Source organism: Rhizobium altiplani, from assembly GCF_001542405.1.
Taxonomy (GTDB): Bacteria; Pseudomonadota; Alphaproteobacteria; order Rhizobiales; family Rhizobiaceae; genus Rhizobium; species Rhizobium altiplani.
Map to the genome: position 1 here is coordinate 110,757 of NZ_LNCD01000051.1, position 46,976 is coordinate 157,732.

Genomic DNA, 46,976 nt, shown 5'->3' on the forward strand with positions numbered 1-46,976 from the left:
ACCGCGTCGACTTCGGTCGCGGAATTCTACACAATCCAAAGGCCATGCCCGTTGCACGTGGCGGGCATGGCCTTTATAGCGGGTAGGAAAAATCCTATCCGGAGAATGTCATGTCCGTCGACTTTGCCACCGTTAAGCGCGTAGCGCGCCTTGCCCGTATTGCCGTTTCGGAGGAAGAGGCAAACCGCATGGTTGGCGAGTTGAATGGTATCCTCGGTTTTGTCGAGCAGCTCTCCGAAGTCGATGTCGAAGGCGTCGAGGCAATGACATCGGTCACGCCAATGAAGATGAAGAAGCGCACGGACGAAGTTACCGAAGGCAACAAGGCCGCCGACATCGTCTCGAATGCGCCCGTTACCGATCAGAATTTCTTCCTGGTACCCAAGGTCGTCGAATAAGGCTTTTCGCCGCTTTCCGAACCCGTTGCCATTCCAGATTTGAAGCGAACTACCATGAGCGAACTTACCAGCCTGACCATTGCCGAAGCCCGCACGAAGCTGCGCGCCAAGGAGATCAAAGCGACCGAACTGACCGAGGCCTACATCTCGGCGATCGAGGCCGCCAACGACAAGCTCAACGCCTACGTCAAGGTTACGCCGGAGAAGGCGCTGCAGATGGCCGAAGCCTCCGATGGGCGGCTTGCCAGCGGCAAGGGCGGTGCGCTTGAAGGCATCCCGCTCGGTATCAAGGACCTGTTCGCCACCGAAGGTATTCATACGCAGGCCTGCAGCCATATCCTCGACGGTTTCAAGCCGCATTACGAGTCGACCGTCACCCAGAACCTGTGGGACGACGGTGCCGTGATGCTCGGCAAACTGAACATGGACGAGTTCGCGATGGGCTCCTCCAACGAGACCTCCTACTACGGCGCAGTGATCAACCCCTGGCGTTCGGCCGGCTCCAACCAGCAGCTGGTGCCCGGCGGATCCTCCGGCGGCTCGGCAGCAGCCGTTGCAGCTCACCTCTGCGCCGGCGCCACGGCAACCGATACCGGCGGGTCGATCCGCCAGCCCGCAGCCTTCACCGGCACGGTCGGCATCAAGCCGACCTACGGCCGCTGCTCGCGCTGGGGCACGGTGGCCTTCGCGTCGTCGCTCGATCAGGCTGGCCCGATCGCGCGCGATGTGCGCGATGCCGCAATCCTCCTGAAGTCGATGGCCTCAGTCGATCCCAAGGATACGACCTCCGTCGATCTGCCGGTTCCGGACTATGAGGCAGCCCTCGGCCAGTCGCTGAAGGGCATGAAGATCGGCATTCCGAACGAGTACCGGGTCGATGGCATGCCGGAGGAAATCGAAACGCTCTGGCAGCAGGGAATTGCCTGGCTGAAAGACGCCGGCGCCGAGATCGTCAACATCTCGCTGCCGCACACCAAATATGCCCTGCCGGCCTACTACATCGTCGCCCCGGCCGAAGCCTCGTCGAACCTCGCCCGCTATGACGGCGTCCGCTACGGCCTGCGCGTCGATGGCAAGGACATCGTCGACATGTACGAAAAGACGCGCGCAGCGGGCTTCGGCAAGGAAGTCAAGCGCCGCATCATGATCGGTACCTACGTCCTCTCGGCCGGCTACTATGACGCCTATTACATCAAGGCCCAGAAGGTCCGCACGCTGATCAAGCGCGACTTCGAACTGGCGTTCAACGCCGGCGTCGACGCGATCCTGACGCCCGCAACCCCCTCGTCCGCCTTCGGCGTCGCCGATGAGAATCTCGCCTCCGATCCGGTCAAGATGTACCTGAACGACATCTTCACGGTGACGGTGAACATGGCCGGCCTCCCGGGTATCGCCGTTCCTGCTGGTCTGGACCATGGCGGCCTGCCGCTCGGTCTGCAGCTGATCGGCAAGCCGTTCGATGAAGAAACGCTCTTCAAGACGGCGCATGTGATCGAACAGGCCGCAGGCAAGTTCACGCCCGCCAAGTGGTGGTAACGAGTCGCATCGGTATCAGCCGCCCAAGAGGCGGCCGCTTCGTTGTCGGGTGAGTCCGCTACCTCAGGCGGGGTCGCGGATTTCGCGTTTGTCCATCGCTGGTGACACCCAGGAGGAGGCTCATGTCGGCGTCAGATATCACGCTGATGATCGAAGCATTCGACCGCCTATCGGCGGCAGGTTTCACCGTGGGTCCTGAATGGCAAGCCGTGCATGAAGTCTGCCAGGCGCATGAGGGCGAGGCACCTTTCGACTGGGGGCATGCCATTTGCCACCGCATCGAGGGCGACGACTGGAATGCCGATTATTGGTATCGCCGCGCAGGCAAACGACGCGGAAGCGGTACGGTTGCCGAAGAATGGTCGGTGATGAAGGCGGCGCTTTCCAAACACCTTTGAAGGAAGCCGCGCGCCATGCGACGCGCGGCTTGGACAGCTATCTGTTGTCCTGTTCTGCTCTTACGAGAACCAGTCCTCGTTCGGTGATCCGGTAAGGCTTGCCGCCCGACGATTTGATGGCCCGCTTCTGCTTCAGTTTCCGAAACAGCTCGAGGCCGAAGCCGGGATAGACCCAGCCGTCGCGAGTGAAGCATTTTACGGCCTCGATTTTCCGGTTGTCGTCGCGTTCGATTTCAATGCGGCCACCTTGGGCCAATAGGTGCAGGATGCGCTGCTCCGTGCGTGAAATATCCATGGAATGTTGATCCGGTCTTGCGCCATGAAGGCGCGCAAAAACGATCTGGCGCGCGAAGAGGCGTCAGGGCTTCGCTTTTTTCGGGCCCGTGCGCGCAAGGAAAACCTGCGGGCAGGGCCTCTACCGGGTCTGAGAAGACGAATTCAACATGCGGCCTTGATACTGGCTGGGCGACATCGCGTCAAGATTTACAACCGATAGAGGATCTTTCTGCCGCGCCTCGCGCACGAAACGCAAGGCTTGGAGAACGGGGTGATTCGGTGTTTTACTTTCGTGGAAACGCGGAGATAGTGTTGATCCATATTCGCAATGCCCGCGAAGACGAAGCGGAGCTCTTGAGCGAGATCGGAGTAAGAGCCTGGCAGAAGGCCATGGCGGCCATCGGCGAAGGGGATGCCATGGTCGATGCCGCCCGAAGTGCGTTTTTCAATTTCGTCGCAAGTAGCTGGATCACCGTCACTCTCATCGAATGGAACGGACATCCGGCAGGATGGGCAGCACGCGAGAGCCTCGACGAGAAGATTTCGGATTTCTGGATTGATCCTGCCTTTGTCGGTCATGGTCTCGGAACGGCACTTTTGCAGAATATCGAAGAAGACATCGCCGCGCAGGGCTTCGATACGGCTATGATGCAGACGCACTCAGGGAACTCCGAAGCGATCAGCTTTTTCCAGAAGCATGGATACGCAATTCATTGGCTATCAATTGCCTACAATCCCAAGCTCGATCGTGATGTACCGTCCGTCGGCCTGTCAAAGTCACTGGAATCTGCGGACGATGGCACTTACGGGCTAGTCTAGCAACTGACCTTCCAGCGTGAGGTAGCCGAGAGCGCCCGATAGCAGAAGCGCAGCCACCACATGAAAGACGACGATCGCTCTGAGGTTCGATCGGAAGGGTTCCTTTCGGGTCTTGTGGCGCAGGAGCCGTTGCGCGCAAACAGCGCCGAGGCTGCCGCCGACGAATGCAAGCGTCAGCAGGTCCTCTCGCTGATCCGCGTGCCATGGTGGCGAGAGGCTTGCTTGTCGAGGAAATAGATCGAGAACACGAAGGCATTCAGTGGCAGGAAAAGCGCGATGAACTTGAGGATATCGGTTGCCATCATGCGGGTCACGCTAGCGACATTGAGTTAACACGCCCCAAACCGGTTGGCTCCCCGCCGCGGAATAGCCGAAAGCCTTGCACCGGCAAGCCATTTCCGTTACCTCACCAGTTGAAAAGAACAGCCTGAAAAGAGCATCTCAATGACCATTGTCGACGTTCGCACGCCCGATCCGAAACGCTTCATTCCCGGCGCCACTGGCGATTGGGAAGTCATCATCGGCATGGAAGTCCATGCGCAGGTGCTGTCGAATTCGAAGCTGTTCTCGGGTGCAGCAACGGAATTCGGCAAGCCGCAGAATTCCAACGTGTCGCTCGTCGATGCGGCCATGCCCGGCATGTTGCCCGTTATCAACGAGGAATGTGTCAGGCAGGCCGTCCGGACTGGCCTGGGCCTGAAGGCGCAGATCAACAAGCGCTCGCTGTTTGATCGCAAGAACTACTTTTATCCCGACCTGCCGCAGGGCTATCAGATCTCGCAGTACAAAGATCCGATCGTCGGAGAGGGCAAGATCATCATCTCCCTCGGCCCCGATCGCCAGGGTCAGTTCGAGGATATCGAGATCGGCATCGAGCGTCTGCATCTGGAGCAGGACGCCGGCAAGTCGTTGCACGACCAGCATGCCACCATGTCCTACGTCGACTTGAACCGCTCGGGCGTCGCTCTGATGGAGATCGTCTCCAAGCCGGATATGCGCTCGTCGGATGAAGCCAAGGCTTACATGACGAAGCTGCGCTCGATCGTCCGCTATCTCGGCACCTGCGACGGTAACATGGACGAAGGCTCGATGCGCGCTGACGTCAACGTCTCCGTCCGTCGTCCGGGCGAAGGCTTCGGCACGCGTTGCGAGATCAAGAACGTCAACTCCATCCGCTTCATTGGCCAGGCAATCGAATATGAAGCCCGGCGCCAGATCGGCGTTCTTGAGGACGGGGGGCAGATCGAGCAGGAGACCCGTCTCTTCGACCCGAACAAGGGCGAGACGCGTTCGATGCGTTCCAAGGAAGATGCGCACGACTACCGCTACTTCCCGGATCCGGACCTGCTGCCGCTGGAGTTCGACGATGCCTTCGTCAAGGCGCTCGAAGCCGACCTGCCGGAATTGCCTGATGACAAGAAGGAGCGCTTCGTGCGCGAACTCGGTCTTTCGATCTACGACGCTTCCGTCCTGGTCTCGGAAAAGGCGATCGCCGACTATTTCGAAGCCGTGGCGGAGGGCCGCGACGGCAAGACGGCTGCCAACTGGGTCATCAACGATCTGCTCGGCGCCCTGAACCGCACGGGCAAGAGCATCGAGGAAACATCCGTTTCGCCGGCTCAGCTTGGTGCGATCATTGACCTCATCAAAGCGGAGACTATTTCCGGAAAGATCGCGAAGGACCTGTTCGAAATCGTGCTGAACGAGGGTGGCGATCCGGCCGAGATCGTCGAAACCAGAGGCATGAAGCAGGTGACCGATACCGGCGCGATCGAACGGGCCGTGGACGAGATCATCGCCGCCAACCCCGATCAGGTCGCAAAGGTCCAGGCCAAGCCAACGCTTGCGGGGTGGTTCGTTGGTCAGGTCATGAAGGCCACCGGCGGCAAGGCCAACCCGCAGGCCGTCCAGGCTCTCGTGAAAGCGAAGCTCGGCATCGAGGAGTAAGACCGTGTATTTCGTGCGCACTGCCAGCGAGGGTGATCTCAGCAAGATGCGCACTTTGCTGGATGAGGGTTTTCGCGCGACCTACGCGGGCCTCTACGGCGAAGCAAAGGTGAATGAGATCATTGCTCACCTTTTTTCGCCGGCTGCGCTTCAGGCGCGGCTGGCGAAGAAGAATGCGGAGTTCCTCGTTGCCGACAACGGCAAGGACATCGGCGGCATCGGTTATGCCGCCATGTCCGACGAGATGACAAAAACCGTCATGCTGCACCTGCTCTATGTCCGTCCGCCGCTGCATCGCCAGGGCATCGGTCGGGAGATCTTTGCCGAGTTGGAAACCTGCTTTCCCGATGCCGAAATCATGCGCCTCGAGGTCGAGCCGCGAAACAAGACGGCGATCGCTTTCTACCATGCTCACGGCTTCGAGGATGTCGGCCGCAATGAAAATGACGGGCCGGGCCAATCCGGCATACCGACGCTGATCCTCGAAAAATTTCTCGAACAGCGCTAGGCCGCAATACGATCATGAGCCAAACCACGATTCGCGAGGCACGCAGCTCCGACGTCGCCGCGCTGGTTGCCATCTTTGCCGCTGATGAACTCGGCGGTCACGGCGACACGACCGCGCCCGAGATACTCGGCAAGTATCTTCGGGCTTTCGAGCGGATTGCTTCATCGCCCGACCAAACGCTTTACGTCGCGGAGCGTGACGGGCAGGTCGTAGGCACATTTCAGACCATGGTCGTGACGTCGCTGATCGGTCGTGGCTCCTCGTCGATGATCATTGAGGCGGTGCAGACGCGGGGTGACATGCGTGGCCAGGGCATCGGTGCCCAGATGATTGAGTTTGCCATTGCGGAGGCAAAACGTCGCGGTTTGCGGCTCGTGCAACTGACGTCGAATGCCAGCCGCACGGATGCGCACCGCTTCTACGACCGACTTGGTTTCAAGCAATCGCATCTCGGCTTCAAGATGGCGCTGAAATGAGCCGGTGTGGCACCGGAATCACTGGACAATACGGATCGCTGGCGGCATAAGCGAGGGATCAAATTCTGGTCCCGCTTGCCTTCCGGCTAGCTCAAGGAAAAGACATGAAGAATCTCCTCGTGCAAATCTTCACCTGGTGGAACGGTCAGACGATCGGTACGCGTTTTGCGACCTGGCGTTTTGGCAAGCGCGTCGGTGAAGACGAATTGGGTAACGTTTATTACGAAGGCGGTATGTCATCCTACGGTCTTCCGAAGCGTTGGGTGATCTACAAGGGTTATGCCGAAGCCTCTGCAATTCCGCCGGGCTGGCATGGCTGGATGCATCATCGCACGAATGTCCCGCCGAGCCAGGAAAACTACGTTGCCAAGGAATGGCAGAAGCCGCATCGCGCGAACCCGACCGGCTCGCCGCAGGCTTATCGTCCGCCGGGCTCGCTCGTCGTTCCCGGCGAACGTCCGCGGGTTACCGGCGACTACGACGCCTGGACGCCTGGCAACTGAGCAGCTGGTCGCCGACCCTGCTTTTAGCCACAATTGACTATTACCCGCAGAATGGCCGCAGCGATTGCGGCCTTCGATTTTCAGACGCTGTGGAGACGGGCAGATATGAAGCTTATCACGCGGAACCAGCTCCTGCGTGCCGCCGGGCTTTCCCTGGTGCTTGGCTCGATCCTCCTGCCGCAGGCTGCCTCCGCTGCCCGCATTGAGAACTCGGTTGCCGTTTTCTCCGGCCTCGACAAGATCACCGGCCGTATCACCACCTTCGACGTCTATGTCAACGAGACCGTGCAGTTCGGTGCGCTGCAGGTGACGCCGAAGGCCTGCTATTCGCGCGATCAGGCGGAAGCGCAGAAGATAGATGGTTTTGTGGAAGTCGACGAGATCACGCTCGACCGTAAGATCCGCCGCATCTTCACCGGCTGGATGTTTGCCGACAGCCCCGGTCTCAATGCCGTAGAGCATCCGATCTATGACGTCTGGCTAAAGGACTGCAAGCAGAACTCGGACGTTCCCGCGCCTGACAAGGCAGCCAACTAGTTCCTAGAATTCAAGGTGCGGCGATTCCATTGCCGCCGTGAGGATGTGGGCGTACTCATTCTTCGGAACATCGATCGCCCCGAACGTCTTCAGGTGCTCGGTCGTAAACTGCGTATCGAGCAAGGTGAAACCCTTGGCGCGCAGCCGTTCCACCAGATGAACGAGGCAGATCTTCGAGGCGTCGGTCCGCCGCGAGAACATGCTTTCGCCGAAGAATGCCGAGCCCAGCGACACTCCGTATAATCCGCCGACAAGTTCGTCGCCGTCCCAGGCCTCGACCGAGTGAGCATGGCCGATACGATGCAGTGTCGAATATAGCGTCTTGATGGTCTGATTGATCCAGGTGCTGGGCCTGTCCCCGGTCTCCGCCGCACAGGCCGCAATGACCGCGTCGAAATCGTAATTGAAGCGGATATCGAACGGCTTGCGCCGGATCGTCTTGGCGAGGCTTTTGGAAACGTGGAATTCGTCGAGCGGCAGGACGCCGCGAAGGTCGGGCTCGACCCAGAATATTTCTGGGTCGTCAGCCGATTCGGCCATTGGGAAAAGACCGATAGAGTAGGCGCGCAGGAGGATTTCCGGTGTTATGCCTGGAGACTTCCTGCGCGATCCTGCCATTCTTTGTTACGCCGGTTTCTTGGCCAGATATTTTTCCAGCCAGTGGATATCATAGTCGCCGTTGGCGATATCCTGATTGTCCACCAGATCCTGGAACAACGGAAGCGTCGTCTTGATGCCGTCGACGACGAACTCGTCGAGCGCGCGGCGCAGACGCATCATGCATTCGACGCGCGTACGGCCGAAGACGATGAGCTTGCCGATGAGGCTGTCGTAGTACGGCGGGATCTTGTAGCCCTGGTACGCGCCGCTATCGACGCGAACACCAAGTCCACCCGGTGCGTGGAAGTGCGTGATCGTGCCCGGGGAGGGTACGAAGGTCCGCGCGTCCTCGGCGTTGATCCGGCATTCGATGGCGTGGCCGTTGAAGTTGATCTCTTCCTGCTTGACGGAGAGCCCGCCGCCCGAAGCGACGCGGATCTGCTCGTGAACAAGGTCGATGCCGGTGATGGCTTCGGTGATCGGATGTTCCACCTGCAGACGGGTGTTCATTTCGATGAAATAGAACTCGCCGTTCTCGTACAGGAACTCGATCGTACCGGCACCGCGATACTTCAGCTTCCTCATGGCGTCGGCACAAATCTGGCCGATCTTCATGCGCTGCTCGACGTTCAAAGCCGGGGAATTGGCTTCTTCCCAGACCTTCTGGTGGCGGCGCTGCAGCGAGCAATCACGTTCGCCGAGATGGATCGCATTGCCTTCGCCGTCACCGAACACCTGGATTTCGATGTGGCGCGGCTGGCCGAGGTACTTTTCCATGTAGACCGCATCGTTGCCGAAGGCGGCTGCCGCTTCGGTACGGGCCGTCGACCAGGCTTCGATCAGGTCGGCCTCGGACTTGGCAACCTTCATGCCTCGACCACCGCCGCCGGCGGTTGCCTTGATCAGCACCGGATAGCCGATTTCGGCAGCCGTCCGCACCGCATCTTCTTCGGTCTTTACCTCGCCGTCCGAACCCGGAACGACAGGAATGCCGAGCTCCTGGGCGGTCGTCTTGGCGGTGATCTTGTCACCCATAAGCCGGATGTGTTCCGCCGTCGGGCCGATAAAGGTGATGCCGTGCGCTTCCAGGATTTCCGCAAACTTGGCGTTTTCGGAGAGGAAGCCGTAACCAGGATGCACAGCATCGGCGCCCGTGATCTCGCAGGCGGCCACGATCTGGTGGATGTTCAGATAGCTGTCGCGTGAGGGCGGAGGACCAATGCAGACGCTCTCGTCGGCGAGGCGCACATGCATGGCGTCGGCGTCGGCGGTCGAATGGACCACGACACACGGGATGCCGAGCTCTTTGCAAGCGCGCAGCACGCGAAGCGCGATTTCCCCGCGATTGGCGATGAGGATTTTCGAGACCATGACGCCCGCCTTATTCGATGACGACGAGGGCTTGGCCGTATTCGACGGGGCTTCCGTCCTCGACGAGGATTTCGGTGATCTTGCCGGATTTCGGCGAAGGAATCTGGTTCATGGTCTTCATCGCTTCGATGATGAGCAGCGTCTGGCCTTCCTTCACGGTCGCGCCGAGCTCGATGAAGGCGCGTGCACCGGGAGCCGGAGCCATGTAGGCGGTGCCGACCATCGGAGCGCTGACAGTGTTGGCAGGGTTGCGTGCCGCCGCTGCCGGAGCCGCAGGTGCTGCAGCTGCCGGGGCCGCTACGGCCGGAGCCGCTGCGAACGCGGGCGCAGCCATCGGAGCCTGAATGTACTGGGTGTTGCCGGCGCGCGAAACGCGGATGCGCAGATCGTCCTGCTCGACTTCGATTTCCGTCAGATCCGTGTCGTTGAGGATGTTCGCGAGGTCGCGGATCAGCGCCTGGTCGATACCGTTTTTCTTCTCAGCCATGAGTGTTTGCCCTGTCTTCTTTTTATGCCGTAAGATTCTTCAGCGCCTGGAGCGCCAGAATATAGCTGTAAGGCCCGAAGCCGCAGATGACGCCTTTCACCGCTGGCGCGATCATCGACTTGTGGCGGAATTCTTCCCGCGCGTGAACGTTGGAGATATGGAGCTCTATTACCGGAATGGAAATAGCGCGAATTGCATCGTGGAGCGCGACCGACGTATGCGTGTAGGCGCCCGCATTGATCGCGACACCAACGGCCTTATCGTTCGCTTCATGGAACCAATCAACGAGCGTGCCTTCGTGATTGCTCTGGCGAAAATCAATATCGAAGCCGAGCTCACGCCCGGCCGCCTTGCAGTCCGCCTCGATATCCTGAAGGGTCTTGCCACCATAGATGCCGGGCTCTCTTTTGCCGAGCATGTTCAGGTTGGGGCCGTTCAGGACGAATATCGTTTGCGTCATCGAATGTTCCAATAAGTGCGGGACGGCAACCTATAGACTCCCCACGGGCCTAATGAAAGCCCTTTGGGAAGCGCAGCCCAAATCCCGCCATATTTGTCCACATGGCTGAAACGCTTCGATTTTGGCGATTTGATGAGCGTCGCCTCAGCAACTCGTCTTGCCGCAGGCGCGCATATTCTTCACCTTGGCTTCAAGGTCGTCGAAGCCAACCGCGCCTTGAACGAGCTCGTTGCCGACCACATAAGACGGTGTGCCTGTGATGCCGAGGCTCTGAGCAAGGTCATAGGTTTCCTTGACGGAAGCATCGCTGGAGCTCTTGGCCATCTCATCCCTTATCTGCTTTTCGCTGACGCCAAGGGACTCTGCGACTTCGAGAGCGCTCGCTTCGTCGGCGCGGCCGTCGCGCCCAAGCAATGCGATATGGAACTGGCTATATTTCTGCGGCGCCAGTTTGCGGAATGCGTCGGATACCTTGTGGGCGGCAACCGATTCCGGTCCGAGGATTGGGAATTCCTTGAGCACGAAGCGGACGTTCTTGTCTTTTTCGAGCATCGTCTGCATGTCCGAAAGCGCATGCCTGCAATAGCCGCAATTGTAATCGAAGAATTCGACGATCGTGATGTCGCCCTTCGGGTTGCCGATCGCCAAGTCATACTTCGAATCGAAGATCGTCGACTTGTTGTCAGCAATCACGGCGTTGGCTTTAACGAGGCGCGCCTGCTCCTGCTTCTTCTGCAGCGCATCCTGAACATCGAGCATGATCTCTGGATTTTCAATCAGGTATTGCTTGATGAACTCGCCGAACTCCTTCTTCTGCGCGTCGTCGAGTGCTGCCGCCGGATAGGCAGTTGCCACCGAGGCAGTGAGCGCGAGCGCGGTGAAGATTTTCGGAAGTATGGCCATTATATCCTCGTCATCAGCAGTTTACATGCGTCGGTTCTAGGCGTCGAATAACACTGCCCGGTTAACGGCGGCACGCCGCTGCCGCCAAATTACGGTGCGTCCGGTCGTCTTCAAACAGGAATTTTCGCATCCGCGGTTCAATCGCGGGATTGTGATGACCCGATTATTGCGGCAATTGTCTGGCCGCAAGCAAAGTTAAAGAGAAGCGATCTTGTTTTCCATTTCCCAACGCAGCGAAGTCGAACCCTTTCATGCCATGGATGTTCTGGCGGAGGCGACAAGGCGGCGAGCGAACGGCCATCCGGTCATTTCCATGGCCGTCGGCCAGCCATCCCATCCGGCGCCGCGGGCCGCGCGGGAGGCAGCGCAGGCTGCGCTTGTGGAGGGCAAGATCGGCTACACGGACGCGCTTGGTACGACGAGACTGAAACAAGCGCTGGCCGACCATTATCGCGGCCGTCACGGGCTGGAAATCGATCCTGCACGGATCGCGATAACGACGGGTTCTTCCGCCGGCTTCAATTTGGCGTTTCTCTCGCTGTTCGATGCCGGCGACGCGGTCGCGATTGCCCGGCCGGGCTATCCCGCCTACCGCAACATCCTCGGCGCGTTGGGGTTGAGGGTGATCGAGGTGCCGGTAACGGCCGAAACCCACTTCACGTTGACGCCCGAGAGTCTCGAGGCCGCGCAAACGGCAAACAATGTCAGGCTGAAGGGCGTTCTGCTGGCGAGCCCCGCCAACCCGACAGGTACCGTGACCGGCCGCCAGGGGCTGAAGTCCTTGGCCGACTATTGCGCGGCCAATTCGATCGCGTTCATTTCAGACGAAATCTACCACGGACTGACCTTTGCCGGCGAAGAGACCGGCGCGCTGGAATTGACCGACGAGGCGATCGTCATCAACTCCTTCTCCAAATATTATTGCATGACGGGATGGCGGATCGGCTGGATGGTGTTGCCCGAGCGGCTGGTGCGCCCGATCGAGCGCGTCGCGCAAAGCCTCTACATCTCGCCACCCGAACTCTCGCAGATCGCCGCGACGGCCGCTCTCGGCGCGGCCGCGGAACTCGATGTCTACAAGGCGAGCTACGCGGCCAACCGCGATTTTCTGCTGAAGCGTCTGCCGGAGATCGGCCTGTCCATCGCATCGCCGATGGATGGCGCCTTCTACGCCTATGTCGACGTAACGCGCTTTACCAATGATAGCATGGCTTTCGCGAAGCGGATGTTGGCGGAGATCAACGTCGCCGCAACGCCGGGCCTGGATTTCGACCCGCTGGAAGGTAATCGCTCGATGCGCATGTCCTACGCCGGTTCCGAAGCCGAGATCATCGAAGCAATCGAACGTATCGCAGCGTGGTTGAAATAAGTTTCTTCTAATGGAGAGTCTTCTGGAGACTTGCTAATGCAATTTCTGAGCGGCTTCGCGGCGGGCCGCCCTACTTACTTAGCCGATTTGGCAATTCTCACGGTCGAGCTGCGACACCAGCGCCAGGATCGTTTCTGAAACCGGGGTCGGCGTTGCCGTCAGGCGGCCCAGTGAAACGACCATTCCCACCAGCGGCGTAATCTCGAGCGACTTTCCCGCCAAGAGGTCTTGCAGCATAGAGGTGCGAACGGGCCCGATCTGTCGGGCCTGTTCCAGTCGCTGCTCGACGGACATCCCGACATTCGCGCCGAGCGCCTCTCCGACAGCCTTTACCTCCTTCATGACCTTGCCGATCTGGACGGTGATTGCCGCATCGGCCATCAGGTTGGACATCAAAGATCGCGTCAGCGCACTTATCGGGTTGAAGGAGGCGTTGCCCATCAGCTTGCTCCAGATGTCGTCGCGAATTCGGCGCGAGAGCTTCACGCCGATATCGGCGCGCTGCAGCAGCGCTTCGACGTTGCGCAAATCATAACTGATGTCGCCGGAGGGCTCGCCGAGGATGAAATGCCCTTTGTTGCTGAGCCTGATCTCACCGGGCTTGCTGACTTCAGCGCCCTGATGGGCGACACAGCCGATGACGCGTTCCGGGCCGACAAGTCGCCATAGTTTGCCGCCCTCATCGAGCTCATCGAACTGTAGTTCCGCATGCCCACTGTCCTGATCGCGATGAAAATACCACCACGGAATGCCGTTGAGGATCATCATCACGCGTGTGCCATCTTTCAGCAGAAGGCCGATTCCCTCTGCGGCGGCGCTGAGCTGGTGGCCCTTTAGCCCGGTGATGAGGAGATCCTGCGGCGGCAGTTCCCTCGGATTGTCGGTCGCCGTGAGGTTTATGGTGAGGGGTGCTTCTACGTCCGCCTCCATGAGACGCAACCCATCGCGTCGGATGGCGTCGAGATGAGCGCCGCGGGCAACGACCGAAACTGTCGCCTCTGCGCCGATTGAAGAGGCAAGCTTGGCAGCGATGGCGCCGCCGAGTGCACCGGCGCCGAAGATGCAGATATTTCTGAAAGACATGCGATGTTCTTTCCGCGATTGGTGGTCGCGCTGAACTTAGGTCATCCATTTCTCAAGGCGAGTGATATTTTGAAGCCGCCGAAAGGTTTTAGTGGCCGCTGCCGGGAATAAGTTCGTTCCGGCGAAGCTGGTCGATGGCCGCCACGGCATCTTCGGCAGACCAGCCCGCACGGATCGCCGCGGCGATCATCCGGACTTCGGCCTCCTCTTCGATCTTGAGGAACAGTGGTTCTAAGGCCTCTTGAGCCGTAAGAATATGCTCGTTGGGAGGGGTAACTGAGTGGCGGGTGGCTGGCGTGATCATCTGCACGGTACTCCTCTCTCTGACAGGGGATGATTCAAAATAAAGCGCGAATGCAAAAAAGGTTCCGGATAAAGTTTCAAGGACGCTTCATCTTGTTCTTTCGCCCCGGCTCTGCCTTGTTGCGCCACTACGCTAATGCTCGATTCGGCTCCATAAGAGGTGGAGCCACGACGAAAACGCACGAAGGAGATTGCGATGTCGAACGCCAAGAACGGAATTTCCGAAATGCGCCCCAGAATTACAGTAATTGGTGTCGGCGGCGGCGGCGGCAATGCCATCAACAACATGATAGCGGAAAATCTCGAAGGCGTCGATTTCATTGCGGCCAACACCGATGCACAGGTATTGGCGACCTCCAAGGCACCCCGCCGTATCCAGCTCGGCGCCCATGTGACCGAAGGGTTGGGCGCCGGCTCACTGCCGGAAGTTGGCCGCGCAGCTGCAGAAGAATCGATCGACGAGATCATGGACCATCTGGCCGGTTCCCACATGTGCTTCGTCACCGCAGGCATGGGCGGCGGCACCGGCACAGGTGCTGCACCTGTTATTGCCAAGGCTGCTCGCGACGCTGGCATCCTGACAGTCGGAGTCGTGACGAAGCCGTTCACGTTCGAAGGCAATCGCCGCATGAAGACCGCTGATGCCGGTATCGAGGCGCTTCGCGAGGCGGCCGATACGGTGATCGTCATCCCGAACCAGAACCTTTTCCGCATCGCCGATGCAAAGACCACCTTCGCCGATGCCTTCATGACCGCCGACCGCGTGCTTTATGCCGGTGTTGGCTGCATCACCGACCTGATTGTCAAGGAAGGCCTGATCAATCTCGATTTCGCTGACGTGAAGTCCGTTATGCGCGGCATGGGCCGGGCAATGATGGGCACCGGCGAGGCTTCGGGTGAGGGGCGCGCGATGAAGGCCGCGGAGGCTGCCATTGCCAACCCGCTGCTCGACGATATTTCCATGAAGGGTGCCAGGGGCGTGCTGATCTCGATTTCCGGCGGCTCCGACATGACGCTCTTCGAAGTGGACGAGGCGGCAAGCCGTATCCGCGACGAGGTCCAGGATGAAGCCGATATCGTTGTTGGAGCGATCTTTGATCGCAACCTGGACGGTAAGTTCCGCGTCTCCGTAGTGGCGACGGGCCTCGACGGCGTGGCCGCTGGAACGCAGGCCCGTCCTAGCGTCGCGCTCGGCCAGGACATCCACACGCGTACACTCCAGTAAGTCTCCTATCGCCTGCGCGTCCGATCGGGCGCGCAGGCTTGTCCTGATCCACGCAGTTTTCGGCGTAGTCATTCGCTGGAAATGTCAGGCGGCGGCCCTAAATCCGCTCTCGCCCATTCAGGCGTCCCCGACAGCATCAGGAAAATCATATGTCTCAGGACAAGTCTCCCGTCTGGCTCATCACCGGCTGCTCTACCGGCTTCGGCCGTGAGCTTGCGAAACTCACCATTGCCCGCGGCTGGCCGACGGTCGTGACGGCGCGCGACAAGGCGCGCGTTGCCGATCTGGCAACCGCTCATGAAGCGAACACGCTGGCGCTGGATCTCGATGTGACCGATCCGACTCAGGTCAAAGCGGCAGTCGCGGCCGCCGAGCAGCGTTTCGACCGCATCGACGTGCTGGTCAACAATGCCGGCTATGGCTACCAGTCAACGGTAGAGGAGGCGGAAGAGCAGGAAATCCGCGATCAGTTCGAGGCGAACGTCTTTGGCCTGTTTGCGATAACCCGCGCTGTCCTGCCCGGTATGCGGCGGCGCCGGCATGGCCACATCATCAACATCACCTCGGTTGCCGGCTTTATCGGCTTTCCTGGCTCCGGCTTCTATGCCGCTAGCAAGCACGCGGTGGAGGGTTTTTCCGATGCACTTCACGCCGAGGGCAGGCCGCTCGGCATCAAGGTGACCTGCGTCGCGCCCGGTCCGTTCCGCACCGATTGGGCGGGCCGGTCACTCCGGCAGACGAAGAGCACAATTCCGGACTACGCCGAAACCGCGGCAGCCCGCATGCGGCAAACAGCGGAATACAGCGGCAAGCAAGCCGGCGATCCCGTGCGCGCTGGCGAGGCGATGATCCGGATCACGGAAGTGGAGAACCCACCGCGGCATCTCGTGCTTGGCGAACTTGGCTACAACAACGTCACCAACAAGCTGCGCGAACGGCTGGCGCAGATCGAGGAATGGCGCGAAACGAGCCTGGGAGCCGATTTCCCGAAAGAGTAAGGTCGTCAAGGCGTGCCAGAGCGCTCCGTCGAAGCACCGCGCCCGCGACGGGTGCATGACATTACGCAACTGGTATGGTGGAGGAACATTGAATGGTGAAGATCGCCTATTGTATCGCCGGCGTGCTGATCCTTATCGGGCTGGTCTGGATGGGGCAGGGTAGCGGCTATTTTCCCTACCCGGCGGAAAGCTTCATGATCAACCAGACGTCATGGGTCTATTGGGGCGCGCTGGCTGTCGTCGTCGGACTTGTTGTGATTGTGGTGACGAGGAACGCGCGGCACCGGTCGCACTGAATTCAGCGGCACTGCGAACTGGCCCGGAGTGCAACATACGTCGTCAAGCGCGGCAGCCAACGACTGGGGCACCGAACGGATGGTCATGCAAGCGGCTTGCATGTCGTCACTGACTGGTGATTTCGGGGTGACTACTGCCGCCATAAAACAGTTCGCCGGCGAAAGAAGGCCCTAGCCATGTTTCCGCCGGCGAAGATTGTAACGAGTAAATAGCGGTTTATACGCGGCGCGCGCGAACGTCCGCCATGTCGGGCCGTGTGCCGTCGGGAGCGCGAAGGCCGTAATGCTTGCTTGCGAATACCCATTCCACATTCCCGGGTTCGAACGGGCGGCGCGGGTTTCTCAGTGCCATCCGGCGCTCGGAGAGGCTGCGCGGCAGGGTGTCGATCATATCATTGACGAAGGTTTCAACGCTGTCTTTCCAGCGAGGCGAGATCGAAACATCGACGCCGCCAAAGCGATGAAAGTCGGGATGTTTCCGGGAATAGCATGCGCCGAGCATCCACGCATGCTGCTGCTTCAAAAAGCGTTCTTTGATAGTCATTCCTAGTCTTTTTCCTTGGCGTCATCGACGACATCGGCCTCGGGGCGGTCGCCTCCGTTCGACCGTTCCGTTGTCCAGCTGCCGTCTGCACGCTGATATGTAATGTCCGCATCCTGGCCACCGAGCTTTTGTCGCTCCGCGGCATGTTCAGCCGCTGCCAATGCTTCTTCGTGAGTTGGGAAAGTTTCCGACCAGACATCGTCCAGGCGGTAGGCCCAGGCGCCATCATGTTCGGCGACGTGGTAGGTAATCGACATCGATCGTTCCTTCAAGGACTTTTCGCAGGAATTTGCGTAGAGGCTCCATGCAGATTGAAAGGCCGAAACGCGGCTCGCCATATGCTTGTTCCGTCGCAGTCTGGCCTGTGTGAGGCTGGATTCAAAGCGAATGGCGACCTTGCGCAAGCGCGGAACGCTTCATAGGCTTGGGGCGTTGATGGATTCGTTCAACGCCTCTTCATAGGAAACTCATGCGCGCTCAGTCGAAGCCGTTCGTCGTCGAAGTCAAATCCTCCCGCCGCCCAGAACGTCGCCAGTCAGCGTCGATCTGGGGCAACCTCGATCTCGCAGCCGTTGCCGAGGAGATTGCGGAAGAACTGCCGCAGCCATCTGCCGCGCTCGAGGAAACCGCCGAGGCGCGATAATTCGGCGATCCTAAGCCGGCAGAAATCGGTAGGAGGCATCCTTGCGCTCGGCATATCCGACGGCCGGATAGGTCCAGTGATAGCCGAGCATCTTGAGCTTTTCGCTCGCGGCGCGATCGAGCAGCATCTGGCGGTTTTTCAGCGCGATCTCAGGTTCGGTGTCGAAGCCGAAATGCCAGGCGGGATGCTCGAAGAAAATCACGTCGTTGGTACAGGCGTCGCCTGTGATCAGCAGGCCGCCGTCGCCAGCCAGTTCGATCGAGACATGGCCCGGCGTATGGCCGCGGGTTTCCAAAATCCGCATTCCGGGAATGATCTCCTGATCCGGGCGCAAGAGCGTCAGCCGGTCCTTGACCGCAAACAGGTCACGTTGCGCGCCTCGCGCAAAATCATGAAGCGCCGACGGCATGTGCATCTCAAAGTCCTTGTGGGTCCAGAAGTCCCACTCGGCTTCGCTGACAAAATACTGGGCGTTCGGATAAAGCACCTTTCCATCGGCCGTCGTCGTCGCACCGGAGTGGTCCGGATGGGCATGGGTGAAAACCACCTTGGTGATCGCTTCGGGCGCGATCCCAAGCGATTGCAGGTTTGCGGCCAATTTGCCCGCGCTGGCCTGGAAGCGGTTACCCGAGCCAGTGTCGATAAGGATCAGGTCGTCGCCATTGCGGATCAGCGGGATGTTGGCCTGGACCGGAGCGGCCGCCGAACTTCCGCCCAGCCGAGGCATGATCGCCTTGCGCTCTTCAGGCGTGGCGTCGGGCAACAAGATCTCGACTGGGAGCGTGAGAAAACCGTCGCTGACGACCGTGATGTCGAACGTGCCATGCTTGAAGCGGTGGAAGTCGGCTGCGACGGCGCTACGTGACGCGAGCATCGCTGCTGCCGCGGCCGTCAACTTCAGCAGATCGCGGCGGGACAAGCCGTCCGAAATGGTATCTCGCGTTATCACAAGCGCCTCCCTTGAAGAGAAAATATCCGGCGTGCCGCAGGCGGGGGCGAAGAGGACCCGCCTGCGAGTGTTGTATTGCCTCCGTTCCATCAGAAGGCCGGCGGTCGAGCCAACATCTCAGTCCAGGAAGAATTCCAGCAGATCGGCGTTGATCACATCCGGATGCGTCGTGCACATGCCGTGCGGGAGGCCGGCATAGGTCTTCAGTATGCCGTGCTTCAAGAGCTTGACGGACAGCGGTGCGGAGTCGGCATAGGGAACGATCTGATCGTCGTCGCCGTGCATGACGAGTGTCGGCACCGTGATCTGCTTCAGATCCTCGGTGAAATCAGTTTCGGAGAAGGCCTTGATGCAATCGTAATGCGCCTTTGCACCACCCATCATGCCTTGCCGCCACCAGTTCTCGATAACACCCTGGCTGACCTTGGCACCCGGGCGGTTATAGCCATAGAACGGGCCTGCGGGCACGTCGAGGAAGAACTGCGCGCGGTTGGCGACGAGCGCGGCACGGAAACCATCGAAGACCTCGAGCGGCAGGCCACCGGGGTTCTTGTCCGACTTGACCATGATCGGCGGCACGGCGCCGATCAGCACCGCCTTGGCGACGCGTCCGGGCTTTGCGCGGGCGACGTAGTGGGCAACCTCACCGCCGCCGGTCGAATGGCCGACATGGATTGCATTCTTGAGATCGAGCGCATCTGTGAGGGCCGCGACGTCGGCGGCATAGGTGTCCATCTCATTGCCCTGCCACGTCTGACTGGAACGGCCATGGCCGCGCCGGTCGTGGGCAATCACGCGATAGCCCTTGTCCAGAAAGAACATCATCTGCGCGTCCCAATCGTCAGCGCTGAGCGGCCAGCCGTGATGGAAAACAATAGGCTGGGCGGTGGCTGGACCCCAATCCTTGTAGAAGATTTCGGTTCCGTCCGTGGTCTTGATGAATGGCATGATGAAGTCCTCGTTCTGGATGTGATTGCTTTGGTGGTAAAGGCACGCAAGCATCCTGCCGGTGCCCACATTGTCGGGCGTCGGGCAAAGCCTGACTCGCGTCGCTGCCCCTCTACGTCCTCGTCATGACGCGACGTTAGCGGCGCTGCGAGCCAACGGTAATTTGACCAAAATCAAGAAGAAGGGAAGATGCCATGTTGAAGAATGGCAGTGATGCTTGCGTGTATAACACCCCTGCGGACGGATAGTGCCGGTAACGCGCCCGTATAGAAGCAACATCGGTTTCGAGGGCTGGTCTGGCGTGGAGCCCTCGAATTGGGCCTCAACATTAAGCTGGGCCCTGGTTATGCCGTTGCGCCTGGCGTTGACTTACTGAGGCGTTGGGCAGTTCGAGAGCGGGTGATGCCGAACCTGGGGCAGGCCGCCTGCAGACGCTCAATTCCCTTCGCAGTCGGTGGCCCGAAGACTTCGTCAGGTCCGTCTTCCTTGATAAACTGATCGAAGAGAGCAGGGGTGTCGATCAGGACGTGCCTGCAATGATTGTCGCTCGGGTTCATAAGCTGGTGTGGAATGCCGCGTGGGAAGAAGGCGCTTTCGCCGGCGGTCACTTGCCGAGGTTGCTGTTGATCACAGCAGAAGAGCGGCCAAGGGCCGCTCTTTGACTTTTGTCTTCGCGTCAAGTTCCCGACCTGGGTCGGACAACGTTCCGGCGGGTGAGGGGTGAAAGCTATCATCATCACCAACCGCCGGAATTGCCGGTTATCAGCTGCAGCCGCTCGTCGCGCCGCAGGTGTCGCACTTCTCGCAGGTGCCGTTGCGGACCATCGTGAAGTTCTGGCATTCGGAGCACATGTTGCCCGTGTAGCCCTGCATGATGGAGCGGGCGCGGCGTTCGGCTTCGACCTTCTTGGCCTCCGTCTTGGCCGATGCCGCGTCGGCGGCGGCCTTGTCGGAGAAGAGGGCGGTTGCCTGCTGCTGGGTCTCGGTTGCGATCTCCTCGGCCACTTCCTCGGCGATCTCTTCGGCCAGTTCCTTTGCCCGCTCCTCGTAGTCGCGCTTGAAGGCGACGATTTCAGAGGAGGAGACGGCAAGCGTCGGCTCGATCTTGCGGGCGGCAGCACCCGCAAAGGAGGTCACCGTGGCGCCGGAGGAAGCGCGCGCCGGGGCTGCCGTCGCGGCACCCTTCGGCTCCCCGCCTGCCTGACGCTCGTTGCCCGTTACCAGGGTCGGCTTGTAGCCGCGGGTCCAACCGGTCGAGACGAGGTTCGTCTTGCCTTCCTGGATCCCCTTGCCGAGCGCCGTGTTGGAGAAGTCGGACGTATCGACATGCGCCAGATCGTGGCGGCCGAGGTAGGAGACGGCGAGTTCGCGGAACACGTAGTCGAGGATCGACGTGGCGTTCTTGATCGCGTCGTTGCCGATGACGATGCCGGCCGGTTCGAACTTGGTGAAGGTGAAGGCCTCCACATACTCTTCGAGCGGCACGCCGTATTGCAGGCCGAGCGAGATGGCGATCGCGAAGTTGTTCATCATCGCACGGAAGGCCGCACCTTCCTTGTGCATGTCGATGAAGATCTCGCCGAGACGGCCGTCGCCGAATTCGCCGGTGCGCAGGTACACCTTGTGTCCGCCGACGGCGGCCTTCTGGGTGTAACCCTGGCGGCGGTTCGGGAGCTTCTCCCGCTCGCGGGTGACGCGTTCGACGACACGCTCGATGATCTTCTCGGTGATGGTGACGGCCTGGGCGGCGACCGGCTGCTGCAGCAGATCGTCCAGTGCGTCCTCATCGCTTTCGTCTTCGATCAGCGAGGCGTTCAGCGGCTGCGACAGCTTGGAGCCATCGCGGTAGAGAGCGTTTGCCTTCAGGCCGAGCTTCCAGGAGAGCATGTAGGCGCTCTTGCAATCGTCGACCGTCGCGTCGTTCGGCATGTTGATCGTCTTGGAGATCGCACCCGAGATGAACGGCTGGGCAGCAGCCATCATGCGGATGTGGCTGTCGACCGAGAGGTAACGCTTGCCGATCTTGCCGCAAGGGTTGGCGCAATCGAAGACGGCGAGGTGTTCGTTCTTCAGGAACGGTGCGCCTTCCAGCGTCATCGCGCCGCAGACGTGAACGTTAGCAGCTTCGATGTCCTTCTTGGCAAAGCCGAGGTACTCGAGCAGGTTGAAGCTCATGTCGGCAAGCTGTTCGTCGGAAACCTTCAGCATCGTCTTCATGAAGTCGGCGCCGAGCGTCCACTGGTTGAAGACGAACTTGATGTCGAAGGCCGACTTCAGCGCGGCGTTGACGGCTTCCACCTTATCGTCGGTGAAGCCCTTGGCCTTCAGCGTCGAGGGGTTGATGGCCGGCGCCTGGTTCAGATTGCCGTGGCCGACAGCGTAGGCTTCGATCTCGGCGATCTGGCTCTCGGAGTAGCCGAGCGTGCGCAGGGCTTCCGGAACGGCGCGGTTGATGATCTTGAAGTAGCCGCCGCCGGCGAGCTTCTTGAATTTCACCAGTGCGAAGTCAGGCTCGATACCGGTTGTGTCGCAATCCATGACGAGGCCGATCGTGCCGGTCGGCGCGATGACGGTTGCCTGGGCGTTGCGGTAGCCGTGCTTTTCGCCGAGTTCGAGAGCCTTGTCCCAGGCGCTCTTGGCATGAGCCGCCAGATCCTGGTCGGGGTTCTCGGAGTGGACGAGCGCGACCGGGTTGATCGACAGGCCTTCATAGCCAGACGTCTCGCCGTAAGCGGCGCGGCGATGGTTGCGGATGACGCGCAGCATGTTTTCGCGGTTCGGCGCGAACATCGGGAACGGTCCGAGCTCGGAAGCGATCTCAGCCGAGGTGGCGTAGGAAATGCCGGTCATGATCGCGGTCAGGGAGCCGGCAATGGCACGGGCTTCGTCGCTGTCATAGGGAATGCCGGAAGACATCAGCAGGCCGCCGATGTTGGCGTAGCCGAGGCCGATCGTGCGATATTCGTAAGAGAGCTCGGCAATCCGCTTCGACGGGAACTGCGCCATCATCACCGAGATTTCGAGAACAACGCTCCACAGGCGAACCGCATGCTCGTAGTCTGATATGTTGATGCGCTTGGTGGCGGCATCCTTGAACTGCATGAGGTTCAGCGAGGCAAGGTTGCAGGCCGTGTCATCGAGGAACATGTATTCCGAGCACGGGTTGGATGCGCGGATCGGGCCGGCAGCCGGGCTGGTGTGCCAGTCGTTCATCGTCGTGTTGAAGTGCAGGCCCGGATCGGCCGAGGCCCATGCGGCGTAGGAGATCGATTCCCACAGGTCGCGCGCCTTCAAGGTCTTCATGACCTTGCCGTCCTTGCGGGCCTTCAGTTCCCAGTCGCCGTCGTTTTCAACTGCGTGCAGGAAGTCGTCCTTGATCGAGACGGAGTTGTTGGAGTTCTGGCCGGATACGGTCAGGTAAGCTTCGCTATCCCAGTCCGTGTCGTAGGTCTTGAATTCCATGTCCTTGTAGCCCTGGCGGGCAAACTGGATGACGCGACCGATGTAATTCTCAGGAACCTGGTCCTTCTTGGCAGCGCGGATTTCGCGCTTCAGGGCAGGGTTCTTGTTCGGGTCGAAGCAGTCGCCATTGTCGGCTTCGCAGTTGACGCAAGCCTTCATGATTGCCTTGAGGTGCTTGGCGACAACTTTGGAACCGGTGACGAGAGCAGCAACCTTCTGCTCTTCCTTCACCTTCCAGTTGATATACTCCTCGATATCAGGGTGATCGATGTCGACGACCACCATCTTGGCCGCACGGCGCGTCGTGCCGCCCGACTTGATTGCGCCGGCAGCCCGATCGCCGATCTTCAGGAAGCTCATCAGGCCGGAAGAACGGCCGCCGCCGGACAGCTTTTCGCCCTCGCCACGCAGGTAGGAGAAATTGGAGCCGGTGCCGGAGCCGTACTTGAAGAGGCGGGCTTCGCGGACCCACAGGTCCATGATGCCGCCTTCGTTGACAAGATCGTCTTCAACGGACTGGATGAAGCAGGCGTGCGGCTGCGGATGTTCGTAGGCCGACTTCGACTTCGTCAGCTTGCCGGTAAAGGGGTCGACATAGAAGTGGCCCTGGCCGGGGCCGTCGATGCCATAGGCCCAGTGCATGCCGGTGTTGAACCACTGCGGGGAATTCGGGGCAACACGCTGGGTGGCAAGCATGTAGGCAAGTTCGTCCTTGAAGGCGAGGGCGTCTTCCTCGGACGAGAAGTAGCCGCCCTTCCAGCCCCAGTAGGTCCAGGTGCCGGCAAGACGGTCGAAGACCTGGCGCGCGTCGGTTTCGGAACCGTACTGCTGGTCCTTCGCAACATCCTTCAAGGCAGCGTCATCGGCAACCGAACGCCACAGGAAGGAAGGAACCTCGTTTTCCTCGACCTTCTTCAGCTTGGCGGGAACGCCGGCCTTGCGGAAATACTTCTGCGCCAGGATGTCGGCGGCGACCTGGGAGAACTGCGCCGGAACGTCGATGTTCTCGAGGCGGAATACGATCGACCCGTCTGGGTTCTTGATCTCGCTCGTCGCCTTGCGGAATTCGATGTCCGCGTAAGCGCTTTGTCCTGCCTTCGTGAAACGGCGTTCTATGCGCATTTCTCTAACCTCTAGCTTGCGCGCCCCGTCCCCGTCGACCAAGGCGCAAGTTTCCACCTCCGGCGGCGCCGTGAGGAGCGCAGCCAGTTCTCGTTTCCGTATTTTCACAGGAGTGTCATCCGGAGATGCTTCTCCCGTATCTTGTAGTGATCGTGGCTGCAAACACTAAATATAGTATTAACAGCTTATTATCGCCAGCCCCGGATGTCACTTTTTCGGAAGATAAAAATCGCGCACGAAACCCCTCATGGCGGTCGCCCTTCATGGACGCAACACCCTGATTCTACGCTCGATTTTTGGAGGGAACCGGCCTCGTTAATTCCGGTCCAACTGCCGTCGCAACATCGGAACCTATTAAGTTTGAATCGGGCGATTCCGTCAAGAGGTTGTTTTTAATGAAGCGTTCACCACAACATATTGTGGATCGGGCTGTGGAGAATGGGGAAAAGAAAGTCGTCCAAGAAATTCAATGGGTTGCGAGCTTTCGTCGTCCCGGAGCGTAAAAAATCTAAGAAAAGTTGCGACCGTGTTGATTTGGTTGCAGCTTTTGCCGGCCAAATGCGGCAGCCGATTCGTTGACGCTAAATTCAATCACAATGCGTCGATCGCAATCGTCACTGTTGCGATGCCTATAGGCTGTCCGTTTTCATCCTTGATGACGAAACTTGCCTGCGTTTCTAGCAATTGTGTCTGCTCGTCGCGCTCGGCGCGATCGATGAATATGTCGTCGGACTGTCTTCCGAATGTTTTCAGGAACTTGTCTTCGTCGCCCTGCCAATAGTCGCTGGTTATCGTGCCCTGGCCGACATTTAGTCCGTGGCGATCGGTCACGAAGAATTCAACGATGGCGCCCTGCGAATCATCCTGCTTGGATTTGAGGTATCGCGACACCGGTTTGTTGAGCAGTTGCCTCACCATCTGCCAACCGCCGGCCAGAACTTCGGACCGATAGGTGTTATCCAGCACCTGGATGTCCATGTCGCTGATTTTGCTGAATTTGGTATTCTGAGCTTCGATCGCCTTCCTGACGATCGCGACATTCACCATCGGCTTGACTGTTGTCTCGACATATTTCCGCACGACCGACACATAGGCCGGCTCCGCCGAAGCGGTCAAAGGCGAGAGACAGAGACACAAACCGAAAGCCGCCGCTATCTCGACATAGCCCCAACGCATCATGTTCATTCCAAAGGTCGCGCCCCGCGACTTTACCTCTAATGCAAGTCCGCAACGCGACACCGTTGCCGCGTGGGAATTGCTTTGAAGGATAAGGTCAGCGCGGGCGACGCGATAGCGGAATCCGATGGGTTAGTTAAACAAAGATTTGTACAATCTGAAATTGTCGCCAATCTGTTGGGTTGCGCCGTGGATGGCGCTCAGCCGCGGCCGGCCTTGGAGATCGGTTCCTGATAGGTGAACCCCATGTCCCACGGGAAGTAGATCCAGGTGTCCTGGCTGACTTCCGTAACGAAGGTATCGATCGTCGGCACTCCCTGGGGCTTCGCATAAACGCAGGCGAAGTGTGCTTTGGGAAGGATCGAACGAACTTCGGAGGCGGTCTTGCCCGTATCGGTAAGATCGTCGATGACAAGGACGGATTCGCCTTGGTCAGCGGTCAGCTCTGGCGCAATGCCCTTCAGGAGCATCATTTCGCCCTGGTTCACGTAGTCGTGGTAGGAGGCGACGCAGACAGTTTCGATCAGCCGGATGTTGAGTTCGCGCGAGATGATTGCTGCGGGTACGAGACCGCCGCGCGTGATGCAGACGATCGCCTTGAAATCGCGCTTGAGCCCAGCGAGACGCCAAGCGAGCGCCCGCGCGTCGCGGTGGAACTGGTCCCAGGAAACGGGAAAGGCTTTATCGGGAAGAGACATGGGTTTGCTCCGCGGCATGAATGATGACACGCCGTTTGTCGGCGGCCGGACAAGGCATTCCGCGATCGGCCAAACGCAAATCGCCCAGCCCAGACTGCGCGAGAGGAGGACCGAAGCCGGAGCTCGTCATCGGTCGCCGCAATTAACGGATTCCGTGGGCAAAACGCAAGCCTTTCACGATTCTTATCGCGACAGCAGCGTCAAGGCCGTCATCGACTGCAGCAGCGTTCTCGTGGTGCCGCCGAAGATTAACTGCCAGAGACGCGAATGAGTGTAAGCGCCCATGACGAGCAGGTCGATGCTGCTGTCGGAGAGGCGATTTTCGATGACGGCCGACGCGGACTTATCAACGCTTTGCGCTGTTGCCAAAGTTACCTTGACGCCGTGACGGGAAAGAGCCGCAGCGATGTCGGCGCCTGCGACGGCCGCAGACTGGAGTGCATTGTCGACTGGATCGACGGAGAAAATCTCGACTTCGTCGGCGGCCCTCAGGATGGGCAAGGCATCGAACGCCGCACGCGCGGCCTCCCTTGAGCCGTTCCATGCGACGAGGACACGCTTGATCGGTTTCGGCTGGCGCATCACAAAAGGAATCATCAAAACCGGGCGACCGCTTTCGAAGAGATAGTTGTCGATGTCTACGTGACTGTCGGACGGCTTCACCGGATCGGCCTGCGAGGCGATGAGCAAGTCGGCGCTTCGGGCACTTTCGATCAACGGCGCCGAGCCGTAGCCGGTGGATGAGGCGAAGCTGCGCCATTCATGGGAAATACCTTCAGCCTGCGCCTTCTTGCGGAAGATGCGTTCGATTTCGAGCGTTTGGGCACGCGCCATGTCCTGCAGTGCCTGCACGGCGACCGGGTCGGGTATCTCCATCGGTGCTACGAGCGGCACGACCGCGACGGTCTCTGCATGAAGTCCGATAACGTAGGCATTGGTCTGTGCGGCAATGGCAAACGCAAAATCGGCCACGGCGGTGGCGTTATCGACGGTATCGAGAATGGCAAGTATGGTTTTGTAGGACATCGGCAATTCTCCTTACGCGGATGAAATCGACTAATTTTCAACGAGAATGCGCCGGCGAGGGCGCCGGTTCTTTGATGCATATCAACGGCGAGCCGGGATCTCCTCCATGCTACGCCTCTGCCGAGCGGTTTTCAGCCACCTCCTTTGATTGGCGGATGGACTCGATCATAGCGCGCACATCATCTCCCGCTGCATCGACCGCATCCTGTGAGCGTCCGCGGACGACGATTTCCGTTGAGAACGCCTGGCCAATATAGCGGGGATAGGAGCCGATGCTCGTCTCCGGATGAGCTTTCTGGATGGCAGCAAGCGGTGTGCCGATGTCGCCTTCCCCGTAAGGGCAGGAGATACCGAGCGAGAGCACTCGCGTGCCGGTCCGCAATGTCGGGATGACCGCGTCGACCATGGCCTGGAAGACCTGCGGCACCCCAGCCATGACATGAACGTTGCCGATCACGAACCCGGGTGCGGTCGAGACCGGGTTGGGGATATGGCGCGCCCCTTTGGGCATGCGAGCCATTCTCTTTCGGGCTTCCGTAAACTCAAGCCCGCGGCGCGCGTACATCTCGCCGAGCAGGTTCATTGCATCAGCATCGTATTCGCAAGGCACCCCGAACGCTGCGGATACGGCATCGGCGGTGATGTCGTCATGGGTCGGTCCGATACCTCCCGAGGTGAAGATGTAATCGTATTTTGTGCGCAGCGCGTTGAGTGCCTCGACGATCGCATTCTCCTCGTCGCCGACGATGCGCACTTCCTTGAGGTCGATGCCGGAAAGCGTCAGCATGTCAGCCAGGTGGCCGATATTCTTGTCCTTGGTGCGGCCGGATAACAGTTCGTCGCCAATGGCAAGCATGGCGGCGGTGACAATCGTCTCATTGGTCATTGGAAATTTCCGAGCATTTGCGTTCCCACATAGGTAGTGCCCTTCTCCAGTCTTGCAAACCGTGTCGCTGCCGCCAACTTGCGAAATGGCTGCAAGCAAGTTTTCGTCTATGACCATTGAACAGTGCGTTCTGCCCTACAGGGCTATGTTCGACACACACCGCTGCTACAACTCCGCACGTTCACGAATTCAAACGCAATTGATGGAGTTAGATAAATGGCTAAGGTACTCGTGCTCTACTACTCGGCTTACGGCCACATCGAAACCATGGCATATGCCGTCGCCGAAGGCGCAAAGTCGGCCGGCGCGGACGTCACCGTCAAGCGCGTTCCGGAACTGGTTCCTACCGAGGTTGCCAAGGCGTCGCACTACAAGATGGACCAGTCTGCCCCGATCGCCACGGTCGACGAACTTGCCGATTACGACGCGATCATCGTCGGTGCGGGTACGCGCTTCGGAACCGTTGCTTCGCAGATGCGCAATTTCTGGGATCAGACGGGCGGCCTCTGGTTCACCGGCAAGCTGGTCGGAAAGGTGGGCTCTGTGTTCACGTCCTCGGCCACGCAGCACGGCGGCCAGGAATCCACCATCCTCGGCTTCATCCCCACTTTCCTGCACCAGGGCATGGTCGTTGCCGGTCTTCCCTATGCCTTCCAGGGCCAGATGGGCGTTGATGAAATCAAGGGCGGTTCGCCCTACGGCGCATCCACCATTACTGATGGCGACGGATCCCGCCAGCCTTCCGCGATCGAGCTTGAGGCAGCCAAGTATCAGGGCGCTCACGTCGCCAAGATCGCTGCAAAGCTCGGCTAAATCAGTCCTCACTAGCAGGCGCGGCCATTGGGTCACGCCTGCTTATACCGGGCAACGAACTTGCCAATTCAGTCGTAGAGGTTGTGCAGCTTTGCTGCGAAGAAAAGAAGCGGTATTCCGACGACCGCAATCGCGATCATGTACGCCGTTCCTGCCCTGAACAATTTGAGACGTCGAGCTCTCGTGCCATCCCAATCGTAAACCATTGCCATACTCCCACAAGACTAGCTTACAACTATGCGCAGCCCCAACCGCGGTCCTTCTGGCGCGCGCATACAAGCACATTCGCAAGAGATGATAAAGGCCAATGGACGTTGCTGCCGGAAGTCGGTGCCCTCGGGCATGAAAGTGCGAGCGACGGGATCGAAGCCACGTGCCCTATAGCAAGGGGCAGGCCAGCCGCACTTGAGTGCTTCACGGTGAGGGGCCTCAGTCATCTGTTTTCGCTATGACCTCAAAAAATCTATCTATTTGATGAATGTCAATTTTGTTTCTAGGGTCCTTCCAACATCGGATGGTTCTTTCGAGTGAGGACGCGCGAGTGGTTCGGGCGATGAAAGAGCAACCGGTGCCTATCGGAGGATGATCGGCAAAATCTGGAATAACTGCCGCTGTCGAAGCGTTGCTTCGGCGAACGGGTTTCCATTGCCTGCAGCCTTCATCTGAAGCGACATCGGCATTTTTCAATCCTGTTGGACGATGCCCTACTCGAACTTTGCCGGGTTTCCCGGCCAGGACATTTGGAGTTGACTATGGAAGTCACGATTGTTGGTGGTGGGATCGGGGGGCTGGCGCTTGCTCTGATGCTGCACGAAAAAGGGATCCCATCCCGTGTTTACGAGGCCGCGCCCGAGCTGAAGGCGCTCGGCGTCGGCATCAATCTTCTGCCGCATGCCTCCCGCGAACTGTGCCAGCTCGGCCTCGAGGAAGAGCTTGCGAAGGTCGCCATCACGACCCGCGAGTCCGGTTTCTACAACCGCCACGGCCAGCATATCTTCACCGAGCCGACGGGTCGCCATGCCGGCTACGAATGGCCGCAATTCTCCATCCATCGCGGCGACCTGCACATGGTCCTCGTCGAGGCCTTCAAGCAGCGCATCGGCGCTGACCGCCTGATGACCGGCTGGTCCTGCACCGGCTTCGACCAGGACGACAGCGGCGTGACCCTGCATTTCGTCGATCCGCGCGACGGTTCGGCCCGGCCGTCCGTCAAGGCCGAAATGGTCGTCAGCGCCGAGGGAATCCACTCCAGGATCCGCAAGCAGCTCTATCCGAACGAAGGTCCGCCGCGCTATTCCGGCATCAACATGTGGCGCGGCGTCACGCGCTGGAAGCCGTTCCTGACCGGCGCCAGCATGGTGCGCGTCGGCTGGCTCAACACCGCCAAGGTGCTGATCTACCCGATTCGCGACGATATCGACGCCGAAGGCAATCAGCTCATCAACTGGGTCGTCGACATCGAGACCGACAAGTACAAGTCTCAGCGCGACTGGAACAAGCCGGGTCGCCTCGAAGACTTCTTCGACGTCGTCAAGGACTGGAAATTCGACTGGCTCGATTGCCCGGCGATGTTCAAGGCCGCCGATGCGATCCTCGAATATCCAATGGTCGACCAGGACCCGCTGGACCAGTGGACCTTCGGTCGCCTGACGTTGCTCGGCGATGCCGCCCATCCGATGTATCCGCGCGGCGCGAATGGCTCGGCCCAGGCGATCCTCGATTGCCGCGCGCTGACCGACGCGCTCGTCCGTGAAGGCGATCCGATCAAGGCCATGCATGCCTATGAGGCGATCCGCCGCCCGGCAACCGCCAAGGTCGTGCTGACAAACCGCGCCAATCCGCCGGATGCGATCCTGCGCGAAGTCTTCTTGCGCACCGAGGACAAGCCGTTCGATCATATTGACGACGTCATTAGCCGTGAAGATCTCGAGCAGCTCTCCACAAACTATCAGCGCATTGCCGGTTATCATAAGGATAACCTCGCTGTACCGGCCGGGTCCTGACGGACCCGGAGGAAAGACGTCGGTTGGGAGGCCTTCATGTCATTGCAGGAAAGTACTTACGCCAAGATGGCGCAAAACCATGGACCCCTTGCGAGGATCAACGCGAAATGGCTGGTCATCGCGGCCGTGATCCTCGCCGTCGCGTGGCTCGCCCTCGTGCCGCTCGTCTTTCTGATCTGGCAGAGCTTCATGACCCCGGCGGCAGGCGATGTGCCTGCCGTCTTCACCCTCGATAATTACACAAAGGCCTTCAGCGATAGCCGCATCCTGCCGCTGTTCCGCAATTCGGTGATTTTCGCGACCGGCACGGCCTGTCTGTCGCTGACGATCGGCACGCTCTTCGCGTGGCTGAACGAGCGAACGAACACACCCTTCAAGATGCTCTTCTATGCGGCTTCGATCGTGCCGCTCGTCATCCCGTCGATCCTCTTCACCGTCTCCTGGATCATGATGGCGAGCCCGCAGATCGGCCTCTTCAATCTCATCCTGAAAAATACCTTCGGCATCGCCGGGCCGGTTTTCAACATCTACTCGATGGGCGGGATGATCTGGGTCGAGGGCCTGCATTATTCGCCGGTCGCCTTCCTGCTGATGTCGGCGGCCTTCCGCGCCATGGACCCTTCGCTCGAGGAATCGGCGCTGATGTCCGGTGCTTCGATCTGGCAGATCCTCTTCCGGATCACGCTGAGGCTTGTCTGGCCGGCGCTGGTCGCAGCCTTCTTCATCATGTTCACGCGCTCGATCGAATCCTTCGAGGTCCCTGCGCTGCTCGGCACTCCCGTCGGCATCGAGGTCTTCACCTCGTCGATCTATGACGCGATCCGCGAATATCCGAGCAATGTCGGCCTCGCTTCGTCCTATGCGATCCTTCTTCTGGTGATTGCCTCCTTCGGCATTTATTTCCAGTCGCGGCTGTCGACCAAGGGCAGCAAATATTCAACAGTCACCGGAAAGGGTTTTCGCCCGCGGCCGTTCGATCTTGGCCCGTGGCGCGTTCCTGCCGCCGTCCTGATCGTCGTCTACATGGTGCTGGTGATTATCCTGCCGTTCCTGGTGCTTCTCTGGTCGTCCCTGAACAAATATTACAGCGTGCCCTCCTGGAGCGCGATGCACCGGCTTTCCTTGAATGCCTATGTGACCGTCATCAACTATCCGGCCGTCGGCCAGGCGGTCTGGAACAGTGCGATCCTTGCCTTCAGCGCGGCGACCGGCCTGATGCTGTTGACAGCGGTGATCTCATGGATCGTCATTCGCACCAAGCTGCCGGGCCGCTGGCTGCTCGACAACCTTGCCTCGCTGCCGATGGTCTTCCCCGGTCTCGTGCTCGGCCTGTCGATCATGATTTTCTATCTTTATCTGGATATCGGCGTGTACGGCACGACCTGGATCATCCTGATCGCCTATCTCACCCGCTTCATGCCCTACGGCATTCGCTACAACACGACGTCGATGCTGCAGATCCACAAGGATCTTGAGGAATCCGCCGCCATGAGCGGTGCCTCCTGGGGCCAGAGCTTCTGGCGCATCGTCCTACCGCTCCTGAAGCCAGGCCTGGTGGCGGGCTGGATCTACATCGTAGTCGTCTCGATCCGTGAACTGTCGAGCTCGGTCCTTCTCTACAGCCCCGGCTCTGAGGTGGTCTCGGTGGTGATCTGGGAGCTCTGGCAGAACGGCCAGTATGTCGAACTCTCGGCCTTCGGCGTGATGATGATCCTGGTGTTGTTCACGATCGTCATGCTGGCCCAGTGGGTCGGCAAACGCTTCGGCGTCAAGGAGGCTTGAGGAGAAGCCTCGAGGATTGGCATGGGAGGAGAAAATGCCTGAATTCATGAAGAATGTGCAGCGGCTCTGGCGCTGTGGGATGCTATTGGGAACCATTGCTGCGGCCGCCTTGGCCACTGGGGCCCACGCCCAGTCCAGCATCGACCAGATCGCCGGCTATACCGGCGCCGATCGGATGGACAAGCTGGTCGCCGCCGCAAAGCAGGAGGGCGCTCTAACGCTCTACACCGTCACCCCCGTCGAGGACGTGACCGTCATTACCAAGGCATTCGAAGCCAAGTACGGCACACAGGTGACCTTGTGGCGTGGCAGTTCCGAAGACGTCCTGCGGCGTGCCGTCGGCGAGTTGAAGGCCGGACGTCATGATGTTGATGTTATCGAGACGAACGGACCGGAACTCGAGGCGCTTCATCGTGAAAAGCTACTGCAACCGATCCAGTCGCCGCTCTTTGCGGACATCTTTCCGGATGCCGTCCCGCCTCATCACGAATGGATCGGCAGCCGGCTGAACATCATCACCGCGGCCTACAACACGAATGCAGTCAGCGAAGCGGACCTTCCGAAGTCATGGGAGGAACTGCTTGATCCGAAATGGGCCGGCAAGCTCGGCGTCGAGGCCGTTGCCTATGACTGGCTCGCGACGGCCGCCGGAACCTTTCCGTCCAAAGAAAAGGGGATGGAATTCTTCCGCAAGCTATCGCAGACCGATCATCCGGGACTCTACAACGGCCATCCCCTGCTGACCAATCTCGTTGTTTCCAGCGAGGTGCCGCTCGGCCTGACGGTCTATCTCTACAAGGTCGCGCAAATGGAAAAGGACGGTGCTCCGATCAAGCGGTTCATGATCGGCCCGGCTATTGCCCGCATCAATGGCCTCGGCGTGGCGCGGACAGCGCCCCATCCAAATGCCGCGATCCTGTATCAGGATTTTACCCTCACTGAAGGACAGAAGATCCTGGCGGAGAGACAATTTACGCCGACCAATATCAAGATCGCGCCGCTGCCTGAAGGCATGCAGGTCAAGGTGATCAATCCGGATGCCGCCCTTGATAACCTGGGCGATTGGCGCGGCGAATTCGAAAAGACGTTCAAGTAATTCCATCGGCGATCAAACCGAATACTCGGGAGGAGAAAATGTTGCGATCGTTTAAAATGACTTCGGCCATCCGCTTGCTTGGCGGAATGGCGCTGCTGGGAGCCGTTGCCACAGGCTCTGCTTATGCGCAGTCGAGCCTTGCTGACCTCGCCAATTACAACGGCCCCGACCGCTTGGAGAAGCTAGCGGAGGCGGCCAAGGCGGAAGGCGAGCTGACGCTCTATACGGCAACGCCGGTCGAGGACGTCGCCGCCATCACCGATGCCTTCACCGCCAAATACGCTATCAAGGTCACCACCTGGCGCGGCAGCTCGGAGGACGTGCTGCGCCGTGCCGTCACCGAGATCAAGGCCGGTCGCTATGATGCCGACATCATTGAGACGAACGGGCCGGAACTCGAGGCCCTGCATCGCGAGAAGGTTTTCGAGCCGGTCAATTCGGCCACCCTGGCCGATATCTTCCCGCAGGCCGTCACTGCCCACAAGGAGTGGGTCGGCAGCCGCCTGAACATCATCACTGCCTCCTACAACACGCAGCTCGTTTCCGACGCCGACGTGCCGAAGAGCTGGGATGATCTGCTCGATCCCAAGTGGTCCGGCAAGATCGGTCTCGAAGCCGAAGCCTATGACTGGCTGGCGACGATCGACCAGAGCTTCCCGAGCGAGCAGCAGGGTCTAGACTTCTTCCAGAAGCTTGCCAAGACCAACGGCATTTCGCTCCGCAAGGGTCATACGCTGCTGACCAACCTTGTCGTCTCCGGCGAAGTGCCGGTGTCGCTGACGAACTACCTCTACAAGGTCGACCAGATGAACAAGGACGGCGCGCCGATCCAGAAGCTGCAGCTCGGTCCCTCCGTCGCCCGTGTCAACGGCCTCGGTGTTGCCAAGACGGCGACGCATCCCGCCGCCGCGCTGCTCTTCCAGGAATTCACGCTGACCGACGGCCAGAAGATTCTCGCCGATCGCGGCTTCACGCCCACGAATGTTAAGCTGGTGCCGCTGCCGGAAGGCCTGAACGTCCAGGTCGTCGACGGGGCGAAGATGCTGGATCAGCTCGCCAAGTGGCGCGATACCTTCAATGCGACAGTAAAATGAACGGGCAGGGCGCCCCTCGTCCGAACGTGGGGCGCCGGCCTGATAGAAATTATCGGATCGATGATCCGACCGGCAGGGAATGTGAGGAGAATACCATGCTGAGTGTGCAGGGTCTGAGCACGGAATATGCGGATGGCAAGGGCAAGGTCGTCAAGGCTGCCCAGGACGTGTCCTTCGAGGTGCCGCAGGGCAAGCTCTTTACGCTGCTCGGTCCCTCGGGCTGCGGCAAGACCACGACCCTGCGTTCGATCGCGGGCCTCGAACGTCCCGTCAAGGGCGCGATCACCGTCGATGGCAAGCCGGTCTTCGCCGCCGGCAAGGGCATCTTCATGGCGCCCAACCATCGCAATTTCGGCATGGTCTTCCAGAGCTACGCTATCTGGCCGCATATGAGCGTCTTCGAGAACGCCGCCTTCCCATTGCACGTCGGCAAGACGAAATTCTCCAAGAAGCAGATCGAGGAGAAAGTCGAACGCGTGCTGAACGCCGTCGCTCTTGGCGACTACGCCGGCCGCGAAGCGACCAGGCTTTCCGGCGGTCAGCAGCAGCGCCTGGCGCTCGCCCGCGCCCTCATCATGGAGCCGCGCCTGCTGCTTCTCGACGAGCCGCTGTCGAACCTCGACGCCAAGCTGCGCGAGATGATGCGCTTCGAGCTGAAGCGGCTGCAGCGCGAACTTAACCTGACAACGCTCTACGTCACGCATGATCAGCAGGAGGCCTTGGCGCTGTCGCACCAGATCGCGGTGATGAATGCCGGCAAGGTCGTCCAGCTCGGCACGCCGCGCGAAATCTACGAGGCGCCCGCCGCCCGCTTCGTCGCCGACTTCATCGGCTCCAGCAACTTCCTTGAGGGCAAGGTGCTCGGTCGCGGCCAGGAGACCGGCAGCTGGGCCGTCGAGACGCCGGCCGGCAAGATCGATGTCAGCGCCGAAGAGGCGCTTGACCTCAAGGACAATCTGACGGTCGCCGTGCGCCCGGAGAACATCCATCTCGTCGAACCGGACAAGGGCGAGAGCCTTTCGGGCAATGTCCTCGACGGCATCGTCGACAGCAAGGTCTTCCTCGGCGAATGCGTCGACTACATCGTCAATGTCGGCAAGGCGAAGCTTCTGGCGCGCGTCCATCCGAGCGTCAGGACGCCGATCGGCGGGCGGATCCTCGTCAATATCAAGCCCGCGAAAGTCAACGTTATCCTGCGCTGAACGCCAGCGCCTGTTTCCAGTGCCATATCCCAGGACAATGCCATGAGCCGCAAGCAGCTTTCTATCGCCACGACCGACTATGACCATTTCCGCGATCTGCGGCTCGGGACAGTGGTGCCCGAAGGCATCGACCTCACCTGGTCAATGCTAAGCCATCACGAGATCTTCGCCCGCTTCACCTTCAATCGCGAGTGGGACGTCAGCGAGCTTTCCTTCGCCAAGTTCATGGCGCAGGTGAGCCGGCCCGACAGCGACATCATCGGCCTGCCGGTCATCTGTTCGCGGCTCTTCCGCTTCAGCTCGTTCTACGTCAACAAGGCGAGCAACATCAAAAGCGTGGCCGACCTTAAGGGCAAGCGCGTCGGCTCGCCGGAATGGGCTCATTCGGCGGCCGTCTACATGCGCGGCTGGATGCATAACGAAGGCGGCGTCAAGCTGCAGGACGTCCACTGGTATCAGGCCGGCGCCAATGCGCCGGGCCGCGAGGAGAAGGTCGATCTTGCCTTGCCGGAAGGCGTAACGCTGACGCGCGTCGCCGACAAGTCGCTGTCGGAGATGCTGGCCTCCGGCGAGATCGACTGTGCCATCATCGCCCGCCCGCCGACCTGCTTCCTCGAAGAGGACCCGCGCGTCGAACGCCTCTTCCCGAATTTCCTGGAGATCGAGGAGGATTATTACCAGGAGAGCGGCGTCTGGCCGATCATGCACATCATCGCCATGAAGAAGCATCTTCTCGACGAGAGCCCCTGGATCGCCCGCAATCTCTACAACGCCTTCGAGGAATCCAAGCGCCGCAGCCTGGAACGGCTCTTCGATCCGGCGGTCTCGCGCTATCCGCTTGCCTGGCTGCCGACCTATGCGCGGCGCATGCGCGACATCTTCGGCAGCGATCCGTTCCCGTTCGGTATCGAGAAGAACCGCAAGACTTTCGAGCAGATGCTGCTCTATACCCACCAGCAGGGCATCGCGAGCCGCCTGATGACGCCGGACGAGATCTTCCCGGCGGGCATCATGACCAAGTTTGTCGTCTGAGGCTGCCATGAGCGAACTTGCCAGCGATCTCGCCGAACTCGTCACCGCCAATCACATCCTCGCCCGCGAGGACGTGCTCGATGCCTTCGGCCATGTCAGCCTTCGCTCGCCGCAGGCCGACGGCGAATACTTCATCTCCCGCTCGCGCAGCCCCGAGCTGGTCGTGGTCGAGGATCTGCAGCGCTACGATCTCGACTCGAAGCTTCTCGGCGACGACGAGCGACGTGGCTATATCGAACGCGTCATCCATGGCGGCATCTACAAAGCGCGGCCGGACGTCAAGGCTGTCGCGCATTTCCACTCGCCGGCGATCATGCCCTTCTGTGTCGCCGATATCGTCTGGAAACCAGTGACACATCTCGGCGCGACGATCGGTACCGACGTCGCTCTCTGGGACAGCCAGGCGGAATTCGGCGATACCGACATGCTGGTTTCCACCGCCGATCAGGCAGCATCGCTTGCCTGGGCGCTCGCAAACAGCAATGCCGTCTTCCTGCGCGGTCACGGCGCAGTCGTCGTCGGCGGTACGTTGCGCGAGCTCGCCATGCGCACGATCCAGCTCTGCCGCAACGGTGATCTGCTGCTGCGATCGCTGCCCTTCGGCGGCGTGACGCCGCTGACGGCGGGTGAAATCGCGCTTTCTGGCGCGAAGAACCTCGAACCGCCGGTGCTCGCCCGCGCCTGGGATTACTGGGCGACGAGGGCCGGACACTGAAGCCACGCGATCTGCGGCTGGCGATTTAGTGATTTGCAAGCCGCGGCTTTCCTGCCAGACTGAAAGCTTGCCGCCGGAATCGCGCCCGGATACCAGGGGATGGCGACCTTCACGGAACGTGGAAGACCAGAGCCCGAGACCGGAAGCGTCTTGCGGTTGTCAGCCCATGGCCGTGGAGGAGATGGCCCCTTGCGAATTCGCCAAATCGAATCCTTTGTCAGCGTCTGCGAAATCGGCAGCATCACGCAGGCCGCCGCCGCGCTGAACATCGTACAGCCGGCGCTCGGCGCACAGATCAACGCACTGGAGCAGGAGCTCGGCGTGCAGTTGCTGGAGCGCGGCCCGCGCGGCACGACGACGACGCCGGCCGGCCAGTATTTCCTCGAAGAGGCCAAGGAAATCCTCGATCGACTGGCCACCATCCGCCGTACGATCAAGCAGTTTGACCCAGCACAGGAAGAGCACATCTCGATCGGTCTCACCTCCAGCCTCTCGGCGCTGCTCGCCGGTCCGCTGGCACAGGAGTTCGGCCGTCAGAACTGGTCCGCCAAGGTCCAGATCGTCGAGGAGATGAGCCACCTGCTCGGCGAGCGCGTCGCCCGCGGCGATCTCGATTTCGCACTCGCTTTCAATGTCGAGCCGCGCAAGGGTATCAAGCAAACGGCCGTCCTCCGGGAATCCGTCTTCTTCATCACTGGCCGAAAATCCGAGTTCGGTCAGGATGGACCGATCAACTTGATCGAGCTTGCCAAAGCGACCTTTGTCATTCCGACCGAGAAGGGCCAAATCATCAATCTCTTGAGACATGCGATGGAATTCTTCCACCTTCCGCTGAAGGTTGCCTACCAGATCGAATCCATGGATGCGATCAAGGGTCTGATCCTCGAAGGCAACGCCTGCGCCGTGCTGCCCTATGGCACCGTGGCGCGCGAAGTGGAGGCGGGCACGCTGATCGCCCGGCGCATAGTCAATCCGCCGCTCGTGCGCACGCTCTATCTGATCCAGCCCTCTGGCCGGCCAAAGCCCGCACATGCCGGCTCGGCGCTGCACATCATCCAGGGCTTCATCAGCCATCTTGCCAAGAACGAGGCCTTCGAGATCGTTGAGCAGGAAGTAGCGCCAGCTGTGTAAGCAGTCTTGCGTGCATAACACGAAATCGTGGCTGATTTCGCCCTATGCGAGCTCGGGCTCACCGAATGCGCGGAGACGATCACTGCGCTTGCCACGACGCGGTCAACGCGAGAAAAAGAGCCCTGCTGTCGCGGTCGCAGGGCAGGCGCGCGTGCATATAGGGAACTCTCGGTCGCGGACTTTGTTCCCATTGTCCTGTCCCCAAAAGCCCGCCAGCACACGCGGGGCACTTGGAAATTGAAAGTTGCGAAACGAGAGGCAGGAAGAAAATCGCTGTTCCTCCAGGTCAAGCGAGCGACCTCTCTATTGGTTCCCTCACCGAGATCCACCACCGTCGCCGGCCTTCATCCCGACACACAAGCGCTCGCGGCGGGCAGCACCTCCAGCTTCTTCCCTGCTCGAGATTGGCATCATGAAACCTTTTGATTTTTAAGCCGTTGTCGCGCGTATGTCAGACGCTGAATTAGATCAGAAATCGGTCGACGGCTCCGAGCAGCACAGTGCCGAGAGATCGCGCCAAGAGAAGGCATCGACTGACGAGGGCGCGCTGCCCCCAGAAGTCGTTGAACCCGACCCAGAGCTGACGCCCGAGGAGGCCGAGCGGGCGCGCAAGAGATATTTGCTGACGCGCTTCTGGATCAGCGCGCGCGGTTACTGGGGCCGCGGCGGGGAATGGCTCGCGTGGCCGTGCTCAATTGGGCTGCTCGCCTTAATCGTCACGAATGTCGGCTTCCAGTATGGAATCAATATCTGGAATCGCGCAATCTTTGACGCAATTGAGCAACGCAATGCCCATACCGTATATTTCCTCAGCGCCGTGTTCCTGCCCCTCGCGCTCGGAAGCGTCGCTCTTGTCGTAACACAAGTATCCCTCCGTATGCTGATCCAGCGCCGCTGGCGTTCCTGGCTGACGACCGCGCTCATCGGGCGCTGGCTCGCCAACGGCCGTTACTATCAGTTGAATCTCATCGGCGGTGACCACAAGAACCCGGAAGCCCGCATTTCCGAGGATTTGCGAATTGCGACCGAGTCACCCGTCGACTTCATCGCTGGTGTCGTTTCCGCATTTCTGTCGGCCTCGACTTTCATCGTGGTGCTCTGGACGATCGGCGGGGCCTTGACCCTGACAATTGCAGGGTCGACCGTCACTGTTCCTGGTTTCCTTGTCATTACCGCGGTTCTCTATGCGGCTATCACGTCCAGCTCGATGGCCGTCATCGGTCGCCATTTCGTCCACGTTTCCGAGGTCAAGAATCAGGCGGAAGCCGAATTTCGCTACACGCTGACGCACGTGCGGGAAAATGGCGAAAGTATTGCCTTGCTGGGCGGGGAGGAGGAGGAGCGTAACGATCTCGACAAGACGTTTACCAATGTCCTCCGCCAGTGGGCGCTCCTTGCACGCCAACACATGCGCACAACGCTCGTGTCCCAGGGGTCGAGCCTGCTTGCGCCAGTCGTTCCCCTTCTCCTTTGCGCTCCAAAGTATCTCGAAGGCAGCATGACGCTTGGACAGGTGATGCAGGCTGCCTCTGCCTTCGCCATCGTTCAGAGCGCGTTTGGATGGCTGGTCGACAATTATCCGCGTCTTGCCGATTGGCACGCCTGTGCACGGCGCGTCGCTTCGCTGATGATGTCGCTCGACGGGTTGGAGCGCGCCGAACAGAGCGATGCCTTGGGACGCATCCAGCACGGTGAAACTGAAGGCGATGCGATGCTCAGCCTCAATGACCTCTCGGTGTCGCTTGACGACGGTACCGCCGTCGTCAAGGAGACCCAGGTCACGGTCGAACCAGGCGAGCGGGTCCTCGTGGCCGGAGAGTCCGGTTCGGGCAAGAGCACGCTGGTGCGGGCCATCGCAGGCCTTTGGCCGTAGGGTGACGGCAGCGTCAATTTTCATGGCGACAGACGACTGTTCATGTTGCCGCAGCGGCCTTACATCCCCTCCGGGACGCTTCGCCGGGCGGTTGCCTATCCCGGCGCCGCCGATAGCTGGCCGCTCGATAAGATCAAAGCGGCTCTCGACAAGGTGGGACTCGACTATCTGAACGACAGGATCGAGGAAGAGGCGCCATGGGACCAGACGCTGTCGGGTGGTGAAAAACAGAGGCTCGCGTTTGCGCGCCTCCTGCTACACAGTCCGGATACGATCGTGCTGGATGAGGCAACGTCGGCACTCGATGAGAAAAGCCAGGACAAGATGATGGAGATGATCATCCATGAATTGCCGCAGATCACGATCATAAGCGTAGCGCATCGAGCTGAGCTGGAAGCCTTCCACAGCCGCAAAATTACATTGGAACGGCGGGAGGGCGGCGCAAAGCTTGTCAGTGATATTGATCTTCTCCAGCGTAAGAGAAAGCGGAATTTGCTTTCGCGCCTTGTCGAAAACCGGCACTCCCGGCCGAAAGGCAGTACGACGCCCGGATAGCAAGGGCAGGGATCATTCCAAGATAAGCTCGCTGAGCGGGAACTCGCGTCTGTGACCCGATATGACAAGGATGCCTTGTTGCACCAGTTCAACTTGACGGCATCCCCGAAACCTCATTTTGCCGACATGGCCGTTGAGTGCGGCGTGGTGGAGCGGCCAGGTTATCTTCGGTGCAACAAGTTGGCCGAAGCCGTAGATCGCTCAACGCGCAGACCAACGGCCCGCCCATGCCTGCACTGATCCGTACCGGTTGCCGCATCGACGCTTCGGGAACACTTGGCGGTGAAGCCCGTTACTTCCTCATCCACAACAGGAGGAAATACAATGGATTGGAATCGCGTCGAAGGAAACTGGAAGCAGATGAAAGGCAAGGTCAAGGAGCAGTGGGGCAAGCTTACGAATGACGACCTTGATCAGATCGCCGGTAAGCGCGAACAACTGGAGGGCAAGATCCAGGAGCGCTACGGCATCGAACGCGACCGAGTTCGCCGCGACATCGATGAGTGGTACGGAAACCAGACCTGGCACTAGATTTTAGCAGGCCCGGGGCTTCCGGGCCTTTTCTTTCTGAACTCTCCAGTCTTTGCCAACGCCTCGACCGTTTTCGCCTCGTTTGGCGAGCGCGAGTTGCCGACGGCAATCGACGGTGAAGCCCGGCCATGCCGACCAAGGGCCCAGCCCGATGCGATGACCGTCCGAGAGGGGCTAGGCTGTACCGGACTTCAACGATCTCCGTTATCCGAATTCCGCATACAGCGTCGGCGCGTCTACTCGCGCTACGCCCGCAATCGGTCGGATGTCGGCGTCGCCACGGTGTCGGCTTCCTCGGCGTCCTCTGCCTGCTCGTGCTGGTCACGATCCTGTCCTACGGCGTGCTGTTGCGCCCTGATCTCGCCGCCCTTTGCAATCCTTCGATGGCGGGCGTGCTGCAGGCCGTGGTTGGCCCGTGGGGCGCCGTCTTCGTCAGCATCGGCCTGCTGATTTCGGTCGCTGGGGCATATCTCTCGTGGGTGCTCCTCGCGGCGGAAATCCTCTATTCCGCCTCGAACTACGACACCATGCCGCGCTTTCTTTCCCACGAAAACAAGAGCGGCCATCCTTCGATGGCCCTGTAGCTTACCAACGCCGTCGTCCAGATCTTTCTCGTGTTGACGCTGTTTGCAGAATACGCTTTCCATCTGGCGCTTGAGTTGACGAGCTCGATGATCCTGGTCCCCTATATCCTGGTCGCGGCCTACGGGCTCCGCCTGGCCCTGACCAGTGAAACTTACGATCGCGACCCTGAGGGTCACACGGGCGATCTTCTGCGGGCATCCATCGCCGTGCTGACGACTGCCACGGCGCTGATCTAGATGGTGTAACGGGCGGAGCTCGGCCAGCGAGGTTTGAAAGGCTGGTGGTCGTCCCTCACAATGATGGTTTCGCGGAGTCAGGAGTGGCCTGCTCCATAGCATCACGGAGAGACGACCATGAAGCAGTATGCCGGAATCGATGTCTCGTTGGAATATTCAAGTGTGTGCGTGGTGGATGCAGATGGCCGCATCGTGCGTGAAGCAAAGGTACTGAGCGAGCCCGATGCGCTGATCGCCTGGTTTGCCGAGCACGGCGTGGCCATGGAGCGGATCGGTCTTGAGGCCGGCCCCTTGTCGCAGTGGCTGCATGCCGGGATCACGAAGGCGGGTCTGGCGGTCGAACTGATCGAGACGCGGCACGTGCGGACGGCCTTCAAGACGATGCCGGTGAAGACCGACAAGAAGGATGCGCGAGGCATCGCGCAGTTGATGCGGCTTGGCTGGTTCAGACCGGTCCACTGCAAATCTCTTCCGGCCCAGGAAGTGCGCGCGTTGCTGACCGCCCGCAAGCTCATCCAGGGAAAGCTTCACGACATCGAGATGAGCATCCGGGGCATACTGCGCGGCTTCGGCCTCAAGGTAGGGCCGACGACACAGCGCACCTATGCGGCACGGATCGGCGAACTGATTGAAGGTCATCCGACCTTGGAGGCGATCGCCGCGTCGCTGTTAAAGGTGCGCGATGCACTTGCGGACGAATTTGCCGGGTTTGAACGAAAGCTGCGTGCCATGGCCCGTCAGGACGACAGCGCACGGCGGCTGATGACGACGCCCGGCGTTGGCGTCGTGGTGGCGCGGACATTCGTGGCGGCCGTAGATACGCCGGAGCGTTTCCGCTCATCCCGAGCAGTGGGGCCGCATTTCGGATTGACGCCGAAGAAGTATCAATCGGGCGAGACCGACTATAGCGGTCGCATCTCGAAGATTGGCGATGTGGGCGTACGAACCGCGCTCTACGAGGCGGCCAACGTCATCCTCACGCGACCGGTCAAAGGCTCGGATCTCAAAAGCTGGGCACTGGCGGTCGCCAGACGTGCGGGTCCCAGAAAGGCGCGTGTCGCGCTGGCCCGTAAGCTGGCGGTGGTGTTGCACCACATGCTTAGGGATGGAACCAACTTCATTCCCCACAAGGCTCAGGCAGCCATGGCCGCCTGAGCCGGAAACAGACAACCGGACAGGTTTCGGGCGGGCACTGCCATCAGCCCCCCGGAGCAAGGTCCCTTCGCCGGGACGATGGATGGGTTAGGCCGCTGAAAGCCAAGCAGCACTCAGGTGACTGCGCGTTCCTAGATTGGCCAGCCGGTCCTCAGCAGACCCCATAAAGCAGCGGCCAAGCCCCGACTGCGAACAGAAGCAAGCACTCGGCGAGGGACTAAGCTCACAAGGGATTGACTCAAGGCCCGTTACAGAAGGCTTTCACTGGCTACCGCGATGTAAAAAGCGGATCACAACGTCGTGCCGTTGCCCGGACGAGCACCCAAAGGCTGTGTCTGTCCAGCAGGCCGCACCTGGACTCGCCAAGGACACCGGGGCGTCGCCAGCCTGTTGTCTACGGCGTGTGTACATTTAGGATTTACCGGCGTCCGGAATGACAATGGTTGTATTCCTCATTCAGGAAGCTCAGGCCGTGCTCAAAGGTGGCGCATCAACGGATGACCTATGTTAGAAGGTGAGATAGGACATCCGGGAACAGTTCTCACGTTTCGTCCGGAGGACCAATGGACGCTGCTGTACTCATGATCGTAGATCATTGTTATCAATCGATCGCCGGGCGCCTGCCGGTTTAATCCACACCCTCAGGCCACGTGCAGCGCCCTACATAAAGTTCGTCCACTCCGGGCGGATTTCTGGATATATTTGAGATAGCGATTTCGATTTGGTGCGAGCGACGGGGATCGAACCCGTATACCTTGCGGTGAGGGATTTTAAGTACCAAAAATCCAGATATCGAATGAACGTAAACGATACCTAATATATATTGAAAATCAGTTATATAGATGCTACCTGTCGGCCAATTGGTATCCATCCGATATCAAGCGTAATCATGAAAAGTGTACCCACGTGTAGGGCCACATTTAGCCGAGGGATTTTACGAGAAATGGCTGAATTCATCTCCGAGGACTTCATCAAGAACCGGGTTCCGCGCCTCATGAAAGACCGCGACGAGATTAAGGTCCGCGACAGCAAATTGCCGGGATTTGTCGTCCGCTGCCGCCGCCAGTCTGACGGAAATATCAGCCGGGTCTTCATGATCGATTACATCCCGCCGATGCCACCCGTCGCTGCCGCCGGGAAGGCGAAAAGGAAATGGCTGGTGGTTGGCTCATGGCCGACCTTCAATGCCGAGGACGCAAGGGAGTCGGCCCGGCTATTACTCTTGGCGAGGAAGGAAGGGGATGATCCGAAGGCGAAGCGGGCGCAAAAGCTGGCGCAGCCGACATTCGAGCAGCTATGGGAGCTTTTCGAGAAAGAGCATCTGGTCTTGAAAAAGGAAAGCACCCGCAAGAGCTATACCTATCGGTACAATCGAATACTCCTACCGGCCTTTGCCGGGCGGCGGGTCGCGGATATTACCCGGTCCGAAATCAATAGCCTCAAGATCAAGCACAAGAACCGCTCGACGGATCTGAACCGCGCTTTGGCTACACTGTCGAAAATGTTCTCTTTCGCCATGATCCATGAAATGCGGAACGACAATCCATGCGCCAAGGTCCAGCGCTTTGCCGAGCGGGTCAGCGATTCATGGCTGGACGAGAATGATCTGCCCGCATTCCTTGAGGTGCTGAACAAGCGCGAGCAAGGGCCGATGTCCGATTTCATCCGCTTTCTGGCCGTCACCGGCTGGCGTATCGGCGTGGCCTTGTCCCTGCGTTGGGACCAGATTGATCTAAAGCGCCGGGAGGTCCATCTGGAGGACACTGAAACCAAGAAGGTGGCGACAGTCATTAGCGCCGACGCCGCCATCCTGATTGATCGCCAGCCCAATCGACTCGGCTACGTATTCTCCCGGCGCAAGGGAACGCAGCCCATCGGGTACAACGATGTACGCGCCGAGATGGCCTCGATCTGCAAGGAGGCCAAGATTGCCAAGATAACGCCACATGGCCTCCGGCGATCCGCCGCGACGCATGGCGCAATCGCGGGCGCGAACGTGGCGGAATTGCGATGGAGTTCCCCGACGTCAAGCACGGCGGAGCAAGAGAAAAAGGAAAAGCAAGTTTAGTTCCTGAACTTGGATTCTCGCCCGCCTTGGTAAGCAGTGCCCGGCTCATTCTCCGCTTTGCTGGCGAGATTGGCCGTGGGAGAGTTAGGGCTGATAATATCAGTTCTATCCGCCGCCTAATTAATGCGAACGGGCGGCGGCCCGTCAGGTTCAAGACCACCGCCCGCATGCCGCCGTTGCCTGACTCGGCTGGCGGACTTACCATTTCGTATTCGCGACGACGCTTACCCGGCCAGCCCGGCGCATCGCCCAACTGATGTCCTCTACGATCCTGATGGCGAGGAGATCAAGCTGCCAAAGCGATTGATGCGGGCTACCGCTTGCCGCATCCGTGCCGCTCGCGCCCGTCGATACCGGCGCGGGATCGTCCCTGCTGATGACCGTCGCATCGTTTTCTACTCGAACCTCGCCGTCATCGACGGAACTGACGAAATCGGCGGTGTCGAGGGCGATGACCGTCTTTGCCGGGACGGTATCGGAGGCGATGACATCCACCGCGCCGAATCCCGCCACCAGCATGGCCGCATTGGCCGCCTGAATGGAATTCATGACGAAGGTAAGCGCTGCCGCCGCCGGGTTGATGGCCGCCGCCAGCGCCGCCATATCAGCGCTCGCTGCTTGCGCCGGATCGGTCGCCGCCGATGGCGTCAAAGGCGTTACGCCGAACAGAAGGCCGGGCGGCTGCGTGGCCGTCCCCGCCGCATTGCCGAGCAAAGCGGTATCGACGCTGATGCCGATATCCTCGGCCAGCGCCTGCCCGATGATAGCCTCGGCGGATGGCGTCGAGGCCTTGGCAAGCTCGCCGGTAAAGAGGCTGATGCTGGCGGCCTTGTGCGGCGACAAAGTCGCGCCCTGCAAGAATGACAATTGCCTGACCGGGATCGGCTGGCCTTCGCCAATAAAGACGTTCGGGATGCTGCCTGGTGCCGCCCTGGCGGCAAATCTCAAGCCACTGGTGCCGGTCAAGTTCACGCTGATGCCGCGCGCCTTCAGGGCGGCATAGACGCTGGTGGGCGCAAGCGTAGCCAGCAAGCCGGGATAGACTCCCGGATTGGATAGCGTCCCGGCCCAATCGGGCACGCTGGTCATCGCCGGATTGGTGACGGCCTTCCTGAGCCAGCCGACCGGATCGCGGGTGGCCTCGACAATCTTGCCTGC

At 60.0% G+C, this 46,976-nt stretch carries 47 protein-coding genes and 2 pseudogenes; 29 read left to right on the plus strand and 20 right to left on the minus strand.

Annotation, left to right across the window (positions count from 1 at the left end; genetic code table 11):
- Window positions 1-110: 110 nt before the first annotated feature.
- The 3 genes from gatC (at window position 111) to AS026_RS11155 (ending at window position 2,332) form a co-directional block, all read left to right on the plus strand.
- Complete coding sequence (gene gatC / locus AS026_RS11145) at window positions 111-398, plus strand: Asp-tRNA(Asn)/Glu-tRNA(Gln) amidotransferase subunit GatC (RefSeq protein ID WP_018857013.1); 288 nt, start codon at window positions 111-113, stop codon at window positions 396-398.
- Window positions 399-452: 54 nt separating this feature from the next.
- Window positions 453-1,934 (plus strand): Asp-tRNA(Asn)/Glu-tRNA(Gln) amidotransferase subunit GatA, encoded by a 1,482-nt coding sequence (gene gatA / locus AS026_RS11150; RefSeq protein ID WP_018857012.1) that lies wholly within the window; start codon window positions 453-455, stop codon window positions 1,932-1,934.
- A gap of 122 nt (window positions 1,935-2,056) precedes the next feature.
- A complete protein-coding gene (locus tag AS026_RS11155; protein ID WP_018857011.1) occupies window positions 2,057-2,332 on the plus strand; it encodes a hypothetical protein in 276 nt (91 codons plus the stop codon).
- Between the two features lie 37 nt (window positions 2,333-2,369).
- On the opposite strand, the gene AS026_RS11160 is transcribed toward AS026_RS11155, so the two are convergent.
- Window positions 2,370-2,627 (minus strand): YjhX family toxin, encoded by a 258-nt coding sequence (locus AS026_RS11160; protein ID WP_007792755.1) that lies wholly within the window; start codon window positions 2,625-2,627, stop codon window positions 2,370-2,372.
- 293 nt (window positions 2,628-2,920) lie between these two features.
- Here AS026_RS11160 and AS026_RS11165 point away from each other — a divergent pair, with 293 nt between their 5' ends.
- Window positions 2,921-3,427 (plus strand): GNAT family N-acetyltransferase, encoded by a 507-nt coding sequence (locus AS026_RS11165; protein ID WP_025659978.1) that lies wholly within the window; start codon window positions 2,921-2,923, stop codon window positions 3,425-3,427.
- Here AS026_RS11165 and AS026_RS11170 read toward each other — a convergent pair.
- Window positions 3,419-3,732 (minus strand): annotated as a pseudogene (locus AS026_RS11170) (DUF1294 domain-containing protein). The gene AS026_RS11165 and the pseudogene AS026_RS11170 overlap by 9 nt on opposite strands.
- Before the next feature lie 139 nt (window positions 3,733-3,871).
- Between AS026_RS11170 and gatB the strand changes: the two are divergent.
- From gatB to AS026_RS11195, 5 genes are all read left to right on the plus strand, one after another.
- On the plus strand, window positions 3,872-5,374 hold the full coding sequence (gene gatB / locus AS026_RS11175; protein ID WP_018857008.1) for an Asp-tRNA(Asn)/Glu-tRNA(Gln) amidotransferase subunit GatB: 1,503 nt from the start codon (window positions 3,872-3,874) through the stop codon (window positions 5,372-5,374).
- 4 nt (window positions 5,375-5,378) lie between these two features.
- Window positions 5,379-5,882 carry a GNAT family N-acetyltransferase gene (locus AS026_RS11180; protein WP_018857007.1) on the plus strand — a complete coding sequence of 168 codons (504 nt, stop codon included), beginning with the start codon at window positions 5,379-5,381 and terminating at the stop codon, window positions 5,880-5,882.
- Between the two features lie 14 nt (window positions 5,883-5,896).
- Window positions 5,897-6,358, plus strand: a complete 462-nt coding sequence (locus AS026_RS11185) for a GNAT family N-acetyltransferase (RefSeq protein ID WP_025659980.1) — start codon at window positions 5,897-5,899, stop codon at window positions 6,356-6,358.
- 104 nt (window positions 6,359-6,462) lie between these two features.
- Window positions 6,463-6,861, plus strand: coding sequence for an NADH:ubiquinone oxidoreductase subunit NDUFA12 (locus tag AS026_RS11190; protein WP_007792741.1), 399 nt, complete (start codon window positions 6,463-6,465; stop codon window positions 6,859-6,861).
- Between the two features lie 105 nt (window positions 6,862-6,966).
- On the plus strand, window positions 6,967-7,398 hold the full coding sequence (locus AS026_RS11195) for a DUF2155 domain-containing protein (RefSeq protein WP_018857005.1): 432 nt from the start codon (window positions 6,967-6,969) through the stop codon (window positions 7,396-7,398).
- 3 nt (window positions 7,399-7,401) lie between these two features.
- Here the strand turns inward: AS026_RS11195 and aat are convergent, their stop codons facing one another.
- From aat to AS026_RS11220, 5 genes are all read right to left on the minus strand, one after another.
- Entirely contained in the window at window positions 7,402-8,016 is a 615-nt protein-coding gene (aat, locus tag AS026_RS11200; RefSeq protein ID WP_018857004.1) for a leucyl/phenylalanyl-tRNA--protein transferase, read from the minus strand.
- Window positions 8,017-8,022: 6 nt separating this feature from the next.
- The gene (gene accC, locus AS026_RS11205) at window positions 8,023-9,369 is read right to left on the minus strand and encodes an acetyl-CoA carboxylase biotin carboxylase subunit (RefSeq protein WP_018857003.1); all 1,347 of its coding nucleotides are present in this window, start codon (window positions 9,367-9,369) and stop codon (window positions 8,023-8,025) included.
- A 10-nt stretch (window positions 9,370-9,379) separates the two neighbouring features.
- On the minus strand, window positions 9,380-9,856 hold the full coding sequence (gene accB, locus AS026_RS11210; RefSeq protein ID WP_025659981.1) for an acetyl-CoA carboxylase biotin carboxyl carrier protein: 477 nt from the start codon (window positions 9,854-9,856) through the stop codon (window positions 9,380-9,382).
- Window positions 9,857-9,878: 22 nt separating this feature from the next.
- Window positions 9,879-10,316, minus strand: coding sequence for a type II 3-dehydroquinate dehydratase (gene aroQ, locus AS026_RS11215; RefSeq protein WP_018857001.1), 438 nt, complete (start codon window positions 10,314-10,316; stop codon window positions 9,879-9,881).
- A 144-nt stretch (window positions 10,317-10,460) separates the two neighbouring features.
- Window positions 10,461-11,219 carry a DsbA family protein gene (locus AS026_RS11220; protein WP_018857000.1) on the minus strand — a complete coding sequence of 253 codons (759 nt, stop codon included), beginning with the start codon at window positions 11,217-11,219 and terminating at the stop codon, window positions 10,461-10,463.
- Between the two features lie 211 nt (window positions 11,220-11,430).
- On the opposite strand from AS026_RS11220, the gene AS026_RS11225 reads away from it, so the two are divergent.
- Window positions 11,431-12,588, plus strand: coding sequence for a pyridoxal phosphate-dependent aminotransferase (locus tag AS026_RS11225; RefSeq protein WP_062369653.1), 1,158 nt, complete (start codon window positions 11,431-11,433; stop codon window positions 12,586-12,588).
- A 78-nt stretch (window positions 12,589-12,666) separates the two neighbouring features.
- Here the strand turns inward: AS026_RS11225 and AS026_RS11230 are convergent, their stop codons facing one another.
- Both AS026_RS11230 and AS026_RS39685 read right to left on the minus strand, forming a co-directional pair.
- Window positions 12,667-13,671: a ketopantoate reductase family protein gene (locus AS026_RS11230; protein WP_062369654.1), complete on the minus strand. Its 1,005-nt coding sequence runs from the start codon at window positions 13,669-13,671 to the stop codon at window positions 12,667-12,669.
- An 88-nt stretch (window positions 13,672-13,759) separates the two neighbouring features.
- Window positions 13,760-13,975, minus strand: a complete 216-nt coding sequence (locus tag AS026_RS39685) for a hypothetical protein (protein ID WP_029792471.1) — start codon at window positions 13,973-13,975, stop codon at window positions 13,760-13,762.
- Window positions 13,976-14,170: 195 nt separating this feature from the next.
- Here AS026_RS39685 and ftsZ point away from each other — a divergent pair, with 195 nt between their 5' ends.
- From ftsZ to AS026_RS11245, 3 genes are all read left to right on the plus strand, one after another.
- Entirely contained in the window at window positions 14,171-15,199 is a 1,029-nt protein-coding gene (gene ftsZ / locus AS026_RS11235; protein ID WP_018856996.1) for a cell division protein FtsZ, read from the plus strand.
- Window positions 15,200-15,348: 149 nt separating this feature from the next.
- A complete protein-coding gene (locus AS026_RS11240) occupies window positions 15,349-16,197 on the plus strand; it encodes an oxidoreductase (RefSeq protein ID WP_062369655.1) in 849 nt (282 codons plus the stop codon).
- A gap of 92 nt (window positions 16,198-16,289) precedes the next feature.
- Window positions 16,290-16,493: a hypothetical protein gene (locus tag AS026_RS11245; protein WP_018856994.1), complete on the plus strand. Its 204-nt coding sequence runs from the start codon at window positions 16,290-16,292 to the stop codon at window positions 16,491-16,493.
- A gap of 217 nt (window positions 16,494-16,710) precedes the next feature.
- Here the strand turns inward: AS026_RS11245 and AS026_RS11250 are convergent, their stop codons facing one another.
- A complete protein-coding gene (locus AS026_RS11250) occupies window positions 16,711-17,037 on the minus strand; it encodes a hypothetical protein (protein ID WP_018856993.1) in 327 nt (108 codons plus the stop codon).
- A gap of 2 nt (window positions 17,038-17,039) precedes the next feature.
- The gene (locus AS026_RS11255) at window positions 17,040-17,294 is read right to left on the minus strand and encodes a DUF2188 domain-containing protein (protein ID WP_062369685.1); all 255 of its coding nucleotides are present in this window, start codon (window positions 17,292-17,294) and stop codon (window positions 17,040-17,042) included.
- A 212-nt stretch (window positions 17,295-17,506) separates the two neighbouring features.
- Here AS026_RS11255 and AS026_RS42295 point away from each other — a divergent pair, with 212 nt between their 5' ends.
- On the plus strand, window positions 17,507-17,680 hold the full coding sequence (locus AS026_RS42295; RefSeq protein ID WP_167354893.1) for a hypothetical protein: 174 nt from the start codon (window positions 17,507-17,509) through the stop codon (window positions 17,678-17,680).
- Between the two features lie 10 nt (window positions 17,681-17,690).
- On the opposite strand, the gene AS026_RS11260 is transcribed toward AS026_RS42295, so the two are convergent.
- From AS026_RS11260 to AS026_RS11295, 7 genes are all read right to left on the minus strand, one after another.
- Window positions 17,691-18,554, minus strand: a complete 864-nt coding sequence (locus AS026_RS11260) for an MBL fold metallo-hydrolase (protein ID WP_245307423.1) — start codon at window positions 18,552-18,554, stop codon at window positions 17,691-17,693.
- Between the two features lie 192 nt (window positions 18,555-18,746).
- Window positions 18,747-19,577 (minus strand): alpha/beta fold hydrolase, encoded by an 831-nt coding sequence (locus AS026_RS11265; RefSeq protein WP_025659988.1) that lies wholly within the window; start codon window positions 19,575-19,577, stop codon window positions 18,747-18,749.
- A gap of 762 nt (window positions 19,578-20,339) precedes the next feature.
- Window positions 20,340-24,161 carry a vitamin B12-dependent ribonucleotide reductase gene (locus tag AS026_RS11275; protein ID WP_062369658.1) on the minus strand — a complete coding sequence of 1,274 codons (3,822 nt, stop codon included), beginning with the start codon at window positions 24,159-24,161 and terminating at the stop codon, window positions 20,340-20,342.
- Between the two features lie 591 nt (window positions 24,162-24,752).
- Entirely contained in the window at window positions 24,753-25,340 is a 588-nt protein-coding gene (locus AS026_RS11280; RefSeq protein WP_062369686.1) for a hypothetical protein, read from the minus strand.
- Between the two features lie 197 nt (window positions 25,341-25,537).
- Complete coding sequence (gene gpt / locus AS026_RS11285) at window positions 25,538-26,035, minus strand: xanthine phosphoribosyltransferase (RefSeq protein WP_025659992.1); 498 nt, start codon at window positions 26,033-26,035, stop codon at window positions 25,538-25,540.
- A 183-nt stretch (window positions 26,036-26,218) separates the two neighbouring features.
- Complete coding sequence (locus tag AS026_RS11290) at window positions 26,219-27,061, minus strand: universal stress protein (protein WP_025659993.1); 843 nt, start codon at window positions 27,059-27,061, stop codon at window positions 26,219-26,221.
- 109 nt (window positions 27,062-27,170) lie between these two features.
- On the minus strand, window positions 27,171-27,947 hold the full coding sequence (locus tag AS026_RS11295) for a competence/damage-inducible protein A (RefSeq protein ID WP_062369659.1): 777 nt from the start codon (window positions 27,945-27,947) through the stop codon (window positions 27,171-27,173).
- A gap of 216 nt (window positions 27,948-28,163) precedes the next feature.
- Here AS026_RS11295 and wrbA point away from each other — a divergent pair, with 216 nt between their 5' ends.
- Complete coding sequence (wrbA, locus tag AS026_RS11300; RefSeq protein WP_025659995.1) at window positions 28,164-28,760, plus strand: NAD(P)H:quinone oxidoreductase type IV; 597 nt, start codon at window positions 28,164-28,166, stop codon at window positions 28,758-28,760.
- A gap of 68 nt (window positions 28,761-28,828) precedes the next feature.
- Here wrbA and AS026_RS42300 read toward each other — a convergent pair whose 3' ends face one another.
- Entirely contained in the window at window positions 28,829-28,966 is a 138-nt protein-coding gene (locus tag AS026_RS42300) for a hypothetical protein (protein ID WP_167354894.1), read from the minus strand.
- Between the two features lie 546 nt (window positions 28,967-29,512).
- Between AS026_RS42300 and AS026_RS11305 the strand changes: the two genes are divergently transcribed.
- From AS026_RS11305 to AS026_RS11365, 14 genes and pseudogenes are all read left to right on the plus strand, one after another.
- Window positions 29,513-30,763: a flavin-dependent oxidoreductase gene (locus tag AS026_RS11305; protein ID WP_062369660.1), complete on the plus strand. Its 1,251-nt coding sequence runs from the start codon at window positions 29,513-29,515 to the stop codon at window positions 30,761-30,763.
- A 36-nt stretch (window positions 30,764-30,799) separates the two neighbouring features.
- Entirely contained in the window at window positions 30,800-32,545 is a 1,746-nt protein-coding gene (locus AS026_RS11310; RefSeq protein ID WP_062369661.1) for an ABC transporter permease, read from the plus strand.
- A 34-nt stretch (window positions 32,546-32,579) separates the two neighbouring features.
- On the plus strand, window positions 32,580-33,641 hold the full coding sequence (locus tag AS026_RS11315; RefSeq protein ID WP_062369662.1) for an ABC transporter substrate-binding protein: 1,062 nt from the start codon (window positions 32,580-32,582) through the stop codon (window positions 33,639-33,641).
- A 41-nt stretch (window positions 33,642-33,682) separates the two neighbouring features.
- Window positions 33,683-34,735: an ABC transporter substrate-binding protein gene (locus AS026_RS11320; RefSeq protein WP_245307420.1), complete on the plus strand. Its 1,053-nt coding sequence runs from the start codon at window positions 33,683-33,685 to the stop codon at window positions 34,733-34,735.
- A 95-nt stretch (window positions 34,736-34,830) separates the two neighbouring features.
- The gene (locus tag AS026_RS11325; protein ID WP_025660000.1) at window positions 34,831-35,937 is read left to right on the plus strand and encodes an ABC transporter ATP-binding protein; all 1,107 of its coding nucleotides are present in this window, start codon (window positions 34,831-34,833) and stop codon (window positions 35,935-35,937) included.
- Between the two features lie 42 nt (window positions 35,938-35,979).
- Window positions 35,980-36,969: an ABC transporter substrate-binding protein gene (locus AS026_RS11330; protein WP_025660001.1), complete on the plus strand. Its 990-nt coding sequence runs from the start codon at window positions 35,980-35,982 to the stop codon at window positions 36,967-36,969.
- A 7-nt stretch (window positions 36,970-36,976) separates the two neighbouring features.
- A complete protein-coding gene (locus AS026_RS11335; RefSeq protein WP_062369664.1) occupies window positions 36,977-37,684 on the plus strand; it encodes a class II aldolase/adducin family protein in 708 nt (235 codons plus the stop codon).
- Between the two features lie 189 nt (window positions 37,685-37,873).
- On the plus strand, window positions 37,874-38,815 hold the full coding sequence (locus AS026_RS11340) for a LysR family transcriptional regulator (RefSeq protein WP_025660003.1): 942 nt from the start codon (window positions 37,874-37,876) through the stop codon (window positions 38,813-38,815).
- A 448-nt stretch (window positions 38,816-39,263) separates the two neighbouring features.
- Window positions 39,264-41,243: pseudogene (locus tag AS026_RS11345) on the plus strand (ABC transporter ATP-binding protein/permease).
- 324 nt (window positions 41,244-41,567) lie between these two features.
- Window positions 41,568-41,774, plus strand: coding sequence for a CsbD family protein (locus AS026_RS11350; protein ID WP_018856970.1), 207 nt, complete (start codon window positions 41,568-41,570; stop codon window positions 41,772-41,774).
- A gap of 128 nt (window positions 41,775-41,902) precedes the next feature.
- On the plus strand, window positions 41,903-42,358 hold the full coding sequence (locus tag AS026_RS11355; RefSeq protein ID WP_425349785.1) for an amino acid permease: 456 nt from the start codon (window positions 41,903-41,905) through the stop codon (window positions 42,356-42,358).
- A gap of 30 nt (window positions 42,359-42,388) precedes the next feature.
- The gene (locus tag AS026_RS44465) at window positions 42,389-42,595 is read left to right on the plus strand and encodes a hypothetical protein (RefSeq protein ID WP_425349786.1); all 207 of its coding nucleotides are present in this window, start codon (window positions 42,389-42,391) and stop codon (window positions 42,593-42,595) included.
- A gap of 117 nt (window positions 42,596-42,712) precedes the next feature.
- Window positions 42,713-43,750 (plus strand): IS110 family RNA-guided transposase, encoded by a 1,038-nt coding sequence (locus tag AS026_RS11360; protein WP_062369665.1) that lies wholly within the window; start codon window positions 42,713-42,715, stop codon window positions 43,748-43,750.
- 943 nt (window positions 43,751-44,693) lie between these two features.
- Window positions 44,694-45,818: a tyrosine-type recombinase/integrase gene (locus AS026_RS11365; protein WP_062369666.1), complete on the plus strand. Its 1,125-nt coding sequence runs from the start codon at window positions 44,694-44,696 to the stop codon at window positions 45,816-45,818.
- Window positions 45,819-46,016: 198 nt separating this feature from the next.
- Here the strand turns inward: AS026_RS11365 and AS026_RS11370 are convergent.
- Window positions 46,017-46,976 (minus strand): phage major capsid family protein (locus AS026_RS11370; protein WP_160330103.1); only part of this gene is annotated, 960 nt, incomplete at its 5' end.

Bases quoted from the DNA above. Each gene is read 5' to 3' on its own strand.
- gatC (WP_018857013.1), top strand. From the start codon at position 111: ATGTCCGTCGACTTTGCCACCGTTAAGCGCGTAGCGCGCCTTGCCCGT.
- gatA (WP_018857012.1), top strand. From the start codon at position 453: ATGAGCGAACTTACCAGCCTGACCATTGCCGAAGCCCGCACGAAGCTG.
- AS026_RS11155 (WP_018857011.1), top strand. From the start codon at position 2,057: ATGTCGGCGTCAGATATCACGCTGATGATCGAAGCATTCGACCGCCTA.
- AS026_RS11160 (WP_007792755.1), bottom strand. From the start codon at position 2,627: ATGGATATTTCACGCACGGAGCAGCGCATCCTGCACCTATTGGCCCAA.
- gatB (WP_018857008.1), top strand. From the start codon at position 3,872: ATGACCATTGTCGACGTTCGCACGCCCGATCCGAAACGCTTCATTCCC.
- AS026_RS11185 (WP_025659980.1), top strand. From the start codon at position 5,897: ATGAGCCAAACCACGATTCGCGAGGCACGCAGCTCCGACGTCGCCGCG.
- AS026_RS11190 (WP_007792741.1), top strand. From the start codon at position 6,463: ATGAAGAATCTCCTCGTGCAAATCTTCACCTGGTGGAACGGTCAGACG.
- AS026_RS11195 (WP_018857005.1), top strand. From the start codon at position 6,967: ATGAAGCTTATCACGCGGAACCAGCTCCTGCGTGCCGCCGGGCTTTCC.
- aat (WP_018857004.1), bottom strand. From the start codon at position 8,016: ATGGCAGGATCGCGCAGGAAGTCTCCAGGCATAACACCGGAAATCCTC.
- accC (WP_018857003.1), bottom strand. From the start codon at position 9,369: ATGGTCTCGAAAATCCTCATCGCCAATCGCGGGGAAATCGCGCTTCGC.
- accB (WP_025659981.1), bottom strand. From the start codon at position 9,856: ATGGCTGAGAAGAAAAACGGTATCGACCAGGCGCTGATCCGCGACCTC.
- aroQ (WP_018857001.1), bottom strand. From the start codon at position 10,316: ATGACGCAAACGATATTCGTCCTGAACGGCCCCAACCTGAACATGCTC.
- AS026_RS11220 (WP_018857000.1), bottom strand. From the start codon at position 11,219: ATGGCCATACTTCCGAAAATCTTCACCGCGCTCGCGCTCACTGCCTCG.
- AS026_RS11230 (WP_062369654.1), bottom strand. From the start codon at position 13,671: ATGTCTTTCAGAAATATCTGCATCTTCGGCGCCGGTGCACTCGGCGGC.
- AS026_RS39685 (WP_029792471.1), bottom strand. From the start codon at position 13,975: ATGATCACGCCAGCCACCCGCCACTCAGTTACCCCTCCCAACGAGCAT.
- ftsZ (WP_018856996.1), top strand. From the start codon at position 14,171: ATGTCGAACGCCAAGAACGGAATTTCCGAAATGCGCCCCAGAATTACA.
- AS026_RS11240 (WP_062369655.1), top strand. From the start codon at position 15,349: ATGTCTCAGGACAAGTCTCCCGTCTGGCTCATCACCGGCTGCTCTACC.
- AS026_RS11245 (WP_018856994.1), top strand. From the start codon at position 16,290: ATGGTGAAGATCGCCTATTGTATCGCCGGCGTGCTGATCCTTATCGGG.
- AS026_RS11250 (WP_018856993.1), bottom strand. From the start codon at position 17,037: ATGACTATCAAAGAACGCTTTTTGAAGCAGCAGCATGCGTGGATGCTC.
- AS026_RS11255 (WP_062369685.1), bottom strand. From the start codon at position 17,294: ATGTCGATTACCTACCACGTCGCCGAACATGATGGCGCCTGGGCCTAC.
- AS026_RS42295 (WP_167354893.1), top strand. From the start codon at position 17,507: ATGCGCGCTCAGTCGAAGCCGTTCGTCGTCGAAGTCAAATCCTCCCGC.
- AS026_RS11260 (WP_245307423.1), bottom strand. From the start codon at position 18,554: ATGCTCGCGTCACGTAGCGCCGTCGCAGCCGACTTCCACCGCTTCAAG.
- AS026_RS11265 (WP_025659988.1), bottom strand. From the start codon at position 19,577: ATGCCATTCATCAAGACCACGGACGGAACCGAAATCTTCTACAAGGAT.
- AS026_RS11275 (WP_062369658.1), bottom strand. From the start codon at position 24,161: ATGCGCATAGAACGCCGTTTCACGAAGGCAGGACAAAGCGCTTACGCG.
- AS026_RS11280 (WP_062369686.1), bottom strand. From the start codon at position 25,340: ATGATGCGTTGGGGCTATGTCGAGATAGCGGCGGCTTTCGGTTTGTGT.
- gpt (WP_025659992.1), bottom strand. From the start codon at position 26,035: ATGTCTCTTCCCGATAAAGCCTTTCCCGTTTCCTGGGACCAGTTCCAC.
- AS026_RS11290 (WP_025659993.1), bottom strand. From the start codon at position 27,061: ATGTCCTACAAAACCATACTTGCCATTCTCGATACCGTCGATAACGCC.
- AS026_RS11295 (WP_062369659.1), bottom strand. From the start codon at position 27,947: ATGACCAATGAGACGATTGTCACCGCCGCCATGCTTGCCATTGGCGAC.
- wrbA (WP_025659995.1), top strand. From the start codon at position 28,164: ATGGCTAAGGTACTCGTGCTCTACTACTCGGCTTACGGCCACATCGAA.
- AS026_RS42300 (WP_167354894.1), bottom strand. From the start codon at position 28,966: ATGGTTTACGATTGGGATGGCACGAGAGCTCGACGTCTCAAATTGTTC.
- AS026_RS11305 (WP_062369660.1), top strand. From the start codon at position 29,513: ATGGAAGTCACGATTGTTGGTGGTGGGATCGGGGGGCTGGCGCTTGCT.
- AS026_RS11310 (WP_062369661.1), top strand. From the start codon at position 30,800: ATGTCATTGCAGGAAAGTACTTACGCCAAGATGGCGCAAAACCATGGA.
- AS026_RS11315 (WP_062369662.1), top strand. From the start codon at position 32,580: ATGCCTGAATTCATGAAGAATGTGCAGCGGCTCTGGCGCTGTGGGATG.
- AS026_RS11325 (WP_025660000.1), top strand. From the start codon at position 34,831: ATGCTGAGTGTGCAGGGTCTGAGCACGGAATATGCGGATGGCAAGGGC.
- AS026_RS11330 (WP_025660001.1), top strand. From the start codon at position 35,980: ATGAGCCGCAAGCAGCTTTCTATCGCCACGACCGACTATGACCATTTC.
- AS026_RS11335 (WP_062369664.1), top strand. From the start codon at position 36,977: ATGAGCGAACTTGCCAGCGATCTCGCCGAACTCGTCACCGCCAATCAC.
- AS026_RS11350 (WP_018856970.1), top strand. From the start codon at position 41,568: ATGGATTGGAATCGCGTCGAAGGAAACTGGAAGCAGATGAAAGGCAAG.
- AS026_RS11355 (WP_425349785.1), top strand. From the start codon at position 41,903: ATGCCGACCAAGGGCCCAGCCCGATGCGATGACCGTCCGAGAGGGGCT.
- AS026_RS11360 (WP_062369665.1), top strand. From the start codon at position 42,713: ATGAAGCAGTATGCCGGAATCGATGTCTCGTTGGAATATTCAAGTGTG.
- AS026_RS11365 (WP_062369666.1), top strand. From the start codon at position 44,694: ATGGCTGAATTCATCTCCGAGGACTTCATCAAGAACCGGGTTCCGCGC.